The sequence below is a fragment of the Streptomyces sp. NPDC059455 genome, assembly GCF_042750115.1.
Classification (GTDB): domain Bacteria; phylum Actinomycetota; class Actinomycetes; order Streptomycetales; family Streptomycetaceae; genus Streptomyces; species Streptomyces endocoffeicus.
In genome coordinates this window covers 1-57,671 of the sequence record NZ_JBHYVB010000011.1, presented here as the reverse complement: position 1 = coordinate 57,671, position 57,671 = coordinate 1, and the positions used below count along the sequence as shown (strand labels likewise).

Genomic DNA, 57,671 nt, shown 5'->3' with positions numbered 1-57,671 from the left:
GGAGTTGGCCCGCCGCGTCGTGTTCGTAGATCACCCTTCGGCCGTCGAAGTCCGTCTCCGCTATCAGATGGCCTGCCGGGTCATAGACGTAATCCCACGTCAGCCCCTGGGGGTTGGTGACCCCGGTCAGCCGTGTCGCCGCATCGTAGGCGAACGTATAGCGGACCCCGTCCGGGCCCGTGCGGGCGGCCAGCAGGTCGAAGTGGGTGTACTCGTACACCGTCGTACCGCCGACAGGGTCGGTGTGGGTGGTGCGGTTGCCCTCGCCGTCGTATGTCCAGGACTCCGCCGATCCGTCCGGCCCGGTGCGGCGCAGGAGTTTGCCCTCCGGGTTCCAGTCGTAGCGGGTCACCGCGCCCAGCGGGTCCGTCTCGGCCACGACGCGGCCGAACGCGTCCCGCTGGTAGCAGGTCGTGGCTCCCAGCGGGTCGGTGATTTCGACGGGGAGCCCGGCCCCGTCGCAGCGCACCCGGGTGGTCGCGCCCAGTGGGTCGGTGACGGCGAGCAGACCTCCGCGCGGATCGTAGAGGTAGCGGGTGGTGGCGGTGAGCGGGTCGGTGAGGGTGGTTCGGTTGCCGGCCGCGTCGAAGGTCTGGTGCCACACCGCGCCGTCCGGGTCGGTGATCCGTACAGGGTTGCCCTGTGCGTCGGGCACCGCGCTGATCTCGCTGCCGTCCGGGCGGATCACGGCCGTCAGATGCCCGTGCTCGTCGTAGCGGAAGCCGGTGGTGCGGCCCAGCGGGTCGGTCTCGGCGATCGTACGGCCGGCCTGGTCGTACGCCGTGCGGCTGACCGCGCCGACCGCGTCGATCTCCCCGACGACCTGGTGTGCCTCGTCGATCAGATAGCGGGTGATCGCACCGTCCGGTGAGGTCAGGGTCGTGACCTTCAGACCCGGGAAGTCCGGGTCGACTCCGTCGTAGTCGATGCGGAGGGTGTAGTGGCCGCCCTCGCCGCCCTCGGCGACGACCCGGTCCCGCTCGTCGTAGGCGTAGGCGTACCAGCGGTTGTTGGTGTCGATCCAGGACGTGACCCGCCCGGCCCGGTCGTAGACGAAACGCAGCGGCAGGCCCGAGGAGCCCGTGACCTCGGTGAGTTGGCCGTCGGTGTAGCCGTAGCCCATCACCCGTACATCCCCCACCCACAGGCCGGTGATCCGCTCGTGCTCCGACGTCAGCCGCAGCCGGTAGCCGCCGCTGTGGAGGATCTCGAGGGGGGCGCCGGAAGCGTCGTAGGCGAAGGTGACGCGGTTGCCGTTGCGGTCGGCGATCTCCCGCAGGAGTGCCACCGCTCCGTCGTGGTACGGGGTGAAGGTGCGGACGAGCCCGGCGTCCGGGTCGGTGAGGGTGTACGCAACCCCGTCCGCCGTCCGTGTCAGCGGCCACCGCGGACCCTCCGCGGGCAGGACCGCGGCGCCGCCCGGCACCGGATGCGGATAGGCCAGCAGCAGACCGTCCTCGGTGAAGAAGACCACGCCCTGCTCGTCGGACTCCAGTCGCTGGTCGGCCGTCGACGCCCAGGTCGGGCCGAACCACCGCCCGGCGCGGTACCCGGAGTCCACCCGGCGGGAGAACACCAGCGGCAGCACACCCGGCAGCTCCACATCCGTCTGCGGCAGGAACATCCGCCCGGTCGCCAGATCCACCGGATCGGTACGGCCGTGCCGCACCCGGTCCCAGGTACGGGAGAACGCCCCCCGGGCACGGCTCCGGAGCGCGCCGCGCGCCCATTGCGTCGCCTCACGCGCCGCCAGCCTGGCTCCGATGCGTGAGGCGATCGGGGCCAGAGCGCGCGGGGCGAGGCCCATCAGCAGGGTCTCCGCCAGCCCTCCGCCCATGGCGAGCTCCAGGGGCAGCGCGTACGGCATGGCGAACATGGCGAGGGTCAGGAGGAGAGGGAGGCCGGTCTCGAGGAGCTTCTCCAGGAGGAAGCGGTCGGTGCCCAGGATGCGGTAGCCCGCCAGGGGGGCCTCGCCGTCGGCGATCGCCGACCAGCGGGACAGCAGCAGGACGCCGACGACGAGCGAGCCCGCGCAGACGGCGATGCGGAACTGGACCAGGGCGACGGCCTCGCCCAGCGGGGCCGCGCCCGCGGTCCGGTAGCCGCGTACGGCGGAGATCAGGCGCCACAGGGTCAGGGCCAGCCCGCCCAGGCCGACGCCGACCAGAATGCGCAGCCCGGTGCCCCCGGTGAAGTACTCCTGCAGATCCTTCGTGGACGGGAAGGAGCCCACCGCCAGATACGCCACGGACGGGACGGCCAGCAGCAGGCTGAGCACCAGGAGGACTTTCTCCTGCCGTGGCCAGCGGGGGCGCTGCTCCCGGGCCCGGTGCCACAGCTGCCGTAAGGTCACGCCACGCCATGCCTCCTGGCTGTGGGTGGCGTCCATACGGTGGGTCCGCTCGACGACCGACGCGCGCAGCGGCTCCAGCTTCTCCGCGCGGGTACGGGGGTGGGCCGTGGCGTACAGCAGCGCCCGGCGCCGCCGGGCGTAACCCAGGGCGATGAACCAAGTGGCCGGTAGACGCAGCAGGGCGTACCCGGAGAGAGTTTCCAGGGCGGTCCGGCCCTGGCGTTCGGCCGCCAGCGCGACGTCGGGCGCGCGGCGCCGCCCCAGGCGGGACCGGCGCAGATCCCAGACCCACGCGGCGGCAAGGCACCCCAGGATGATCCACAGCCCCCACTCCCCGGCCAGCCGCTCCCGCCACTCCATCGCCGATTCATTGCCCTGGAAGACCGCGGCGTAATTGGTCACCCAGTGGATCGCCACCGCCCCGGCCAGCGGCACCAGTGCCGCGACCCGGGTCACAACGCGGGCACCACACCACAGCAGGCCCACCCCCAGCCCGGCCAGCGCGCTGGTGAAGATGTGCGCCTCGTAGGGGAGTACCGGCCCTCCGACCTCCACGGTGCCGGTCGGTGAGGGAAACCAGCTGCCGACGATCTGCCCGAGGCCGGGAACATACGGGTGGTCGATCAGCCCCTCCGCGATCTGCCAGCCGCCGTCATCCAGGGGAACGGCCTTACCGGCGGACTCGGCGTACATCAGAAGCTTTTCCAGCAGACCGAACCCCGCCCCGGCGGCCCCGCCCAGCACCACGAAGTCCGCCAGACCCCACTGCATCCGCCGGCGCAGCGCCCACCCCGCGACCAGGAGCGGCGCGATCTTGATCAGTTCCTCCACCACCGGAGCCGTCGTCCACGACACCTCATCCATGACGGCCGACAGTGAGGCCCCCCGCGCGGTGGCCAACTGCCGAGCCACCACGAGCTCCAGCCCCATCGAGAGCACACCGCAGCCGTAGGCGCCCACCCCGAAGGCGAGCAGCACCGTCGGCCACCGCACCGTCCGCACCGGCCAGGACAGCAACAGCAGCTGCAACACAGCCCATACCGACGTCGCAGCCATCCAGAACGCCACGCCCCGTGCCCCCTCAACGTTGCCGGTGATCCGTCACGCTAAGTCGAACAGCGGTCACGTACAAGGGAGTTCATGGGCATGTCGCCCATGGATCCGCGCTCGGTGCGGGCCCTCGGTGTCGATCTCGGTCAGCTCTGACGGGTCAGCGCACCGCGTAGTCGCCCAAGGACGGCTCCAGCAGGGCGAAGACCTTCTCGGCTGAGCGGGTTGCCGTGGAGGCGATTTCCTCGGTGGGGTGGCCTGCGCGGGTGAGGGTCTGGACGTGGTGGAACAGGGTGCGGTGGGCGGCGGTGAGGAGGGCGGCCGCGGCTCGGGGGGTGGGGTCGTCGTGGGTGGTGGCGGTTTCGGTGGTGAGGACTTCGGCCAGGGCTTCCTCGCGTTGGTCGTGGAGTTCGCGGAGTCTCGCGGTCAGGGTGGGGCTGTCGGTGAGCATCCGGGCGAACTCCGGGCTGGAGAAGCCGACGACGGGGTCGTGACGTTCGACCGCGGCCAGGTATGCGCGGCGCAGCGCGGTCAGGGCGGATTCGCCGGTCGGGCGGTCCGTGACGGTCCGGGCCAGGGCTGTGGTGATGGTCTCGTGGTAGTCGAGGGCCAGGTCTTCCTTGCGTGGGAAGTAGTTCGTGACCGTCATCTTGGCCACCTGGGCGGCCGTCGCGATCTCGGCGATGGTCACCGCCTCGAAGCCGCGCTCCATGAAGAGCCTGGTCGCGGCGTCGGAGATCATCTGGCGCGTCTGCCGCTTCTTCAGCTCACGCAGTCCTGCTGTCATGGCCCCATCCTCGCATGAGTATAAAATTGTGGTTGACCTAAATTTGTGTGCGGGCTATTTTTCTGTTCGTCAGTCACTCAGTCACCGCGAGCCATCCCGAGGAGTGCGCTTGAACCTGCGTCTGATGAGCGTGCACGCCCACCCCGACGACGAGTCCAGCAAGGGCGCGGCCACGCTGGCCAAGTACGCCGCCGAGGAGGTGGAGGTGGAGGTGCTGGTGGTCACCTGCACCGGAGGGGAGCGTGGCGATGTCCTCAACCCCGCCATGGACCGGCCCGGTGTGCGGGAGAACCTCGCCGCGATCCGGCGGGACGAGATGGCCGAGGCCCGCCGGATCCTGGGGGTGCGGCAGCACTTCCTGGGGTTCGTCGACTCGGGGCTCCCGGGGCCGGGCGAGCCGCTGCCCGAGGGCTGCTTCGCGCTCGCGCCGCTGGAGGAGGCGGCTGGGCGGCTGGTGGGGCTGATCCGGAGCTTTCGCCCGCATGTGGTCGTCACGTACGACGAGACCGGCGGCTATCCGCACCCGGACCACATCAGGACCCATCAGGTGACGGTCGCCGCCTTCGACGCGGCGGGGGAGGCGGGCCGCCATCCCGAGGCGGGCGCACCCTGGCGGCCGCTGAAGCTGTACTACCAGGGCGGGTTGTCGCGACCCTGGTTCCAGGCTCTGCACGACGCCATGACCGCGCGGGGCCTGGACTCGGGCATGCGGGAGGTGCTGGCCGAACTGCCCGAGGCCGGGCTGGAGATCACCACGCGGGTGCCGTGCGCGGAGTACTTCGCGACCAGGGACCGGGCGCTGCTCGCGCACGCCACGCAGATCGACCCGAACGCCGGGTTCATGCTTCATGATCGTGACGTTGAGCGGCAGGTCTGGCCCACTGAGGACTACCACCTGGCCCGGTCGCACGTCGCCGTCGATGCCGACATCGATGCCGCGACTCCCGAGGACGACCTGTTCGCCGGTGTGCGCCGCCCCCCGCGGCCTACGGCGGCGGCAGGTGCCGCAGCTTCTCCGGGTTGCGGATGATGCGGATCTCGGTGATGCGCCCGTCCTCGACCTCCGCACAGGCGACCGTGTCCGGGCGGCCCGCGACCGTGAGCAGCAGTCCCGGCCGGCCGTTGACGTCCACCACGTGCACCTGGGGGTCCTCCATCGGCTGGGCGATGACGGCGGCGAGGAAACGGGCGACCTTGTCCGCGCCCCGCTGCGGGCGGAGGGCGGCCTTCACCTTGCCGCCGCCGTCGCTCCACGCCGTCACATCGGGGGCGAGCAGCTCCATCATGCGGTTCAGGTCGCCGCCGAGACACGCGGCCAGGAACTCCTCGGTGACCTGCCGCCGCACCTCCGCCGGGGCGTCGTAACGCGGCCGGCGGGCCCGGACATGGGCCCTGGCCCGGCTGCCCACCTGCCGTACGGCCGCCTCGCCGCGGTCCAGCATTCCGGCGATCTCCCGGAAGGAGAAGCCGAACACCTCCTTGAGCACGAAGACCGCCCGCTCCAGCGGCGACAGACTCTCCAGGACGACGAGCATGGCGAGCGAGACCGACTCGGCCAGCTCCACCTCCTCGCCGATATCCGGCCGGGTGACCAGCGGCTCGGGCAGCCAGGGCCCGACGTACCGCTCGCGGGTGGCGGCGGCCGAGGTGAGCCGGTTGAGCGCGAGGTTGGTGACCGTACGGGCCAGATAGCCCGCCGGGTTCTCCACCGGTGTGGACACCTGACTGCAGCGCAGCCAGGCGTCCTGCACCACGTCCTCGGCATCGGCGACGGAGCCGAGCATGCGGTAGGCGATGCCGAACAGCATCCGCCGGTGCTCTTCGAAGGTGGTCGTGTCGATCACGCCCGCGACGGTACCTCGCAGGCGTCCGAGAAGCCCTGGCTGGTCAGGCCGAAGGCGCTGTTGACGCGCGAGCGGTAGTTCTCCAGGCCGACCATAGCGGTGAGTTCGACGAACGCCGCCTCACCCAGCCGCTCGATCAGGGCGGCCGCGAGTTCGTCGGTCACGCGGGGCTCGGTCTCGGTCATCGCCTCGGCGTAGTCCAGGACGAGCAGCTCCAGCTCGGTGAAGGCGTCCTCGTGGTCGCGCCACCGCGGCACCTTGGAGATCTTGTCCATCGGGAGCCCCAGGTTGCCGGCCTCCCAGTGGCCGAAGTCCATGCACCACGAACAGTTGATCCTGGCCGCCGCCGCCATGACCGCGAGGTGCTTGAGGCCCGGGTCGAGGCGGTTCCACTTGGCGGCACCGCGCTCCTGCCGTACGTAGGTGAGCAGCACCCGCGGATTGTGGCCGACGGCCAGACCGGGGTCGAGCACCTTGCCGTAGGTGCGCCGGGAGTACCAGGCGCCGATGCGGTTGAGCAGGGTGCCGGGCGGGGTGAGCGGGATACGGGCCATGGCGGGCTCTCCATCGTGTCGTACCTGTGGTGGCAATGACTTCCGCAGGTGCGACAAGGCGGCCCGCCGGAGTGTGACATCCGGCGGGCGCTCACCGAAATCACCCGGCCGCAGGCGATAGATCAGCTTCTGCCCATCCTGACCTCGCCCAGCTCACCCACTGGCACGTGGCGGACCTCAAACGCGTCACCCCGCATAACCCAACTCCTCCAGGAAGCCCTCCAGCCGCTTCGCGGCCTCCTCACGCCGAGTCTCGATCTCCCGGATCGACACCGCGTACTTGTCCTCCCACACGCGGTACGCCTCCATCAACTCCCGGCGGTGGCGCACCACGTGAACCTCCAGCTGCCCGGCCAGGTCGTCGCGCAGAATGCCGAGCACCACCCGACGTTCACCGTCCTCTTCCGCTGCCAGCGCCTCGCGGGCCCGGCCGAGGCGAGCCTGTTGTGCCGGCTCATTGGCGGCGGCACCAGGAGACGCGACGATATATGGCGGCCGGAAGTCGGCTTCCAGCCGTTTGACCGCGTTACCGGCCGCCGCGCGGTCCTTCTTCAGCCTGGTCATCTCCGCCCTGCTGAGCACCGCCTCCGCGAGGGCCGGGTCGATGGATCCGGTATCGCCCTCACCCGCCTCGGCCTCCGCTCTCGCCTCAGCCAGGGCGGCCTCCGCCTCCTGCGCCGCCTTGAGCTTCGCGTCCAGCTGCGCCTTGTGGCGCTCCGCCGCCGCCAGCTCCTCCAGGAAATCAGGAGCGATGGCGGCGACCACCTTGTGGTCGTACGCCTGTCGCCGCTCCGCGCCCGAGCGGTTGCGCGCTCCGCCCGTCTTGGGGTCACGCTCCGGGGCGAGCATCGTCTCGACGTTCTCGACCCAGCCGTCCACCACGCCCGTGAAGCCACCCACCGACAGGGCCTTGAGCTCGTTTCGCGCGTCCTGCCACCATCCGGCGACGGCGCCCGCCAGCGCGTACTCGTCCAGCAGCCCGACCTGGAGCAGCTCGCTACGGAACGACTCGATCAAGTCCGCCCGGAGCCGGGCGAGCTGCCTGCGCCGCTCGCTCTCGGTACGGTCGTTGCCCTCCACCGGGGCGAGCGCCGCGATCTGCTCGGCCTCCCGCAGCCACCACGTGGCGAACTCCGCACGCAGCACGTCCTCACGCGTCCGCGCCAGCTCCGCCAGCCGGGCCGCGTCCGGGCGCTGGCCCTCCGGGAGGAAGTCCACGTAATCCGGGTCGCCAGCCCGCTCCACGAACAGATCTGTGATGCCGATCCCGTACGCGTCCAGCAGCCGCTTCTTGCCCTCGATCTCCGAACGCGGCACGCCGCCCTGCAAGTGCGCCCGGACGTCCTGCGGCTCGGGCGGCGGGGTGTTGTCCACGTACCGGCGGATATTGAGGTTGTCGTCGTTGTCCGCCAGTTCGTCGCGGCTGACGCGACGGGCGAAGCCGTCCACCCCGGCGAACTCCTCGTCGTCGCGGAAGCGGTGGTACGTGGAGACGATCTTTTCGATGTGCTCCGGCAGCAGCACGTTCTGGGCCCGCTCCGCATGGTACTCGCGGTCGGCGTTGATGAAGAGCACGTCGCTCCCTTGGTGGCGCGGCTTGCCGCCCGGGGCGCGCAGCACGATGACGCAGGCGGGGATGGTGGTGCCGTAGAACAGATTCGGGGCCAGTCCGATGATGGCTTCGATCAGGTTCGCGTTCAGCAGCTCGGTGCGGATGGCGCGCTCCGCGCCGCCACGGAACAGGACCCCATGCGGCATGACACTGAAGACGGCGCCGCTCCGGTCGCGGACCTGGTACAGCATGTGCTGGAGGAACATCAGGTCGGCCTTGCCGCGCTCCGAGGTCACCCCGTACGGCATGCGGGCCGACAGGTGCTCGACCTCGGCCAGTGTGTAGTCCATGGAGAACGGCGGGTTGCTGAGCACCAGGTCGAATCCGGTGTCCAGGTGTGCCGGATCGCTGAGGACGTCGCCGGTACTGAGCCAGAAGTTGTCGGCGCCGTGGAACAGCATGTTCATGGTGGCCATGACCCAGGAGCCGCTGTTGGCGTCCTGACCGGCAAGCAGCAAGCCACCGGATTCCTCGCCGTGCTCCTCGATGTACTCCTTGGCATGAATGAGCATGCCACCGGAGCCGAGACACGGGTCGTAGATCTTCTGGTCCGCCGTGGGCCGGGCCAGCTCCACCATCATGCGCACGACCGCGCGGGGGGTGTAGAACTCGCCGCCCTTGCTGCCCGCCGAGTCGACGAAGCCCTTGAGCAGGTACTCGTAGGCGGCGCCGATCATGTCGGGGAAATCGAAGTCCTCGCCGCGCAGGCGCAGGCTGCCGAAATGGCCGATCAAGGCCGCGAGCCGCTTGTCGGCGGCGAGTTTCGTGGAGGCGGCGCCGCTGCCCGAGCCGCCGCCGATGCGGTGGAAGTCGATGTGATCGAAAAGGCCGCGCAGAGCGGGGTTGTTCCGTTCCAACTCGTCAAGAGCGGGATGCAGGTAGTGGCCCGCCACATCCCGCACCGCTTCGGACACCCGCTTCCAGCGGGCCGCCTCCGGCACGTACAGCACTTGGCGGGTCGCGTAGCTCTCGGAGTGGTCGGCGACCTGCTTGGCTTCCTCCAGGGTGGCCCCCGCCGTCATCTCCTCATCGATGATCGTTTCTCGGGCGGCGTCGAACTCGTCGTTGACGCGTTTGAGGAAGAAGAGGACGAGAATGAAGTCGCGGTACTCGCCCGCGTCCATCGTGCCCCGCAGGAGGTCCGCCGCCGCGAACAGATGGCGTTCCAACTGGGCGAGCGTGAGCCTTGCCACGTACGAAACTCCCTCTGCTGATGTACTGCCCGGCGGCCCACCCTCGCACGGCCGTCGCGAACGGTGGAACGCCGGAGAGCAGCCTACGGCCACGAGGAACCGCTGCTCAGCGTCCCTCCAGCCGCGCGTCTCCGAGCTGGGCGGTCAGCACGGCCCGGCTGAGCAGGCCCAGTCGCCGGCTCAGCTCCTCGTGCGTCCGTAGCTGTGTGTTGATCTCGTCAAGGGCGCCCGCCAGTGCCCGCTGCCTCTCAAGGCCCGGCAACAGCACCGGCAACTGCGCCAGGTTCGCCGTCGTCAGGGTCTCCACCGCCTGCCCGGGATTGGCCCGGTTGGCCAGCCAGCGGCGCACGGGGGCGTGGCCCAGATAGTGGAGCAGATAGGAGGGGAGGAGCCGGTCGCTCGTCACGGCGACCCGCAGACAGGAGGTGGCGAACAGCCATCCCTCCTGTTCCCGGGTCACCAAAGCCTGCCGTCCGAGGCCCGTCGTCGACTGGCGTACGAGGACGATGTCGCCAGCACGGAGCCGGTAGCGGGTGGCCAGGCTCTCCGCCGTTTCCCTGCTCACCCGCCGGACGCGGCTGGTGTCCACCGTCTGATGGCCGGTGAGGTCGGGGGGTGAGATGACGGGCACTCCCTCGATGCCCGCCGACAGCTCCTCCAGGAGGCCGCCGGAGGGGCCGGGCACGATCTCGCACAGTTCGCCGAGCGGACGCTGCTCGTACCCGGACATCTCAGAGTTCCTCACGGGGCTTGGGGAGTGCCTGTCGGCAGGGGGTCGGACGCTCGGAGAGCAACCGCGGAATCGGGTCGTCCGCAGCAGCCCAGTCGTGCACATCCGCCGAGAGGTACCCGAGAACCCGATAGGCCGAGCAGCGGTCGGCGGCAAGGTCCCGGGCGCCGACCGGCTCGTGGTGGGCCACCCGATTGCGCAGCTTGCGCAGGTCGTCGAGGTCTTGGTGGAGGGGCTTCCTGGGGCCACGATACGAGGGGAAGGCGAGTCGGAGCGTGGGCCGCCACAGCCGGGTCTCGTAGTCGTTGCCGGGGCCGAGCAGGGAGACCCAGAAGCCCAGCGTGAGCTCACGCCGCACGGCCTCGGCCGTGAGCACGCGCCGGCGGTCGCGGGCGAGCTTCTTGTGGATGGCCGTGATCTTGCCCCGGGAGACATGGTGGAGGTCGATCTCGGGGTGGTCCCACCAGTCAACCCGGCCGAACCGCGCCGTGAGCTGCTTCGCCATGGCGTGTCCGAGTGTCCGCTCCAGGTGCCTCAGGAGTGCGAAGAAGGCCGAGGCGATCTCGACTTCCCAGGCGTACCAGCGCAGGGCACCGTCACACTCGGGAGAGCAGAGGCTGCCGGGCGGGGAGAAGACCTCCGCCCGCACGGCCCTGGCGACCGCGCCGAGGCTTGACTCCTGAGTACGCACTACACCCCCGCACGATTGATTCCACCGTTGACGCCAGGTATGGTCGTCGTGTAAGCCCCGGTGTGCGCCTAGGCATAGCAAGCGCCCCGGGGCATAGCTCTGTCATGGGCAGCCGTTGTGATGTCTGCCCGTCTCAAACCGACTCTCTTTCCTGGCGGTTGAGACGCTATCAGAAAATCTTGCGTAGGGGCCTACGCGATTTAGTGCGCGGGATGGTGCCGCGTGCGCACCAGGCGGGCCATGGACGAGGCCGCCGAGGCCGAATGGTTTTCCGGGGCGGGTACCGCGGGGATACAGTCCGGCCAGGGACCGGACCGGGACCAGGGGAGGGGCCGGTGTGATCGAGATCGTCACGGTGGGCGCGCTTACCGCATTCCTCGCGGCGGCGGGGAACGGCGCGGCCGGAGAAGTCGGCAAGCAAGTGCTCCTGTCGACGGGGGCGCTGGTGAGACGGACCCTGGGCCGGGAGACGCCGCTGCCGGCCACCGCGGAGGGGTGGGAGGCCCTGGCGCGCCAGATGCATCCGCGCCTGAGTGAAGACGGCCGACGATCCGGCGAGTGGGCCCTTCTGCTGCGGAGCCTGCCGGACGCGGCGGTGGCGCTGCGCCCCGTGGCGGGACTGCCGCCCGCCACACGGGACTTCACCGACCGCGAGGCCGTCCTCAAGCGGCTGAAGCGGGAGGCGACCCGCGCCGCGGACGGGCGGCCACGGGCCGCGCTGCTGCACGGTCCGCCCGGCATCGGCACCAGCGCGGTGGCCCTGCACTGGGGCGCCGCTCAGATCGCGCGGTACCCCGACGGGCAGTTCTATGTCGACCTCTCCGACGCCGCCGGAGACCATGGCCCGGAACCGGCCGCCGTCCTGCTGCGCCTGCTGCGGCAGATGGGCGTCGAGCCCGAGCGGATTCCGCCGACCGAGACGGGACGTGAACAGCTTTATCGGCGGTTGACGGCAGGCCGCAGGGCGCTGGTGGTGATCGACCACGCGTCCTCGGTCGCACAGGTCCGCAACCTCGTTCCGGCCACGCCGGAGGTGTTCTTACTGGTGGTGGCGTCGGGTCCGCCGTTCGCGCTGGAGGCGGAGCGTATCGCCGTCCCTCCGCTGAGTGAGCGGGACGCCTTGAGGATGCTGAGGAAGGTGGCCGGGCCCGAGCGAGTCGCGCGGGCCAAGCCGCGGATGCCGGTCCTGCTGGACACCTGCGCGGGCAACGCCTTCGCCCTGAAGGCGGCGGCGATGCGCCTGCTGACCGAGGAACCGCCCTTCCCGGATCCGCCCGACGAGCCCGCGGGGCACCATCCGGTGCACACCATGACGCGGGACGCGTGTCGCCGTCTCGGGCCCGAGGTGGCGCGGCTGTGCCGGCTGACCGCGCTGGGCGGCTGGCCCGCGATCGACGCCCGGCTGGCCTCGGACGCCGCCGCCGTCGCCGAGGAGGAGGCCGCCCGGATGCTCGCCGCGGCGGCCGACGCGCAGTTGGTGGAGTCGGTGGGGGACGGACGTTACCGCTTCCGGCCCGAGGTGCGCCGCCATCTGGCCGACGCCGCGGGCGCTGAGCACGGGATCCCGGAGTGCTTCGCGGCGGTGTCACGGGTGCTCGACGGCCTGCTGAACCGAGCGCTGCACGCCGCCCACGCGGCCCTGCCGCAGAGCTGGCGGACCGAGCCCGCACCCGAGCGGGGGACTCCGTACGGTGACGAGGCCGAGGGCATGGCGGCCCTGCTGGCCGAGGCCGGGAATCTGGTGCGGGCGGTCCTTGTGGCGGACGAGTACCAGCACATCGACAAGGCCCTGCGAGTGGCCCGCGCGCTGTGGCCACTTCAGCTGAAGGCCGGACACTGGGACGAGGTGCTGCCCGCCCTGCGGAGCGCGGCCCGGTGCGCCGACGAGCATCAGCCGCGTTCCCGCATGGCGGGCGCCCTGCACTTCCAACTGGGCCACTGTCTGGGCGAGACGGGACGGTGGGATGAGGCCGAACACGCGGTGCGCGCCGCCGTCGCCTGTGAGCGCGCCGCGGGCCACTTACGGGGCGAGGCGTCGTCCGTGGAGTTCCTGGGCCTGCTGTGCCTGAACCGATGGCGGTACGAAGCGGCGTACGAGCGGTTCGTCGAGGCGGAGGGCGTCTACCGGCGGATCACCCCTGGCCAGGAGGGCGCGGAGGACCTTCCGCGTGCCCTCGCCTTGATCGGGCGTCACCAGGGACGCGCCCTGCGCGGCCTGGGGCAGCTGGCGGAGTCCCGCCTTCGCCTGGAGACCGCGCGGGACTTCTTCGCGGACCGGGGAGAGGCGTACAACCAGGCCCGTACCCTCACGGACCTCGCCGAGACGCTGCACGACGCCGGTGAGGACTCCGAAGCCCTGACGAAGATCGCTGAGGCTGAGCGCCTGCTCAGGCCGGAAAAGGCGACTCCGCATCTGGGCTATCTGGCCCGTCTGCGGCTGCGCTGCGAGGCGGCCGAGCAGGCGGAGTAACGGGAGTCACCGTCACCGGGTGCACGCGGTCGGCCGCGTGCACCCGGAGCGTCGTCCCATCCGGCGCCACCGCACCGCCGCCCGCCAGCCACGCGTACAGCGCGGAGGCGTAGGCCGCCGGATCGGCATCCGCTTCCGGGCTCGCCGACAGCCGCAGCACGCCGTGATCCCGGCCACGCACGGCACAGCTGTGCGGGCCGGTCACGTACACGGCGAGCGAGCAGTGCGGATACCGGTGCAGCACCTCGGCGGTCCACTCCTCCGGGTCGCCCATGCGGGGGTCGTCCGGCTGCCCCTCACGGAAGATCACATCAGCCGGCGCCAGGCTGCTGGGGTCCCGGGTGTCCTCATGTACGGCGAGGTGCCTCTCGCCGACCGCGTCGTACGGGTGCCCCGTGGAGCGCTCGATCTCGATATCCGCTCCGCGGACGCGCGTACGGACGTCCAGGGGAGCTGTACGCGGTGGGGGCTCGTACGGCGGCAGCGGCAGCGGCTCCAACAGGGCGGGAGCCGCGGGCTCCGGCAGATCCATCAGCGTGTAGAAGAGCCTCCGCAGCAGTGCCGCCGACGCGCCTGGGGCCGAGCTGGTGAACTCCGCCGCACCGGCCACCGGGCGATGCCGCGCCAGCAGGTCCTCCAGCTGCCCGCGCAGCGGTCCGTACGGGTCGAGCCGAGGGGCTTCCCGGACGAATGTCGCGAGCGGCGCCTCCGGGTCCAGCCGGTCCTGCGTGGCGGACGCGAGCAGTACGGGGATGTCCAACGCCGCGGCGTAGTAGGACACCGCTCCGAAATCCCCCAGGACGACATCCGCCGCCAGCAGGGCCTGTCGCCATGCGTGCACGGGGTCGATCAAGGTCAGTCCGCTGCGGCGGGCCCGGTCCAGCCAGACGCGTATCTGCCCCGGTCCGTGCCCGTACCAGATGTTCGGATGCAGTACGGCCGCCAGCCGGTAGTCGTCAGCGGGCAGCTCGGAGGCGAGCCGGGGGAGCAGGCTTGGCAGGATGTCCTGGTCGCCGCCGGTTCCGAAGAAACCCTCGGGATTCCAGGTGGAGTTCAGTACGACGAGCCGCTGGCCTCGGCGCACGCCCAGGGCGCGGCGGAACCGCTCCCGGTGGGGACGCCCGGCCAGCATGCGGTCGAAGCAGGGGTCGCCGGCGAGTGCGGATACTCTTTCGGCTTCCGGGCACACCCGCCGCAACCGCTCCAGCTGCTCCGGGTGTGAGAGGACGAGGCCGTCTACGAAGGGCTTGCCGTCCGCCAGCAGCCACTCCGGCGACAGGCCGAATGTCGGTTCGTGGTTCGCGGATCGCGGATCGCGGATCGCGGATCGCGGATCGCGCAATTTCTTAGTGTATCCTACTCCATGCGACAAGATGGCCAATTTGCCTTTTATGTCCTGGAGTTGACCGCCGAAGCTCGCGGCGATCGCCAGGGTCACCGGTGTCGCCAATGCCTGCTCCCAGGGCAGCACGGGCAGGCCCAACTCCGCGAACAACTCGCCGATTCCGGCCTGAAACGCGGATGACTCGGTCGAGGTGACCAGGAGTTGTACCCGGAAGTCGTCGTGGAACAGCGGCAGCACGTCCAGCAGACGGCCGGCGGACGTGACGTTGTGCACCACCAGGAGTACCCGTCGGCTCGTCGCCCGGCTGGCCCAGCGTTCCGAGTCCTCCCCGACCGGCACCCGTATCGCCGGACCGTCAGCCGATCCCACTCGCCGTCCCCTTCGTCAGCACTCGATGACGTTCACCGCGAGCCCGCCCCGCGCCGTCTCCTTGTACTTGACCTTCATATCCGCGCCCGTCTGCTTCATCGTCTTGATGACCTTGTCGAGCGAGACATGGTGGCGGCCGTCGCCGCGCAGGGCCATCCTCGCGGCGGTGACCGCCTTGACCGAGGCCATGCCGTTGCGCTCGATGCAGGGGATCTGGACCAGGCCGCCGACGGGGTCGCAGGTGAGGCCGAGGTTGTGCTCCATGCCGATCTCGGCGGCGTTCTCCACCTGCTCCGGGGAGCCGCCGAGGACCTCGGCGAGGCCGCCGGCGGCCATCGAGCAGGCGGAGCCGACCTCGCCCTGGCAGCCGACCTCGGCGCCGGAGATCGAGGCGTTCTCCTTGAAGAGCATGCCGATGGCGCCGGCGGCGAGGAGGAAGCGGATGACGCCCTCCTCGTCGGCGCCCGGGACGAACCGGGTGTAGTAGTGCAGGACTGCGGGGATGATGCCCGCCGCGCCGTTGGTGGGGGCGGTGACCACGCGGCCGCCCGCCGCGTTCTCCTCGTTGACCGCCATGGCGTAGAGGGTGATCCACTCCATGGCACGGGCGCCCGGGTCGCCCTCGGAGCGCAGGGCGCGGGCGGCGGTGGCGGCGCGGCGGCGGACCTTGAGGCCGCCGGGCAGGATGCCCTCCTGGGACATGCCGCGGGCCACGCACGCCTCCATGACCTGCCAGATCTCCAGCAGCCCGGTCCGGATCTCCTGCTCCGTGCGCCACGCCTTCTCGTTCTCCAGCATCAGGGCCGAGATGGACAGGCCCGTCTCCTGGGAGAGCCGCAGCAGTTCGTCGCCGGTGCGGAAGGGGTGGGTGAGGACGGTGTCGTCGAGCTTGATGCGGTCCTCGCCGACCGCGTCCTCGTCCACCACGAAGCCGCCGCCGACCGAGTAATACGTCTTCTCCAGCAGCGGATGGCCCTCGGCGTCGTACGCGCACAGCGTCATGCCGTTGGCGTGGTACGGCAGCGAGCGGCGGCGGTGCAGGATCAGCTGGGCCGAGTCGTCGAAGTCGATCTCGTGGCCGGGGCCGATCTCGGCGCCGAGCAGCCGCAGCCGCTTGGTGGTGCGGATGCGGTCCACCTCGGCGTCGGCCGTGTCGACGTCGACATCGCGCGGGGAGTGGCCCTCCAGACCCAGCAGCACGGCCTTCGGGGTGCCGTGGCCATGACCGGTGGCGCCCAGGGAGCCGAAGAGTTCGGCGCGGACGGACGCGGTGTGGGCCAGCAGACCCTCGTTCTTCAGCCGGCGGACGAACATCCGCGCGGCCCGCATCGGGCCGACAGTGTGCGAACTGGACGGGCCGATGCCGATCGAGAAGAGGTCGAATACGGAAATGGCCACCGGGGGACTCCTTCGTCGGCACGCCGGGGGAAGCGTGTGCCCGCCGGGGAAGCGTGCGGGCCGTGCAGGGGGTGGTGCGGGTGGTGCGTGGGTTGGTGCGGGTGGTGGGTGGCGGGGGCGCGCCAGGGCGGACGCGCCCCCGGGTCCGGGTTGCTCCGGGTTGCTCCGGATTACTTGGACAGGTGCGAGTACAGCGGGTGCTTGTCGGCCAGGGCGGTGACCCGGGCCTTCAGCGCCTCCGCGTCGTACGACGGCTTGAGCGTCTCCGCGATCACGTCGGCGACCTCGCGGAAGTCCTCCGCGGTGAAGCCGCGCGTGGCCAGCGCCGGGGTGCCGATCCGCAGACCCGAGGTGACCATCGGGGGCCGCGGGTCGTTCGGGATCGCGTTGCGGTTGACCGTGATGCCGACCTCGTGGAGCCGGTCCTCGGCCTGCCGCCCGTCCAGCTCGGAGTCGCGCAGATCGACCAGGACCAGATGGACGTCGGTGCCGCCGGAGAGGACGGCGACGCCCACCTCCCGGACATCGTCCTGGGTCAGGCGCTCGGCGAGGATCCTGGCGCCCTCCAGCGTGCGCTCCTGGCGCTCCTTGAACGCCGGGCTCGCCGCCACCTTGAAGGACACCGCCTTCGCCGCGATGACATGCTCCAGCGGACCGCCCTGCTGGCCCGGGAAGACCGCCGAGTTGATCTTCTTGGCCAGGTCGGCGGTGGAGAGGATCACGCCACCGCGCGGACCGCCCAGGGTCTTGTGGGTGGTGGTGGTGACCACATGGGCGTGCGGTACGGGCGAGGGGTGCAGCCCGGCCGCCACCAGACCCGCGAAGTGGGCCATGTCGACCATCAGGTACGCGCCGACCTCGTCCGCGATCCGGCGGAAGGCGGCGAAGTCCAGCTGGCGCGGGTACGCCGACCAGCCCGCGATCACCAGCTTGGGGCGGTGCTCCTTGGCCAGCCGCTCGACCTCGTCCATGTCGACCAGACCGGTCTCGGCGTCCACGTGGTAGGGCACCACGTTGTAGAGCTTGCCGGAGAAGTTGATCTTCATGCCGTGGGTCAGATGGCCGCCGTGCGCCAGGTTCAGCCCCAGGATGGTGTCGCCGGGGGAGAGCAGGGCGAACATCGCGGCCGCGTTGGCCTGGGCGCCCGAGTGCGGCTGGACGTTCGCCGCCTCGGCGCCGAAGAGCTCCTTCACCCGGTCGATGGCGATCTGCTCGACCACGTCGACGTGCTCACAGCCGCCGTAGTAGCGGCGGCCGGGGTAGCCCTCGGCGTATTTGTTGGTCAGGACCGAGCCCTGGGCCTCCATGACCGCCGCCGGAGCGAAGTTCTCCGAGGCGATCATCTCCAGGGTGGACTGCTGGCGGTGGAGTTCGGCGTCGACAGCAGCGGCGACGTCCGGGTCGAGCTCGTGCAGGGAGCTGTTCAGAAGCGACATCGAGGGTCCCGATCGAATAAGGAGGGTCAGTTTTCGGCGAAGGCGGTGTACTCGTCGGCGGAGAGCAGGTCCTCCGGCGCGCTCGTCACCCTCACCTTGAACAGCCAGCCGCCCTCGAAGGGGGCGGAATTCACCAGCGCCGGATCGTTCACCACGTCCTCGTTGATCTCGGTGACCTCACCGGAGACCGGCGTGTACAGGTCGCTGACCGACTTGGTGGACTCCAGCTCACCGCAGGTGTCACCGGCGGAGACCGTGGAGCCGACGTCCGGGAGCTGGACATAGACGACATCGCCGAGCGCGTTGGCCGCGAATTCGGTGATGCCGATCGTCGACACGCCGTCCTCGCCGGCGGCCGACAGCCACTCGTGCTCCTTGCTGTACCGCAGCTGCTGGGGGTTGCTCATGGTCCGATTCTCCTGGATACGGGGGAGTGCTTGGGAAACGGGTCTTAGCTGGTGGGATGCGACGTCGAGGGAGACGACGCCCAGGTGCCGGGGGGACGCGATGGACCGGGCCCCGCTCGTGCTCGGACAAGCACAGCGCTCGTGCTCGGACAAGCACAGCGCTCGTGCTCGGACAAGCTCGGCGCCGGCGCTGGGAGAAGCTCAGCGCTCGCGCTTGTAGAAGGGGAGTGCCACGACCTCGTACGGCTCCCGGGTACCGCGGATGTCCACGAAGACCCCCTCGGTGCCGGGCCCCGCGTACTCCGGGTCCACGTACGCCATCGCGATCGGCCTGCCCAGCGTCGGGGAGGGCGCGCCGGAGGTGACCCGGCCGATCGGTGAGCCGTCCGCGGCCACCACGGGGTATCCGGCGCGCGGCACCCGGCGGCCTGAAGCGATCAGGCCGACCAGGGTGCGCGGGGTGACGGTGTCCGCCTGGCGGGACGCGGCCTCCAGGGCCTCGCGGCCGACGAAGCCGCCCGGCTTGTCGAACTTCACCACCCGGCCGAGCCCCGCGTCGAAGGGGGTGGTGTCGGTGGTCAGCTCGTTCCCGTACAGCGGCATGCCCGCCTCGAGACGCAGGGTGTCCCGGCAGGAAAGACCGCAGGGCACCAGGCCCACCGGGGCCCCCGCCTCGGTCAGCGCCTCCCAGACCCGCTCGGCGTCGTCCGGCGCCAGGAACAGCTCGAAGCCGTCCTCGCCCGTGTAGCCGGTGCGGGCGATCATGGCGGGGACGCCCGCGACGGTGCCCGGCAGCCCGGCGTAGTACTTCAGCCCGTCCAGGTCGGCGTCGGTCAGGCGCTTCAGGATCCCCGCGGACTCGGGCCCCTGGACGGCGAGCAGCGCGTAGGCGTCGCGGTCGTCCCTTACGGTCGCCTCGAAACCGCCGGCCCGCTCGGTCAGCGCGTCCAGCACCACCTGGGCGTTGGCGGCGTTGGCCACCACCAGGAACTCCTCGTCCCCGAGGCGGTAGACGATCAGGTCGTCCAGGATGCCGCCCTCGTCGTCGCAGATCATGGTGTAGCGGGCGCGGCCCACGGCGAGCGCGGACAGCCGGCCGACCAGGGCGTGGTCCAGGGCGTCCCCGGCCTGAGGACCGATGAGAGAGATCTCACCCATGTGGGAGAGGTCGAAGAGCCCGGCGCGGGTGCGCACCGCGGTGTGCTCGTCGCGCTCGCTGCCGTAGCGCAGCGGCATGTCCCAGCCGGCGAAGTCGGTCATGGTGGCGCCGAGCGCGCGGTGCCGCGCGTCCAGCGCGGTACGGCGTGGGGTGGGCGGGGCGTCGGTCACGATTCAGGCTCCAGAGGTCGGGGTCGCGCCACGGCGAGGACGGACGGCAAGGACGCGTGCGTCCTCCCCATCTGTCATCGGAACCTGAGAGGTTCGCCGTGACGCCCGTAAGGGGCCCGACTTGCACCTTGGGTGGAGCCGCGCCCGCGCGGCCCGCTTTTCAGATCTGCCTCGTCCGCGCGGTATCGGGGCCTGAGAGATTCAAGGGAGGACTTGCTCCTTCGGCGCCCTGGACACCCGGCATTGGATGCCGATGACCAAGGACTCTCCCGCGCGGATTCAAGCGGCCGGTATGGAGTTGCGCGGACATCATCGCATGTATGGCCGAGAAGGGAAGCCCCGATCCGACCGGGTTCAGGCCGCCCGGTCAGGGGCAGCCTTGCCCGACATTACCTTTTCTTGACACTCTGCGGGTACGAGCAGCGTTGACCGACCTGGGAGGACGATCACGGTGCATGGGCAGGGAACGTACGCGACAACACAGAGGCTCCTGCCGGCGCGGCGTGGGCGCACCCCCTCCGGGCCGACGGCCCGCCCCGGTCGAAGAAGCGCGGTGCACGATTTGCGCGCCGGGGCGGAGGGTGGCGGCGCGGACCCGCGTGAGCTGCGCTTTCCGGCAGGGGATGTGCTGGTCGCATCCGGGCTGCCGGGCAGCGGCAAGAGCACGCTGATCAATCGGACGGTGCCGCTTCTGGACGAGACGGGCGCGGTCGTGATCAGGGTGGACTCGCAGAACACCCGCGAGGTGTGGGAGCGCCGGCTGCCCGGCTGGCTGCCGTACGCGCTCTACCGCCCGCTGGTCCGGTACGCCCACTACGCCGGGCTGCGCCGGGCGCTGCGCTCGGGCGCGAGCGTCGTGGTGCACGACTGCGGCGCGCTGCCGTGGGTCCGCCGCTGGCTGGCCCGGGACGTGCGGCGCCGGGGCCGCAGCCTCCATATGGTGCTGCTGGACGTGGGCGCCACGGAGGCGCTGGAGGGCCAGGCCGCCCGCGGCCGCGGGGTCTCCGCCTACGCCTTCGGGCGGCATCTGCGCGCGATGCGGCGGCTGATCACCGGGATGGAGGAGGGGCGGCCGCCGCGGGGGTGCGCGTCGGCGGTGCTGCTGGACCGGCCGACCGCGAGCGCGCTGCGCTGCATCTCCTTCGAGTGATCACGCCTCTCCTTCGAGTGGCCGGCGAGTGGCCGGCGAGTGGCCGAAAATCGACCATCGGCATCACACAGCGTGACGAGGGCGGGTCCGGGTGAGGTGGGGAAGTGCTGTGGAGATCGCCGCCGCCCCCTCCGGCCCCGGGCCGCCCAGCGGTTAGGGTGCTTCGGGCAGGTCGGACGAGATGGCGGTTGGACGAAGATGAGCTTCCCGGAGCAGTACGGAGTGGCCCCGGCGCACGGAGGATTCCCGGACGGCGGGTATGCCGCGCATCCGGCGTTTCCCGGCAATGAGCTCGAAGAGGTGATGGTCGCCTCCGTCGACGTCCCGGGCGCCGGAGCGCGCATCGTCGAGACGCTCTCCCGCAGCCACCTCTGGATTCCGCTGCCCAACGGCGGGGGTCCGGGCAGCCCGAGCCTCGATCTGCCCACGATGGAGATCGACGGCGGCGCGTATGTCCCGGTGTTCAGCTCCGAGCAGCAGTTCCTGCTGCTCGTCGGCTCCCATATGTCCTTCACCGTCGCCCCGGCCGTGGAGTTCGCCCGTGGGCTGCCGCCCCAGCTCGGCATCGCGGTGAACCCCGGTGGCGCGGTGGTCGTACCGCTGCCTCCGCCCGCCGTCCGGGAGTTGTGCCGCGCCGGGCGTACCGAGCTCGACGGCTCGGCCAACGGCGGCCGGGTGCGGCTCTTCGAACCGGACTGGCAGGACGAGCCGGTGGACTTCCTGGCCGCCGCCGGGATCGAGTTCGCCAAGGGCACCGGGGTGCGGACCGCCCGGCGCGCCCTGGCCAGCGTCGAGGGCGACGAACCGGCGCTCTTCGTCGGTGTGCAGCTCGACGAGCCCGGCCCCGAGGGGCAGGCGCGCGCGGTGGAGGCGCTGGGCCGCGCCCTCGGCTCGGTGCCGGTGCCGTGGAAGGTTCAACTGGTGCTGCTGGACGTGGCGCAGGGCGATCCGGTGGCCGACTGGATGCTGGGACGGGTGCGGCCGTTCTACGACCGTGACCTCTGACTCACCCCTGGGTCCGCTGCCGGGGCCCGTAAGCTGGTTTGATGACCTGGAGGGGTGCGAGCACGCTCCCCGGTGAGGTGTGGGCAAGGCTGAGAGAAGGGGCGGACCCAGGTGAGCGCGGGCGCGGATTGGGGGGCGGCGGCCGGCCAGGTTGAGCGAGCGTTGCAGCAGGTCGCTCCCGGCCGGTACGACGCCTACGAGGCGCTGCTGCACGCCATCGGCGAGGGCCAGGTCTGGATGCTGCTGTGGCACGGCGCGCCCGGCTCGCCCGACGCCCAGTACGGGAACATGGACGTGGACGGCCTCGGTTACGCCCCGTGTGTGACCTCCGCGCAGGAACTGGCCGCAAGTGGCTGGAACCGCGCGCATGAGGTGGTCGACGGACGCCTCATCGCCGACTCGCTCTACCGCGACCGCTACGGCCTCTGGCTCAACCCCCACGCCCGCGGTGGCGGAGTGGGCATCCCATGGCCGGATCTGCGCCGGATCGCGGGCGGTCTGGACCGGCTGCCCGCCGGGCCGCTGCGACTGTCCGAGCCCGCCATCGACATCCCCCAGTTCTACGCCCTGTTGGGGCAGAACGCGCATCGCACCGCCGCGGTGCGGTCGCTGCGGCGCGTCTGGGTGCAGCCCGCGCTGGGCGCCCCGTACCTGGCGATCGGCCTGGATCTGTACGACACCGGCGCGGCGTCGGTGCAGTCGGTGCGGGTGATGATGGAGCAGTCGATCACCGCCGTGCCGGACGGGCTGCCGGTCTCCACGGTCGCGCTCTCGGACGAGTACGACCCCGTCGCCATGTGGATGCGGGCCAACGCCCGCCCCTTCTTCGACCGTGACGCCTATGGCGCGACGTCCGCCGCGCCGCCGTCGTACGGCTACGGCTATCCGCCGCCGCGCCCCGCGTACTGAGCCGCCGCGCCCCGCGTACCGAGCTGTCGCGTCCCACGTACTGAGCCGCCGCGTTCCGCCGCGTACTGAGCCGCGCACCGATTGACGGGATTGCCCACCCGGCCTTCCGCCCCTATCGGGCCGAACATCACATTACGGGCGAGAGGTTACTGCTGCGTTCTCGTGTCGCGACCGTCCGTATAGCGGAGCGGTACTCCTCACATCACGGTTAGGCATCCATTGCCCGGGAGTACTGGCGGGTGATCACAAACGCGTTGAAGACTCCCGCTCCAAGGGGTGCGGTTCCTGCGTACGACCCCTTCCAGAAAGGTTCCGTACCAGAACGCGACTTTCACCCAGGTTGTGAACAAAGCCGCCACAGCGGCGAGTCGTGGGCCGGTCACCACCGGTCGAGAGGGGTCTCCACCACGATGACGGCACCATTGCACGGCACGAGCACGGACAGCGATCCGGTCGCGACTGCCGATGTAGCGGCGGATGTGGTCAAAGCGTCCGTCGAAGGCAGATCGCTGCGGCAGATCGCCTGGTCACGCCTGAAGCGGGACAAGCTCGCACTGGCGGGTGGCATCGTTGTCGTCTTCCTCGTGCTGGTGGCGATCTTCGCTCCGCTCATCGTGAGTCTGCTCGGGCATCCGCCCAATGAGTTCCACCAGGAGGAGATCGACCCGCTGTTCGGCACCCCGAAGGGGTCCCTGGGCGGTATCAGCCCGGACTTCCTCTTCGGCGTGGAGCCGTCCAACGGCCGCGACGTCTTCAGCCGGGTCATCTACGGCGCCCGGATCTCGCTGCTGGTGGCCTTCCTCGCGGCGGTGGTCGCGGTGGTCCTCGGCACCATCTTCGGCATCATCGCCGGGTACTTCGGCGGCTGGGTGGACTCGCTGATCAGCCGGGTGATGGACATGCTGCTGGCCTTCCCGCAGCTGCTCTTCATCATCTCCCTGGTCTCGGTGCTCCCCAACGATCTGCTGGGACTGACCGGCAGCGGGGTGCGCATCGCGATCCTGGTCTCGGTCATCGGCTTCTTCGGCTGGCCGTACGTCGGCCGCATCGTGCGCGGCCAGACGCTGTCGCTGCGCGAGAAGGAGTACATCGAGGCCGCGCGGAGCCTGGGCGCCGGCCGGCGCTACATCCTCTTCCGCGAGCTGCTGCCCAACCTGGTGGCACCGATCACCGTCTACACGACGCTGATGATCCCCACCAACATCCTCACCGAGGCCGCGCTCAGCTTCCTCGGCGCGGGCGTGAAGCCGCCCACCGCCTCCTGGGGGCAGATGCTCTCCAAGGCGGTCGGCACCTATGAGGACGACCCGATGTTCATGATCATCCCGGGTCTGGCGATCTTCGTCACGGTATTGGCCTTCAACCTCTTCGGCGACGGCGTCCGCGACGCACTGGATCCGAAGGGCACCCGATGACGGCGCGGCACACGGCCGCCCGGTCGTACTCGAACGCAATCAACGGCCCCTGCCACATCCGGCAGACGGCTCCCCAAGGTATTCCGCGGCGCCATGCTCAGGACCGCTCTAACCCGGAGGTTGCAGCAACTATGAAACGTTCGTCGAGAAGCAGGCGGATCGCCGGAGCGGCGGCTGTCGTCGGCGCTCTCCTGGCCACCGCCGCTTGCGGTGGGGGCGGTTCCGACGACGAGGGCTCGGGTGCCGGGTTCAACGCCGCGGTGAAGGGTGTCGCAGCCAAGTCCGCCAAGAAGGGCGGCACCCTCAAGTTCATCAACAAGCAGGAGTTCGACTCCCTCGACCCGCAGCGTCAGTACTACGGGTTCGCCTGGGACTTCTCCCGCTTCTACGCGCGCCAACTGATCTCCTACACGCCGAAGCCGGGCAACGCCGCGAACGAGCTGACCCCGGACCTCGCCACCTCCACCGGCAAGATCTCAGACGGCGGTAAGACCTACACCTACACCCTGCGCGACGGGATCACCTGGGAGGACGGCTCCCCGATCACGTCCAAGGACATCAAGTACGGCATCGAGCGCATCTGGGCCAAGGACGTCGTCTCCGGCGGCCCCGGCTATCTGCGCCAGGTCCTGGACCCCAAGGGCGAGTACAAGGGCCCGTACAAGGACAAGTCCAAGGACAAGCTGGGCCTGAAGGCGATCCAGACGCCGGACGACAAGACCATCGTCTTCAACCTCGCCAAGCCCAACGGTGACTTCGAGCAGATGCTCGCGATGCCGACCGGCTCCCCGGTGAAGGCGGACAAGGACACCGGCGCCAAGTACACCAACCGGCCGTTCTCCTCCGGTCCGTACAAGGTCCAGTCGTACGCCCCGGGCAAGAGCCTGTCGCTGGTCCGCAACCCCAACTGGAAGAAGGCGTCCGACCCGATCCGCCCGGCCCTGCCGGACAAGGTCTCGGTCACCTTCAACTCCAACCTCGAGGCGATCGACCGGCTGCTGATCAAGGGCGACTACGACGTCTTCCTCAGCGCCACCGGAATGACCCCCTCGGGCCGCAACGACGCCCTCAAGCACAACAAGGGCAACGTCGACAACATCACCACCAGCTTCGTCCGGTACGTCGACTTCACCACCAAGGTCAAGCCGCTCGACAACATCCACTGCCGCAAGGCGGTCATCTACGGCACCGACTACAAGTCGCTCCAGACCACCCGCGGTGGCCCGCAGGCCGGTGGTGACATCGCCACCAACATGCTCCCCAAGAGCGTGAAGGGCGCGGACGACTACGACCCGTACGGCATCGTCAAGCGCGGTGGCAAGGCGGACCTGGCCAAGGCCAAGGACGAGCTCAAGCAGTGCGGCAAGCCGGGTGGCTTCTCCACCAGCATCGTGGCCCGCAACGACCAGCCCGCCGAGGTCGACGCCGCCGAGGCGCTCCAGGCGTCGCTGAAGAAGGTCGGCATCAGCCTCAACGTGGAGCCGATCCAGGGCAGCACCTCCGCCAGCATCACCGGTTCGCCGGCGGTGATGAAGAAGCGCGGCTACGGCCTGTCCATGACCGGCTGGGGCCCCGACTTCCCGACCGGCCAGGGCTTCTCCCAGCCGCTGGTCGACGGCCGCTTCATCGAGCAGACCGGTAACTACAACGTCTCCGAGACCAACAACGCGGAGATCAACAAGTACTTCGACGACGCGCTCAAGGAGACCGACCCCAGCAAGGCCGGCGCGATCTACCAGAAGATGAACCACAAGGTCAGCGACCTGGCCGTGCAGATGCCGTTCATCTACGAGAAGAACATCACCTGGCGCAGCTCGCGGCTGACGAACGCCTTCTCGTCGGCGGCCTACAACGGCCGCTACGACTACTCCCAGCTGGGCGTCGTCAAGTGACGGCCGGTCACCCGATCCGCCGCACACGTTAACCATCGCCGCACCCGATAGGCCCGAAGGGCAGGTGATGGCCGCGGGCGGTGGCCCGTGATACCCCTCGACCGGGGTATCACGGGCCACCCCCGGGCCGCGCACAGTGCTTGCTTATCTCATCCGGCGCTTGTTCGCCGTCGTCGTGATGCTGTTGGTCGTCACCCTTACGACCTTCGCCATCTTCTTCGTGATCCCGAAGTGGGCCGGTGCCGATCCCGCGCTGCTGTTCGTCGGCAAGCAGGCCGACCCCGCGGCCATCGAGGGCATCCGGCAGAAGCTCAGTCTCGGTGATCCGGTCCTGGTGCAGTTCTGGCACTTCGTCCAGGGCCTGTTCGCCGGCCGGGACTACGCCAACGGCACGGACGTCACCCACTGCCCGGCGCCCTGCTTCGGCTACTCCTTCCGTACCGAGCAGGCGGTGTGGCCGCAGCTCACCGACGCCATGCCGGTCACCCTCTCGCTCGCCGCGGGCGCCTGTCTGCTGTGGCTGGTGGGCGGCATCACCACCGGTGTCGTCTCCGCGCTGCGCCGGGGCACCCTGTGGGACCGCTCGGCGATGACGGTCGCGCTGGCCGGTGTCTCGCTGCCGATCTACTTCACCGGTCTGCTCTCGCTGGCGATCTTCAGTTACTCGCTGAAGTGGGTCAACGTGGACTACAAGGGGTTCGGCGACGATCCGGCGATGTGGTTCGAGAGCCTGATCCTCCCGTGGATCACGCTCGCCTTCCTCTACGCGGCGATGTACGCCCGGCTCACCCGGGCCACCATGCTGGAGATCATGGGCGAGGACTACATCCGCACCGCCCGCGCCAAGGGTCTGCGGGAGCGGGTGGTCATCGGCCGGCACGCGATGCGCTCGACCTGGACCCCGGTCCTCACCCTGCTCGGTCTCGACCTGGGCGCGCTGCTGGGCGGCGCGGTCCTCACCGAGACCACCTACAACCTGCCCGGCCTCGGGCGGCTCGCGGTGAACGCGATCACCGAGAAGGACCTGCCGGTCATCCTCGGCGTCACCCTGATCGCGGCCGTCTTCATCGTGATCGCCAACCTCGTCGTGGACCTCCTGTACGCCGTCATCGACCCGCGAGTGAGGCTCGGATGACCGACCTGACCAAGCCCTCCGGACAGCCCGGGAACGGTGATCTGCCGGCCACCGGGACCGCCGCCGTGGGCGAGGTGGCCGCGGCGGGCTCGCCCGCCCCCACCGCCTTCCTCGAGGTGCGCGATCTGCGCGTCCACTTCCCGACCGACGACGGTCTGGTGAAGTCCGTGGACGGGCTCAGCTTCCGGCTGGAGAAGGGGAAGACGCTCGGCATCGTCGGCGAGTCCGGCTCCGGCAAGTCCGTCACCTCGCTCGGCATCATGGGGCTGCACACCGCGGGCCAGTACGGCCGCCGCAAGGCGCGGATCTCCGGTGAGATCTGGCTCAACGGCCAGGAGCTGCTGGGCGCCGACCCCGACGAGGTGCGCAAGCTGCGCGGCCGCGAGATGTCGATGATCTTCCAGGATCCGCTGTCCGCGCTGCACCCGTACTACACCATCGGCCGCCAGATCATCGAGGCGTACCGGGTGCACCACGAGGTCACCAAGCAGGTGGCCCGCAAGCGCGCGATCGAGCTGCTGGACCGCGTCGGCATCCCGCAGCCCGACAAGCGGGTGGACAGCTATCCGCACGAGTTCTCCGGCGGGATGCGCCAGCGCGCCATGATCGCGATGGCGCTGGTCAACAACCCCGAGCTGCTGATCGCCGACGAGCCGACCACCGCCCTGGACGTCACCGTCCAGGCGCAGATCCTCGACCTCATCCGGGATCTGCAGAAGGAGTTCGGCTCCGCGGTCATCATCATCACCCATGACCTGGGCGTGGTCGCCGAGCTCGCCGACGATCTGCTGGTGATGTACGGCGGCCGCTGTGTCGAGCGCGGCCCGGCCGACAAGGTCTTCTACGAACCCCAGCACCCGTACACCTGGGGGCTGCTGGGCTCGATGCCCCGTATCGACCGCGACCAGACCGAGCGGCTCATCCCGGTCAAGGGCTCCCCGCCCAGCCTCATCAACGTGCCGTCCGGCTGCGCCTTCCACCCCCGCTGCCCGTACGCCGATGTGCCGAAGGACAACATCACCCGCACCGAGCGGCCGGAGCTCACCGAGGCCGGGGGCGGCGGGCACTTCTCCGCGTGCCATATGACGCAGGAGGAGCGCACCCGGATCTGGACCGAAGAGATTGCGCCGAAGCTGTGACCGACACGAAGGATCCGAAGATGACGGTCCCGGAGAAGGCGACGACGTCGCCCGAGCCCCTGCTCAAGGTGTCGGGTCTGGTCAAGCACTTCCCCCTCAAGAAGGGGCTGCTCCAGCGGCAGTCCGGTGCGGTCCAGGCGGTCGACGGGCTCGACTTCGACGTCCGGCCGGGGGAGACCCTGGGCGTGGTGGGCGAGTCGGGCTGCGGCAAGTCCACCATGGGGCGGCTGGTCACCCGGCTGCTCGAACCCACCTCGGGCAAGATCGAGTTCGAGGGCAAGGACATCACGCATCTCAACACCGCCCAGATGCGGCCGATGCGGCGTGACGTCCAGATGATCTTCCAGGACCCGTACTCCTCGCTGAACCCCCGGCACACCGTCGGCGCGATCGTCAGCGCGCCCTTCCGGCTCCAGGGCGTCACTCCCGAGGGCGGGGTCAAGGCGGAGGTCCAGCGGCTGCTGGCGCTGGTCGGGCTCAACCCCGAGCACTACAACCGCTATCCGCACGAGTTCTCCGGCGGTCAGCGGCAGCGCATCGGCATCGCGCGGGCGCTGGCCCTCAAGCCCAAGCTGGTCGTGGCCGACGAGCCGGTCTCGGCGCTGGACGTGTCGATCCAGGCGCAGGTGGTCAACCTGCTGGACGACCTCCAGGACGAGCTGGGCCTGACGTATGTGATCATCGCGCACGACCTGTCGGTCATCCGCCATGTGTCGGACCGGATCGCGGTGATGTACCTGGGGAAGATCGTCGAGCTGGCGGACCGCAAGGACCTCTACGAGCGCCCCATGCATCCGTACACCAAGGCGCTGCTGTCCGCGGTGCCGGTGCCGGACCCCAGGCGGCGCGCCAAGCGCGAGCGGATCCTGCTCAAGGGCGATGTGCCCTCGCCGATCGCCCCGCCGTCCGGCTGCCGCTTCCACACCCGGTGCTGGAAGGCGACCGAGGTGTGCAAGAGCCAAGAGCCGCCGCTGGTGGCGCTGGCCACCGGCCACCAGGTGGCCTGCCACCACCCGGAGTCCGTGTCCGATGTGGAGCTACCGCCGGGTGGCTCCGACCAGGCGCCGCGGGAGAAGCCCGGTGCCGAGTCGGCACGGAAGGTGACGAAGAAGACCGACAGCTGAGACGGGACGGGGCCCGGACGGAGGCCGTGGGCGTCCGCGGATAACAATGGCGGGTGCCCACCGAACTGTTCACCCCGTCCGTCCAGCACGCCCTGGAAGTCGCCGGGATCTTCGTCTTCGCGATCTCCGGCGCCCTGCTCGCCGTCCGGAAGAACTTCGATGTCTTCGGCATGGCGGTGCTCGCCGAGGTCACCGCGCTGGGCGGCGGTGTCTTCCGTGACCTGGTGATCGGCGCGGTGCCGCCCATCGCCTTCACCGACCTCGGCTACTTCTTCACCCCGCTCGTGGCCACCGCCCTCGTCTTCTTCCTCCACCCCGAGGTCGAGCGGATCACGGCGTCCGTGGGGGTCTTCGACGCGGCCGGGCTGGGGCTGTTCTGCGTCGAGGGCACGATGAAGGCGCATGACTTCGGGCTCGGCCTCACCTCGTCCGTCACCCTCGGCATGGCCACGGCGGTCGGCGGCGGTGTGCTCCGCGACCTCCTCGCCCATGAGGTGCCCTCACTGCTGCGCTGGGACCGGGACCTGTACGCCGTCCCGGCCATCGTCGGCTCCTCGATAGCGGCGCTGCTGCTCCATTTCGACGCCCTTACGGCGGCCACGAGCGCGCTCGCGGCCGTCGTGGCGTTTGTGGTGCGGTTGGCGGCGATGCGGTTCGGCTGGCGGGCGCCGAGGGCGTGGAACCGGCGCAGTACGGCGACGGAGGAGCCCTGAGGCAGCCGGGCACTCCGCTTTCATTCCCTTGCGGTTATATAGCCGGGCGGCTATGTTGAGGGCATGGCCATACCGTTCGATGTGCTCGCGGAGCCGAGTCGACGGCAGATCCTGGACCTCCTGCTGGAGCGGCCCCGCCTGGTCGGTGAGCTGACCGAGCACCTGGGGCTCACCCAGCCGGGCACCTCCAAGCACCTGCGGGTGCTGCGCGAGGCCGGTCTGGTCCGGGTCCGCCGGGACGCCCAGCGCCGCTGGTACGAGCTCTGCCCGGAGCCGCTCGCCGAGGTGGACGCCTGGCTGGCGCCGTACCGTCGGCTGTGGGCCGACCGTCTCGACGCGCTCGAACGACACCTGGACACGATGCCGGAGCTCCCCGAGGTGACCGGCGAACCCGAGCCACTCGACACACGCGACGCACCCCCCGACCCACCCGACGGAGAAGCGCCATGAAAGACACCCTCGCCCAGTCCGACGGCGGCCGCTCGGCCCTGCGCCTCGAGCGCCGGCTCGCCCATCCCCCGGAGAAGGTCTGGCGGGCGCTCACCGAGCCCGCCCAGCTCGCCCACTGGTTCCCCTCAGAGGTCCAGATCGAGCTCGAGGTCGGGGGCAGGATGGGCTTCGTCTTCCCCGGGCGTGAGGGCCCGGACATGGACGGCGTCGTCACCGAGCTCGACCCGCCCCATGTCTTCGCCTTCACCTGGGGCGAGGACGAGCTCCGCTGGGAGCTGCGCCCCGAGGGCGACGGCTCCGTGCTGACCCTCACCCACACCTTCGGCGACCGCTTCGGCGCGGCCAGCTTCGCCTCCGGCTGGCACGCCTGCATCACGGGGCTCGCCGCCCTGCTCGGCGGCGAGGAAGTCGCCCGCGGCGACATGGCCGAACTGCACGAGCAGTACGTCGAGGCGTTCGGGCTCGCCGAGGGCACGGTGGAGACCACCGAGGACGGCGGCTGGCGGCTGCGCTTCGAGCGCCAGCTGGTCCGCCCCGCCGAGACGGCATGGCGGACGCTGACCGGCCCGGCCACCGACACCACCGCCGAACCGACGGCCGGAGCGCCGGTCCCCTCGGGCTTCCGCACGGACGCGGTCCCGGCGGGCCCGATCACCGAGGCGCGCCCGCCCCGGGTGCTCAGCTACGACTGGCAGCGCGGCGGCCACCCCGCCGGAACGGTCCGCTGGGAGCTCACCGAGGGCACCGGCCACGGCGCCCGCCTCATCCTCACCCAGACGGGCCCGGCGGCCGCCGACGCGGAACGCACCGAAGCCCGAAAGGCCTGGCGCCACCACATCGGCCGACTGGCCACGGAACTTCTCCGGATGAGCGCCTGAACGTCCAGCCCGTCCGGCGCCAACGCTCAGCCCGTCCGGCCGAGGACCGGGCCTGTGCGCGGCTGTGCCCCTGAACCTCGAGCCCACCCAATCCGGCCGTCCAGCGTTCGCGAACCCGCATTCCGGCCTGTCTGGCGCAGGGCCCGCATTTCGGCTCGTCTGGCGCTTGAGGGCCCAATCCGGCCCGTCTGGCGCAGGGGCCGGATTCCGGCCCGTCCGGCGCTTGAGGACTCAATCCAGCCTGTCTGGCGCTTGGGGACCCAAACCACCTCGCCTGGCGCCTGAGGGTCCAATCCAGCCTGTCCGGCGTTTGAGGGCCCTAGCCCAGCCCGTCCGGCGTTTGAGGACCGGGGTCTGGGGCGGAGCCCCAGTTTCGGGAAGGGGCGGGGTGGGGGAGCAACCGCCGTAGGCGCCCCCTCAGCCCTCGCCGAGGAACCCGCTGAGCGCGACGCCCAACTCCGCAGGCGCATCCTCCTGCACCAGATGCCCCGCCCCCTCGATCAGCCGAAGCCGCGCCCCCGGAATCCGAGAGGCAAGCTCCCGCCCCCGCTCCACCGGAATCCAAGAGTCATCCGCACCCCAGCAGACCAGCACCGGCAGCGAGATCTCCCCGTACCGCCCCTCGATCTCATCGGTGAAGCGCCGATCGTTCTGCGCGATCTGCCGGTAGAACGCGGCCTGGTCCTCAGGACCGCCGCACCACCCGTCCACGATCCGCTCCAGCACCCGCGGATGCAGCCCCGAGGCGCTCCCCGAGCGGACGTACTCGCGCACCAGCCCCCGATGCACCTCGGGCGACAGTTGCCCGAAGACCTCGTGGTGGGCGCCGATCAGGCGGTACGTGGGGGAGCCCCACGGGGACAGCGCGAGGGCGTTGACCAGCGCCAGCCGCCGATATCTCGCACCGTGCAGCAGATGCGCGCGCAGGGCGACGCAGCCGCCGAAGTCATGGGCGACGACGGCCGGTTCCGCCCCCTCCCCGGTCAGCCCCCACTCCTCGAGCAGCTCACCGAAGACCCGGCCCTGGGCGGCCAGCGAGACGTCCTGGTCGGCCCGCTTCTCGGAGGCCCCGTAGCCCGGCATGTCCCAGACGAACACCCGGTGCCGGTCGGCCAGCGCACGGGCGACGCCCCGCCACACGTACGACGAGAACGGCGTGCCGTGCAGCAGCACGACCGGCGGCGCGTCCGGTTCGCCGAACGCGGCCCAGCGGACCTCGCCGGAGGAGCTGAGGTAGGTGCGGTCCAGGTTCCACTCGGTCTTCCACTCAATGCCTGTCATGAGTAAAACCGTAGACACTCCTTACCATCGCTGTCGAGGGGTTACCGCGAGACGATCCGCGGAGGCGGCGCGAAAAGCCCCTGCGCAAACCACGCCCCCACGCACCCGGTACGCACCCCCACAACGCCTCGTAGAATCGAGGCCACCATGGTTTACCTCGATCACGCCGCCACCACTCCGATGCTCCCGGAGGCGGTGCAGGCGATGACCGCCCAGCTCGCCGTCACGGGCAACGCCTCCTCGCTGCACGCCGCCGGCCGGCGTGCCCGCCGTACCGTCGAGGAGTCACGCGAATCCCTTGCCGCCTCGCTGGGCGCCCGCCCGAGCGAGGTCGTCTTCACCGCCGGCGGGACCGAGGCCGACAACCTCGCGGTCAAGGGGCTCTACTGGTCCCGCAGGGACGCCGATCCGGCCCGCGTCCGGCTGCTCGCCAGCCCCGTGGAGCACCACGCCGTGCTCGACGCGGTCGACTGGCTCGCCGAGCACGAGGGCGCGCGGGTCGAATGGCTGCCGGTCGACTCCCTCGGCCGGGTCCATCCCGAGGCGCTGCGCGAGGCGATCGCCCGCGATCCCTCGGATGTCGCCCTCGCCACCGTCATGTGGGCCAACAATGAGATCGGCACCGTCCAGCCGGTCCGTGAACTCGCCGCCACCGCCGCCGAATTCGGCGTTCCGCTGCATGCCGACGCGGTGCAGGCGTTCGGTCAGGTCGAGGTCGACTTCGCCGCCTCGGGGCTGGCCGCGATGACCGTGAGCGGCCACAAGATAGGCGGTCCCTATGGCATCGGCGCGCTGCTGCTCGGCCGTGAGCACACCCCCGTGCCCGTACTGCACGGCGGCGGCCAGGAGCGCCAGGTGCGCTCCGGGACGCTCGACACCCCGGCCATCGCCGCCTTCGCCGTGGCCGGTGCGCATGCCACCGAGCACCGCGAGGAGTTCGCCCGCGAGATCGGCGCCCTGCGCGACGCGCTGATCACCGCCGTCCGTACCGCCGTACCCGACGCGGTCCTCGGCGGCGACCCCGACCCGGCGGGCCGGCTCCCCGCCAATGCCCACTTCGCCTTCCCCGGCTGCGAGGGCGATTCGCTGCTTCTGCTGCTGGACGCGCAGGGCATCGAATGCTCGACGGGCTCGGCCTGCACGGCCGGTGTCGCGCAGCCCAGCCATGTGGTCCTGGCCACCGGCAGCGACCCCGAGCTGGCCCGGGGCACCCTGCGCTTCTCGTTCGGCCACACCTCGACCAAGGCCGATGTGGAGGCCGTCGCGGAGGCGATCGGCCCGGCGGTGGAACGGGCGCGCGGGGCGGGGCTCAGCTGACGGCCCCGCCGACGGCCCCCGCCCGGACCGCCTCATCATAACCACGGAATTCGAATTGTTCCGGCGGCCATTTCACATAACCTACGGAACACCGATCTCCGCTTGAAATGGCGGAGAGCCGTGGGAAAGGATTTACCCGTCAACGAGACCTGTCATGCGCGGAAAGCGCACACAGGTTTTCTTCACGGGGAAATCCAGGAGTTCATCGATGTCGCAGCCTTCGCTGCCGCCGCACCACCAGCCGTCGCACCAGCCCCCGCAGCCGCGGGGGGTGCGGCGGCCGCCGTCGCGGGGGTGGCGCTCCAAGCCCGCCCTGAAGCTCATCGCGGGCGGGGTCCTCGCGGCCGCCCTGGTGAGCGGCTGCGGGTCCGGGGATGACGACGGCGGGGACGGGGGGTCGTCGTCCAAGGGCGCCCAGGCGAAGACGCTGGGCAAGGTCGCCATGCCGAAGGTCGGCAAGGAGACCAACACCATGGGCACCTGGGTGACCGACTCGGCCTTTGTGAAGGGCGACGTCAACAAGCTCGTCGGCTACTCGCTCGACGGCGCCAAGTCCAAGTGGCAGATTCCGCTCGGCGGACAGCTCTGCTGGGCCTCACCGCATATGACCAAGGACGGTCTGACCGCGATCCTGTTCCGGGACGGCGCGGGTGAGGACGCGCTGTGCACCAAGGTCGGGCTGGTCGACCTGAAGAAGGGCAAGCTGGTCTGGCAGAAGGAGGGGTCGGACAGCGAGGGCAACGCCGGGGTGCAGTTCGACGAGGTCACCATCGGCGGTGGCACCGTGGCCGCGGGCGGCACCGGCGGCGGGGGAGCCTGGTCGCTCGACGGCAAGCCGCTGTGGAAGCCCGCGTACCTCGCGGACTGTGACGACGACGGCTACGCGGGCGGCGAGGACAAGATCGTCGCGATTCGCGGCTGCGACAGCAGCGAGGACTCCAGCGAACAGCGGCTGGAGGTCCAGACGGTCGATCCCAAGACCCGCGACGTGCTCTCCTCCTACAAGCTGGACGAGAAGGTCGAGTACGCGCATGTGATCTCCACCGCGCCGCTCGTCGTGGCCGTCGACACCGGCGACTCGGACGCCGGGACCGGCGCCACGGACATCCTGACCATCGACGACAGCGGCAAGCAGGGCAAGCTGCTCAGCACCATCGACGTTCTGGCCAAGGGGTACCAGCCCAACTGCCCGGCCACGAGCGTGGAGGGCTGCACCGAACTCGCCCTCGACAAGGCGAGCAGCACCCTCTACCTCTCCTCGGAGGTGGATGTGGACCACGGCGGCCCGGGGGACCGGATCTCCGGCCTGAACCTGAAGACCGGCAAGGAGACCGGGAAGACGAAGATGGCGGAGAGCCGGTCGCTGATCCCCATCCAGACCGATGACGACGGCTCCCTGATCGCCTATCTGGGCTCCATGTACAGCGAGGCCGGCGGGGTCGTGCGCGTCGATCCCAAGACCTTCGCGATGGAGACGCTCCAGACCCACCCGGACGACATGAAGGACGTCGAGTCCGACATGGACACCTACGGCGAGTGCACCATGATCTACACCGGCAAGAAGCTCTACATCGGCGACAGCAAGGCGAGCAGGCCCACCAGCGACAGCGCGGCCCGTCCGCTCGCCATCGTCTTCGGAGCCTGAGTCAGGTCCGTCGCTTCGCCGTCCGTGTCACGCGCACCGCTCGCACCAGCCGTATATAGCGGTCCCAGTCCCAGTGGCGGCCGGGGTCGGTGTGATCGGTGCCCGGCACCTCCACATGGCCGACGATGTGCTCACGGTCCCGAGGGATGTCGTACCGCTCGCAGATCGACGCGGTCAGCCGTGCCGAGGCGCGGTACATCGCGTCCGTGAAGGAGCTCGGCTCGCTCACGAACCCCTCGTGCTCGATGCCGATACTGCGCTCGTTGTACGAGCGGTTGCCCGCGTGGAACGCCACGTCCAGCTCCCGGACCAGCTGCGCGATATGCCCGTCGCGGCGCACCACATAGTGCGCCGCGGCGCGGTGTCCGGGGTCCCGGAAGACCCGCACCGCGTCGTCGAAGCTGCCCTGGACCACATGGATCACCACCCGGTCGATGGTGTAGTCGTCCGGGCGGTCCGCCCGCCGCCAGTTCGCGCCCGAGGCCGCGATCCACTCCGCGCCCGGCTGGTCGACCGCCCCCGCCTTGCGGGGCTTGTCGATCCCGGGCAGCCGCCACCACATCCGGGCCAGCTCGTCCCGCGCGGCATAGGCCCCGACACCCGCCCCGAGACCGGCCGCCGAGCCGCCGATCAGGAGGGTGCGCCTGCTGACGCGGCGTCCACCGCCGGTCGTGGTCTCGCTCACGGAACGCTCAACGCGCGGGGGAGGGCGTCGGGTTCCGGCCGTGGGGATCATGGCGAGAACCCTTCGTTCCGGGCGGTGGCCCTCTGGCCGTCCGGGTAGATGAACGTTGAACTGTCTCTTGGGCCCCGCGCCTCCCGTACTTCCCGGTAGCTCTCCGTACCGTGGAGTGCGTCCGCCGGAATGTATCCGCCCCGAATGTATCCGCCGGAATGTGTCCATCCGCTCGACGAGGAGCTGACGGTATGCGCATCGGATTCGCCCTTCCCCAGTTCGGTCCGCTCGCCCACCACCCCGAGGACATCGCGCGGTTCGCGCGCCAGGCCGAGGAACTCGGCGCGGACAGCCTGTGGGTCGGGGACCGGCTGCTCGCCCCGGTCGACCCGATCGTCGGCTACGCGGGCACCGATGTGATCCCGCCCGAATTCCGAGCCGCGCTGGACCCCTTCGCCGTACTGGCCACCGCCGCCGCGGCCACCGAGCGGGTCGAGCTCGGCACCGATGTCATCAATGCCCCCTGGTACCCGCCCGCGCTGCTCGCCCGCACCCTCACCACCATCGATGTGCTGAGCGCGGGCAGGCTGCTGGTCGGGCTCGGCACCGGCTGGTCGCCCGAGGAGTACGAGGCGGTGGACGTCCCCATGGCCGAGCGCGGCCGGCGCCTCGACGAATGCCTCGACGCCCTGGACGCCTGGTGGACCCGGAACCCGGTCGAGTACCGCGGGCACCACTGGACCGTGCCCGCCTCCCACGTGGACCTCAAACCGGCCTCGCGCCCCCGCCCGCCCGTCTACCTCGCCGCCTTCGCGCCCGCGGCCATGCGCCGGGTGGCCCGGCGCGCCGACGGCTGGCTGCCCATCGCGGTCGTCCCCGCCGCGTCCGGAGCGCCCGACCCCGTCGCCGACCTCGCCGAACGGCTGCCCGGGGTGCGGGAAGCGGTCGAGCGGGAGGGCCGGGACCCGGCGGCATTCGACGCGATCCTGCGGGTCAATCCGAGCGCCGACGCCTCCGTGGACGACATCGCGACGACCCTGGTCCGGGCCCAGCGGGAGGCGGGCATCCAGCACGCCTTCGTCGATCTGATCTACCTCGGCAAGGACGCCGACCAGGCCCTGGCCCTCGTCCAGCGGGTGCTGGAGCGGGCGCGGGCGAGCTGAGCGGGGCGGTGGCCGGCCGCCCCATACCCATTTAGCCGTCGCCCATGCGGCGACTTATGCTGGCCGGGTTATGACTGACTTCCCCGGTGCGCCCACAGGTCCCCGCGACGGCCGTCGGCTGCGCGTCCTCGCCGCCATGTCCGGAGGTGTGGACTCCGCGGTCGCCGCCGCGCGGGCGGCCGAGGCGGGCCACGATGTGACCGGCGTCCATCTCGCGCTCTCCGCCAACCCGCAGTCGTTCCGCACCGGCGCCCGTGGCTGTTGCACCATCGAGGACTCGCGGGACGCCCGGCGGGCCGCCGATGTGATCGGGATCCCCTTCTACGTGTGGGACCTCGCCGAGCGCTTCCGTGAGGACGTGGTCGAGGACTTCATCGCCGAGTACGAGGCGGGCCGCACCCCCAATCCGTGTCTGCGCTGCAACGAGAAGATCAAGTTCGCGGCGCTGCTGGACAAGGCGCTCGCCCTCGGCTTCGACGCCGTCTGCACCGGGCACTACGCCACGGTCGTGGAGCGCGCGGACGGCTCACGCGAGCTGCACCGGGCCAGCGACATGGCCAAGGACCAGTCCTATGTCCTCGGCGTGCTCGACGAGCGCCAGCTCGCCCACGCGATGTTCCCCCTCGGCGACACCCTGACCACCAAGGACGAGATCCGCGCGGAGGCGGAGCGGCGGGACCTGGCCGTGGCCAAGAAGCCCGACAGCCATGACATCTGCTTCATCGCCGACGGCGACACCCAGGGCTTCCTGGCCCGGCACCTCGGCACCGCCGAGGGCGACATCGTCGACGAGGGCGGGCACCGGCTGGGCACCCACGAGGGCGCGTACGGCTTCACCATCGGCCAGCGCAAGGGGCTGCGCATCGGCCATCCGGCGCCCGACGGCAAGCCGCGCTATGTCCTGGACATCTCCCCGGTGGACAACACGGTCACGGTCGGTCCCGTCGAGGCCCTGGACGTGACCGCCCTCACCGCCATCAAGCCGCGCTGGTGCGGGGCCCCTCCGGCGGGTCCGGGCAGGTACACCGCCCAGTTGCGCGCACATGGCGGCGAAACCGAGGTGATGGCCGAGCGAATCGGGGAAACCGAGCTGCGGGTGACCTTCACCGAGCCGGTGCGGGGCGTGGCGCCGGGGCAGGCGATCGTGCTCTACGACGACACCCGGGTGGTCGGCTCCGCGACCATCGCCGCGACCGAGCGGGCCCAGGCGGTCGCCTCGTAGCGGCGCGGCGGTGCCGGCGGTGGCGCCGGTGCTGGAAGGCCTCGGAGGCCTCCGGAAGCCTCTGGAAGGCCGCAGAGAATTCCAGGGCGATATCCGCTTTTGGTGAGAAAGAAGCCGAAAGTCAGGATTGGGTGGTTGATCTCCGTTTGGCGCGATCAGTTTTTCTTAAATTAACGTGCGTCCGGTCATTCCGGTGGCATGCGTCACGTGAATCTGGGAATGCGCCCCGCGGACACGGGTGCCGTGGTCCGCTGTCTCAGCACCGGAGGTTCCGTTATTTCTGCGCAACCTGTACAGAAATTTGGCGACAATCCAGTTGATGTCAGGGACACTGATCACTACACAGAGGAGTACGTACCCAGCTTCGTAGAAAAGTGGGACTCGCTGATCGACTGGGACCGGAGGGCGGACAGCGAGGGTACGTTCTTCATCGACCTGCTGCGCGAGCGCGGCGTCAAGAAGGTCCTGGACGTGGCCACCGGGACCGGCTTCCACTCGGTCCGGCTGCTCGAGGCCGGATTCGAGGCCGTGAGCGCCGACGGCAGTGCCGAGATGCTCGCCCAGGCATTCTCCAACGGGCTCAAGCACGGTGACCACATCCTCCGCGTCGTCCAGGCCGACTGGCGCTGGCTCAACCGCGACGCCCATGGCGAGTACGACGCCATCGTCTGCCTCGGGAACTCCTTCACGCATCTGTTCTCCGAGCGTGACCGGCGCAAGGCGCTCGCGGAGTTCTACGCCATGCTCAAGCATGACGGAATCCTGATCCTGGACCACCGCAACTACGACGCGATCCTTGATCGCGGCTACAGCAGCAAGCATGTGTACTACTACTGCGGAGAAGACGTCGCCGTCGAACCGGAGTACGTGGACGAGGGGCTGGTGCGCATGCGCTACAGCTTCCCCGACGAATCCGTCTACCACCTCAACATGTTTCCGCTGCGCAAGGACTACACGCGCAGGCTGATGGAGGAGGTCGGCTTCCAGCGGATCGAGACCTACGGCGACTTCCAGCACACCTACCGGACGGAGCGGCCCGACTTCTTCATCCACGTCGCGGAGAAGGAATACCGCACGACGGAGGAGCCGGTCGGCCCGATCGGGTCGGTCACGGCGAACGGGGAGTACTCGGGAGCCGTGGGCACCGCCCGCGAGTACTACAACTCCGCGGACGCCGACGCCTTCTACTGGAGTGTCTGGGGCGGCGAGGACATCCACATCGGCATCTACGACCGGCCCGACGAGCCGATCGCCGAGGCCAGCAGGCGCACCGTGGCCCGGATGGCCGGGCAGCTCGACCTGACGGAGTCCTCCGTCGTCCTCGACCTCGGAGCGGGCTTCGGCGGCTCGGCGCGCTATCTGGCCGAGACGTACGGCTGCCGCGTCATGGCGCTCAACCTCAGCGAGGTGGAGAACGAGCGGCATCGCGCGCTGAACGCCGAGCGCGGGCTGACCGAGGCCATCGAGGTGATGGACGGCTCCTTCGAGTCCATCCCGCTGCCGGACGACAGTGTCGACGTCGTCTGGTCCCAGGACGCGTTCCTGCACAGCGGCAACCGCGCCCGCCCCCTGGAGGAGGCCGCCCGCGTGCTGCGCCCCGGCGGTCACCTCATCTTCACCGACCCCATGGCGGCCGACGGCTGCCCCGCCGAAACCCTCCGCCCCATCCTGGACCGCATCCATCTGGAGACCATGGGGTCGCCCGAGTTCTACCGCCACGAACTGGCGCGGCTCGGCTTCATCGAGGTCGGCGGCGGCTTCCAGGAGCACCGCGAGCATCTGATCACCCACTACGCCCGGGTGCTGGAGGAAACCCGGCGGCAGGAGGCGGACGGCCTGACGGAGCAGGTCAGCGCCGACTACCTCACCCATATGAAGAAGGGGCTGAGCAACTGGGTCGAGGGCGGCGGCAACCGCCATGTGACCTGGGGCATCTTCCACTTCACCCGCTGATCCCCAACCCCTGACCCCCGACCCCTGACCCCGTCGGGTGGCCGGTGGCGGATTCGACACCCGCTGCCGGCCGCCCGGGGCGCGCGGCAGGGGCGGCCGGGGACTTCCTCGCCCGGCACTCGGGCGAGGAGGATCAGCACATGCGGATTCTGATAGTGACCGCCGGTTCGCGCGGGGACGTCGCCCCGTACACGGGTCTGGGGCGGCGTCTGCTGGAGGCCGGTCATGAGGTGACCGTGGCCGCGCACCCGCCCTTCGCCGGGCTCCTCGACGGATGCGGCCTGGACCACCGGCCGTTGCCCGGCGATCCACGGGAGTTGATCCGCGCCAGGGCGCGGGCGGCCTCGTGGGAGGAGGCACGGGCGGCGATGGCGGCGTTCCTCGACCGGCTCGCCGACGGGGTGGCGGCGGCGGTCGCGGACGGGGCCGACCTGGTGCTCACCGCGTTCGGCCCGGCGGCGCTCAGTCGGGCGGCCGGTGAGGCGTCCGGCACCCCCGTCATCGGCACCTTCCTCGCACCGGCCTGTGCCACGAGGGAGTTCCCGCTGGCCGGCGCCACGGACGCCGAGGACCTCGGGCCGGACGGCAACCTGGCGGCGGGGCAGCGGCTGCTGGCGGACGCCGGAGCCCTCCAGGCGGACGCCGTGGCGGGGCTGCGCACCCGGCTCGGGCTGCCGCCCGCCACCTCGCGGACGACGGGAGCGGACCTCCGGCCGGTCTTCCACGGCTTCAGCCCGCTGGTCGTACCGCGTCCGGCGGACTGGCCGTCCGGGGTCGAGGTCGCAGGCTACTGGTGGCCCGCCCGGCCCCGGGACTGGCGGCCCCCGGCCGAGCTGGCCGACTTCCTCCAGGCCGGTCCGCCGCCGGTGTTCATCGGGTTCGGCAGCATGGCGCCGGGCGAGGGTGAGCGACTGGGCGAGCTGGTGACGGCGGTGGTGGCCCGGACGGGGGTGCGCGCGGTGGTGCAGGCGGGGTGGGCCGGGCTGACGGCGGCCGGGGACGACGTCCTGGCGATCGGCGACGTCCCGCACGACTGGCTGTTCCCGCGCACCGCCGCCGTCGTCCACCACGCCGGAGCGGGCACCACCGCGGCCGGACTGCGCGCCGGGGTCCCCGCGGTGCCGGTGCCCGCCATGGCCGACCAGCCGTTCTGGGCAGCGCGCCTCCACCAACTCGGCGTCGCGCCCCGGCCGCTGCCGCTCGACACGCTCACCGCCGAATCCCTCGCCGCGGCGATCACGACCTGCCTGACCGAACCCGCCCTCCGCCACCGGGCGGCCGAGCTCGCCGGCGCGATCGGCGATGAGGACGGCGCCGCGGCGGTGCTGACCCACATCGGCGTGGTGGGCAGGGGGTAAGGCCGGGCGCGGCGGCAGGGCGTCCAGGGGCCCGGCGGGTCTTGACGCCTGCGGCGGGCTGCTCCCCTCCCCGCCCCTTCCCGAAACTGGGGCCCTGCCCCAGACCCCGAAACCGGGGCGGGGCTCTGCCCCGAGCCCCGAAACGGGTTCTGCCCCAGACTCCGAAACGGGCCTTGCCCCAGACCCCGGAATCCGGGCTCCGCCCCTTCCCGCCGCATCGGTATGCGGCTGCGCCGCGTGGCAGGGGCTTGGCCCCCGGGCCACGGGGTCCAGGGGCGGAGCCCCTGGTTACGGGAAGGGGCGGGGAGGGGAAAGATCCGCCGCACGGCGCGACCCGTGGCGCGAGGCAGCGAGGGTGTCCGACCCGGCTCGTAAAGTGATGCGCATGAATATCTGCGTCTTCTGCTCCGCCGCCGACCTCGACGACCGTTACACCGCCCCCGCCCGCGAGTTCGCCGAGCTGATCGGCAAGGGCGGGCACACGCTGGTCTGGGGCGGGTCCGACGTCGGGTTGATGAAGGTGATGGCGGACGGGGTGCAGGAGCACGGGGGGCGGCTGGTCGGGATCTCGGTGGAGTTCCTCGCCGCCAAGGCCCGGGAGAACGCCGACGAGATGGTGATCGCCAAGGACCTCGCCGAGCGCAAGGCGCAGCTGCTCGCCCGCGCCGACGCCGTCGTGATCATGGTCGGCGGCACCGGGACGCTGGACGAGGCCACCGAGATCCTGGAACTGAAGAAGCACGGACTGCACATCAAGCCGGTGGTGCTGCTCAACGCGGCGGGGTTCTACGACGGCCTGAAGCAGCAGTTCCAGCGGATGGAGGAGGAGGGGTTCCTGCCCCGGCCGCTGAGCGAGCTGGTCTTCTTCGCGGAGAACGGGGTGGAGGCCATGACGTATCTGGAGTCCGTCTGACGCGGGTGCCGCTGGAGGCATGCATCCGCTGAATGCCCTCTACCGAAGCGCGAGAGCAAGGCGACACACTGTGCGCCGGAGATCAGCGGTGTCCGGAGGCAGACGTGAGCATGGCAGCGGTGCCGTGGGGCCTGACGCGTATGAGGCCCTACCCCGAAGCAGTGGTCCTTCCCGCTGCGGAGGTCGTCCTCGACTCGGAGACGCAGACCGGTCGATGGGTCGGCTCGGACGGTCTGGGCATGCCCTTTACGAGCAAGCACAAGAGGTCCGAGACGAGCAAGGAAACCCAGACCAAGACAAGCCTGGACGGTAACCCGGATCAAGGCAGTGACCAGGAAGGCGACACGGATTGACTCCGGCCGCCCCCATCCTCGTTGTCTCACAGGCGGATGATGCAACCGCCGATTCCGTAATCGAGGAACTGAACCGGCGCCGCGTCCCGGTCGTACGCATGGACCCGGGCGACTTCCCCACGGACCTCTGCGTCGCGGCCCACCTGGACAACGACGGGTTGCGGGGGAACGCGCGGACGCGAACTCGGGTCACCGACCTTGGTCGGGTCCGATCCGTGTACTGGCGCCGACCGCGCCCCTATGCAGGTCCCCCCGGACTGGGAGACCAGGACGCCCGCTGGTGCCGGGAAGAGGCTCGCTACGGTCTCGGGGGTATCCTCGCTTCCCTCCCTGGCGCGTACTACGTGAATCACCCGTGGCGGAACCGGGACGCGGAGCACAAGCCCGCCCAGCTCGCCACTGCGGCGCGTTGCGGCTTTGATATCCCGCCGACTCTCCTCACGAACGTCGAGACCGCCGTCAGGGAGTTCGCCCGCGACCACGGCTCAGTCATCTACAAGCCACTGCGCAGCACGGACTACCAGGGTGCCGATGGCCGGGCACTGACGGTTTGGGTCGAAGAAGTCGATCCCGCCGACCTGAACGCCGACGTCGGCCAGACCATGCACCTGTTCCAGAAACGTGTGCAATCCGTCGCTGATCTACGGGTGACCGCCGTGGGCGAGAAGATCTTCGCGGTCCGGATCGAGGGTTCGCCCGGCCTGGACTGGCGGCGCCATTACGACGCCCTGTCGTACTCGCTCATCGATGCGCCGCCGGAATTGGCCAAGAGCGTGCGCCAGTATCTGGACGCGTTCGGGCTCGTCTTCGGAGCCTTCGATTTCGGCGTGGACCGGGATGGCCGAATCTGGCTGTACGAGTGCAACCCAAACGGTCAATATGCGTGGTTCCCTGAATCGATCACAGACAAGATCATCACCGCCGTCGCCGACCAGCTCCAGCACGCAGGAGAACCCCGTGCCCGCTGACCCCGCCGCGCTCCGCCTCGCCCTGGCCGAGGAGATTGCCGCCGCCAATCCCGCCCTTGACCCCGGATGGCGCGCCGCCGTCGCCGCTGTCCCCCGCGAGTTGTTCCTCGGCGCCGCGGCTTTCCGCCCCACCGGCAGCGGATGGGAACCCGTGCACCGGGCCGAGGTCGGGGAGGACGAGTGGCTGCGGATGGTCTACTCCGACCGGACGTGGGTCACCCAGGTCCAGGAGAAAGACGCCGCCGACGCCACGGGCCCCGTTTCCGGCAGCCCCACGTCCTCGGCGACTCTCCCCTCCCTTGTGGTACGTACCGCCCAGGTTGCGGAACTGCGCCCCGGTCAGAAGGTTCTCGAAGTGGGCACCGGCACCGGCTACTCCACCGCCGTCCTGTGCCACCGGCTCGGGGCGGGGAACGTCGTCAGCATCGAGTACGACTCCACCCTCGCCACAAGTGCCGCCGTGCACCTGAGCGAGGCCGGGTGCAGCCCGACTCTCGCGGTCGGAGACGGTCTCAAAGGGTGCAAGGAGCACGCCGACTACGACGCGATCATCGCCACCTGCTCCGTACGGTCCATCCCGCACTCGTGGTTCTGGCAATTGAACGACGGCGGAACGATCACCACCACTATCTCCGGCTGGATGCTCGCCGCCGGAATGATCCGTCTCGCCCTCGACGACGAGGGAACCGCCCATGGACGGTTCACCAGCGACACAATCACCTATATGTTGGCCCGCCCCCACGAGCGGCCCCCGTCCCCATCCTTCTTCCGACTGGACGGTGACAACCGTCGTACACGTCTGGACCCCGGGCTCCTCGAGGACTGGGCAGGACGGTTCGTCGCCCAACTCGCGGCACCCTCTGCCGAGCTGATGACCACCACCTCCGGCATCATCCTGCGCGACGTAGCGACAGGCTCACAGGCGTGGACCGAACCCGACAGTGAGGGGTGGACGGTGCACCAACACGGACCGCTCCGCCTCTGGGACCAAGTGGAACAGGCTCTTCTCCAATGGCGGAAAGCGGGAGGGCCGGACCTGACGCAGTTCGGGATGACCGCCACGCCCTTCGAACAGACCGTATGGATCGGCTCACCGAAGGGTCCGAATTGGCGGCTCCCCGTCTGACCGTCGCACACTCCGACGGCAACGTGTTAGTTCGGCAACCGGTCAAAGTGTCCGTGCTTGACGCCGAAGATGAACGTGCGGAGCGCGACCCTGTCGGTATGGAGAACGGCGCCGGGTTCCAAACTCTCCCGGATGGCTATGCCACTGTCGTCGGCGGCGACCTCTATGCAGTTGTTGCCGCCGCCGCCGCAGAAGGACGACCGCTGCCAGGTGTACTCGTGCACTGACGGCTCCTCTCACATCTCACGGGCGATGGAGCGGATGAGCTTCTGCGACTCGTCGGCGGGAAGCGCGGAACCCTCCATCAGGTCCAGCAGTGCACGATAGTTGGCGATTGGAGTGGGGGAGTCAACGAAGTGGGGGCCGTACGCCGAGTCCAGTTGAACTGTGTCGAGCTGAGGGACGGCCCCCTCTGCGTAGAGGACGGACTGTCCGGCGCCGTGAAAGCTGCCCGCGCTGAACGGAATGACCAGCAGTGTGATGTTGTCGCGGCTGGCAGAGTCGGCCAGGTACTCAAGCTGCGACCGAGCCACTTCTGGCCCGCCGAACTGCATGCGCAGCGCCGCCTCGTGGATGATGCCAACGTACGGGGTGGGATGCTCTCGGTCGAAGATGCCTTGACGGGCGAGACGGTGCGCGACGCGTAGCTCGATCTCCAGACGCGGCAGTTTGGGGACCACGAGATCGAAGAGCGCCCGTGCATGATCTTCGGTCTGCAACAGTCCCGGAAGGTGCACCGTCTGTGCCGTACGGATGCGTGTGGCGTAGTTCTCGATCTCAGAGATGTCCAGGAACCCGTCCGGTAGCTTTCCCTTGTATTCCTGCCACCAGTGGTCGTTCCGACGGCTTCCTGTCATCGATGCCAACGCACTGACGAGTGCTTCATCGGCGCATCCGTAGTTGCAGGCCAGTTGGCGGACCCGTTCTTCGCTCAGTCTCGTCCGCGCCGCCTCCACGTTGGAGATCATTGTCCGGTCGGCGCCGAGCATGGCGGCGGCTTGTTGGATGGAGATCCCTGCCTGTTCGCGCATGCGTCGGAGTTCTGTCGCGAGGCGGCGCTGACCGCAAGTCGGAGCGCTTCTTGGTGACATGGGTCCTCTTTCTGTTACGCGGGGTCAGTCTGGCAGGGGTGCCAAGGGGCGGCCTAGTGAGTCAAGTGCAGATTCACTCGTTTGTGTTTGCCGACTCATAAGTTACTCACGATGCTCTACGTTTGTGAGGCAAGCCACTCGCTTCTCGCTCCAACGAGCGGGTGGCGGCGACCACGAACACACCCTCGTACCGCGATCGAAAGCCCCGCACCGGAGGTGCCGCGTGACCCCGTTTCCGCCACCGCTGCTGTTCACCGAGCCCTGGGAGTACGAACTCCGCTTCCCCCGTGACCCGCGCGGCCCGGGGATCGTCCGGGCCACCCTGCGCGCCGTGCTGACCGCGCACGGCCTGCGTGAACTCATCGAGCGGGCCGCGTTGTTAACGTCCGAGCTGACCACCAACTCCGTCCGCTATTCCGACAACTGGGCCTCCGTACGCCTGCTCTGGATGCACCCCGTCCTCCGGATCAGCGTCACGGACACCAACCCCGAACTGCCCGAGCCACTGAAGCCGTCGGCGGAGTCGGTGTCGACCGAGTTGGAGAAGGGGCGCGGCCTGTTCATCCTCGACGTCCTCGCCGACCGCTGGGGCGGCTGTGCCATCGGAGAAGAGCCGTTCGGTCTCGGCGGCAAGACGCTGTGGTTCGAGTTGTACTGCGGTGGGCCGCCGCCGGCACCGGTTCCGGCCCTCGCCGCCTGATCCTCCGGAGCGCCGGACTCCCGCGCCGCACCACCCTGGCCCCGTTACAGTGAGCGCCGCGCCCGTTACAGGATGGGAGCGCCCGGCGGGAAGTCCGCGCGGGTTTCGGGCATGGGATCGCGCCAAGCCCGGACCGTCGGCGGGGCGCGTCCGGCGGTGAGGCAAGCTGGGGAGCATGGGAACGCATCTGATCACTGGGGCAGGCTCGGGCATCGGCGCGGCGGTCACCGAGCGGCTGGCCGAGCGCGGCGACGAGCTGTGGCTGCTCGCGCGGGACGCCGGGCGGGCGAAGGAGCTGACGGAGCGGTTCCCGGGGGTGCGGACGGTCGTCGGCGACCTGGCCGACCCGGACCGGCTGTCCTGGGCGCTGGGCCATCAGACGCTGCCCGACCGGCTGGACTCGCTGCTGCACATCGCCGGAGTGGTCGACCTGGGCGAGGTCGGTGAGCTGACCCCGAAGGCGTGGAACCGCCAGCTCGCCGCCAACCTCGTGGCGCCCGCCGAGCTGACCCGGCTGCTGCTGCCGCAGCTGCGGCTCGCCCAGGGGCATGTCGTCTTCGTCAACTCCGGCGCCGGGCTGCGCGCCAACGCCCAGTGGGCCGCGTACGCCGCCAGCAAGCACGGGCTCAAGGCGTTGGCCGACGCGCTGCGCTGGGAGGAGAGCGGCAACGGCGTCCGGGTGACCACGGTCTACCCGGGGCGCACGGCCACCCCGATGCAGGTGAAGGTGCACCAGCAGGAGGGCAAGGAGTACGACGCGGAGCGCTGGATCGCGCCCGAGACCGTGGCGACGACCATCCTGACCGCGCTCGACCTGCCGCACGACGCCGAGATCACCGACCTCCAGGTCCGCCCACGCGGCTGAGCAGCCATCCTCGGCGGCGGGGCAGTCACCTCCCTGGGCCGCATGAGGCGCCCCGAAGGGGCGCGGGGAACGGCGCGCCCAGCCACAATGGTGCCGCAAACGACCAGACGGCATTTCCGGGCACTCCCAGCGGAGCGCTTACGCTTCGCTGGTGAGCGAGAAGAGCACCAAAACCCACCACCCATGGCCCCCCGGAACCGCAAGCGGCGTCGGATCGATGCCGGGCGGCGACGCGCGGGAGGCCGCGAAGACCGTCACCGGTTCGCTGGAGGCCCTGCCGTACCTTCCGGAGCTGCCCGCGCGCGGGCCCGGCGCGGACATGATCGGGCGCACCGCCGGAATGCTGAGCGAGCTGTACGCGCACGTCGAGCCCAGCGGCTGGCGGATCAGCGACCGGCCGGGCCGGGACACCCGGCGGGCCCGCTCCTGGCTGGGCGAGGACCTGGACGCGCTGGAGGAGTTCACCCAGGGGCACCAGGGCGCGCTCAAGGTGTCGGCCGTCGGGCCCTGGACCCTGGCCGCCTCCCTCGAACTGCGCGGCGGCGAGGCCGCGCTGAGCGACCCGGGCGCCTGCCGGGACCTCACGGCCTCGCTCGCCGAGGGCGTGCGCGCCCATCTGGCGGAGGTGCGCCGCCGGGTGCCGGGCGCCGAGGTGGTGCTCCAGCTGGACGAGCCGTCGCTGACGTCGGTGCTGCGCGGGAGCGTCCGTACGGCGAGCGGCTACCGCACCCACGGGGCCGTGGACCGGGGCGTGGTCGAGGGCGCGCTGCGGACCCTGGTGGAGGCGGCCGACGGGCCGGTGGTGGTGCACTCGTGCGCGCCGGCCGTGCCGTTCGGGCTGCTGCGGCGCGCGGGCGTCGCGGGGATCTCCTTCGATCTGTCGCTGCTCACGGAGGGTGAGGAGGAGGCGGTCGGGGAAGCCGTGGAAGGCGGTACGGCACTCCTCCTCGGCGCGGTACCCGGCACGGACACCCCATTGTCGGACCCTGCCGGTAGCGTCAGGGGTGTCAGGACGCTGTGGCGCAGGCTGGGGCTGGCACCGGCGACTCTCGCGGAGTCGGTGGTGGTCACCCCGTCGTGCGGGCTCGCGGGCGCCTCGCCCGGGTACGCCCGCGCCGCGCTGGCCCACTGCGTCCGGGCGGCGAGATCGCTCGCGGACAACCCTGAGTAACGGGAGGACGACACGGTGGCCGGCGAACAGCAGTCGAAGGTCCCCGCCGAGGTGCGGGAGAGGCACGCCAGGCTCGCTGAGCAGATCGAGGAGCACCGCTTCCGGTACTACGTGAAGGACGCGCCGGTCGTCAGTGACGCCGAGTTCGACAAGCTCATGCGCGAGCTGGAGGCGCTGGAGGAGGAGCATCCCACGCTCCGTACGCCGGACTCGCCGACCCAGAAGGTCGCGGGGGCGTACGAGACGGAGTTCACCGAGGTCGAGCACCGAGAGCGGATGCTCAGCCTGGACAACGCCTTCGACGACGAGGAGCTGGCCGGCTGGGCGGACCGCATCGCCAAGGAGCTGGGCAGCGGTTCGTACCACTTCCTGTGCGAGCTGAAGGTGGACGGCCTCGCGGTCAACCTCACCTATGAGCAAGGGCGGCTGACCCGCGCCGCGACCCGTGGCGACGGCCGCACCGGCGAGGACATCACGCCCAATGTGCGGACGATCGCCAAGATCCCCAACCGGCTGACGGGCGACCGCGTTCCGGCGCTGGTGGAGGTGCGCGGCGAAGTCTTCCTGCCCCGTGAGCGGTTCGAGGAGCTGAACGCCGGGCTGGTGGAGGCGGGCAAGCCGCCCTTCGCCAACCCCCGGAACGCGGCGGCGGGTTCGCTGCGCCAGAAGGACCCGAAGATCACCGCGTCCCGGCCGCTGGACATGGTGGTGCACGGCATCGGGGCGCGCGAGGGCTTCGACATCGACCGGCTGTCGCAGGCGTACGAGCTGCTGCACGAGTGGGGGCTGCCCACCGCCGCCCACTTCTCGGTGGTGGACTCGATCGAGGGCGTGCGCGAGTACATCGCGTACTACGGGGACAGCGAGCACCGGCACTCGGTGGAGCACGAGATCGACGGCGCGGTCGTCAAGCTGGACGAGATCCCGCTGCAGGGGCGGCTGGGCTCCACCTCGCGGGCGCCGCGCTGGGCGATCGCCTGGAAGTTCCCGCCCGAGGAGGTCAACACCAAGCTGGTGGACATCCGGGTGGGCGTGGGGCGCACGGGGCGGGTGACGCCTTATGCGGTGGTCGAGCCGATCACCGTCGCGGGCTCGGAGGTCGAATTCGCGACGCTGCACAACCAGGATGTGGTCAAGGCCAAAGGCGTGCTGATCGGTGACACCGTGGTGCTGCGCAAAGCGGGCGATGTCATTCCGGAAATCCTGGGTCCGGTCGTCGATCTGCGGGACGGCAGCGAGCGGGAATTCGTGATGCCGGCCACCTGCCCCGAGTGCGATACGCCGCTCCAGCCCGCCAAGGAGGGCGATGTCGATCTGCGGTGTCCCAACAGCCGGTCCTGCCCGGCGCAGCTGCGCGAGCGGATTTTCTATCTCGCCGGGCGGAAATCCCTGGACATCGAGAACCTCGGCTATGTCGCCGCGGCCGCCCTCACCCAGCCACTGGAACCCGCCGAACCGCCACTGAAGGACGAGGGCGATCTGTTCGACCTGAAGATCGAACAACTGCTGCCCATTCGGTCGCATGTACTGGACCCGGACAGCGGACTGCCCAAGCGTGATCCGGAGACCGGCGAGGAGAAGGTCGTCACCTTCTTCGCCACCCAGAAGGGCGAGGCGAAGAAGAACGCCCTGGCGATGCTGGCCAATATCGAGGCGGCCAAGGAGCGCCCGCTGGCCCGGATCATCACCGGCCTTTCGATCCGTCATGTCGGCCCCGTGGCCGCCACCGCGCTGGCCCGGGAATTCCGCTCGCTGGACCGGATCGCCGAGGCGGACGAGGAGGAGCTGGCGGCCGTGGAGGGGGTCGGGCCCACCATCGCCGCCTCGCTCAAGGAGTGGTTCGCGGTCGACTGGCACCGCGAGATCCTCGAGAAATGGCGGCGCGCCGGGGTCCGGATGGAGGAGGAGGGCGGCGAGGACGAAGGCCCCCGTCCGCTGGCGGGTCTCACCGTCGTCGTCACCGGAACGCTGCAGTCGTACACCCGGGATGGGGCCAAGGAGGCGCTGCAGAGCCGTGGTGCCAAAGTCACCGGATCGGTTTCGAAAAAGACCGATTTCGTGGTAGTCGGCGACAATCCGGGCTCGAAGTACGACAAGGCCATGCAAGTGAAGGTTCCCGTGCTCGACGAGGACGGATTTGGCGTCCTGCTCGAACAGGGTCCCGACGCGGCGAGAGAGGTCGCGTTGACGCCCCCGGAAGAGTCCGGGGAACAGCCCGAGGAAGAGTCCGGGGAAGAGTCCGCGGAGTAGCACGGACGGCCGGTGGAGCGGCGGTTGGAGTAGCCACTGGAGTAGCCGCTCCACCCATCCGGCGCAGTGCTCCGGCCATCTTGTCCGCTCAATGGGTCCAAACCTGGCCGGATTACGACTGGGAGCACTTCCCGGGTACAGCCGGCGGGCATCACCCTTACAGCGCATAGCAGAAGGTCATGGATCGTCGGGCGGCATTCGGGGAACCGTCGCCGATCGCTGCCCGTCTTCCCCTTCTGCCGCCTACTGTTGAGGTGCGCGCCCGCCGTGGCGCTGGCACCGCCGGCTGTGAGAGGGACGGGTATGAAACCGACCGAAAGCGCCGCCCCGGCGTCGCGGCTGCGCCGGGCGGTGCTGCCCGCGCTGCCGGCCGCTGCGGTCGCCATGGCGGCTTTCGCACTCGGTATCGGAGTGTTCCGAGTGCTCGACGCGGGCAATGCGCTCTTTCCCGACGGAACCGTGGGCTGGTCGCTCGCCGTGCTCACCGGAATCATCGTCGGCCATCTGGTCGCCCTCGGCCGTGACCGCTGGTGGGGCGGCACCGGCTCCGGGGCCGCGTTAACCCTGGCGGCGCTGCTGCTCTACGGCTGGATTCCGGCCGTGCTGGTCAGCCTCGCCGTGGTCGTCCTGGTCGGCGCCGCCCGCCGGCACCGATGGCGGCAGGCCGCCCTGCACGGCGCGGTCGACATCCTCGGCGTGGGCGCGGCCGCCCTCACCCTCGCCGCCTTCGGCACCACCCCCTCCGTCGAACACCCCTGGCGCACCGAAACCTGGCAGGTGTCCGCCATCCCCCAGACGGCCCTGGCCGCCTTCGTCTATCTCGCGGTGACCCGCGCCCTGCTGTGGTGCTCCCTCGCCCCGCCCGGCGCCGGACTGCCCACCGTCGCCCGCACCGCCCTCTTCCGGCAGGCCCTCGTCGGCATCGCGCTCCTCGGCATCGCCCCGCTCATCGTGGTCGTCGCCGGGGACACCCCGCTGCTGCTCCCGCTGTTCGCGGTGCCGCTGGTCGCCCTGGACTCCACGCTGTGGATCGCCCGGGTCCGCGCCGAGGAGCAGCTGCGCGACCCGCTCACCGGGCTGCCCAACCGGCAGTGGCTGCTGGAGCGCACCTGGACCGCGCTGGACGAGGCCGAGCGGGCCGGCACCCGGACCGCGCTGGTGCTGCTGGACCTCGACCGCTTCCGTTCGGTCAACGACACCCTGGGCCATCTGGCCGGTGACCGGCTGCTGCTCCAGATCGCCGAGCGGCTGCGGCTCGCCCTGCCGCGCGGGGCGGAGGTGGCCCGGCTCGGCGGCGACGAGTTCGCGGTGCTGCTGCCCACCACCGACTCGCTCACCAGCGCCCAGCGCAGCGCCCGCGTCCTCGTCGGCGACCTCGGCTCCCCGCTCGACCTGGACGGGCTGACGCTGGTACTCGAGGCCAGCGCGGGCGTCGCCGTCTACCCCGACCACGCCCTGGACGCCGAGGGGCTGCTGCGCCGCGCCGACGTCGCGATGTACCAGGCCAAGCGGGACCGCAGCGGAGTCGAGCTGTACGAGGCGCGGCGGGACGGCAACACCCCCGACCGGCTCGGTCTGCTCGGCGATCTGCGGCGCGCCCTGGACGCGGGCGACGTCGAGCTGCACTACCAGCCCAAGGTCGGCTTCGACGGACATGTGGCGGGCCTGGAGGCCCTGGTGCGCTGGGTGCACCCGGACCGGGGGAAGGTGCCGCCGGACGAGTTCATCTCCATGGCCGAGAGCTCGGGGCTGATGCCCCGGCTGACCGAGTACGTCCTGGAGACGGCCCTGGGCCAGGTCGCGCGGTGGCGCGCCGACGGCCTCGAGGTGCCCGTCGCCGTCAACGTCTCGCCGCGCGATGTCCACACCCCCGGCTTCGCGGGCGCGGTCGCCGGGCGGCTGGCCCGGCACGGGGTCCCGGCGGGCGCCCTGCAGCTGGAGATAACCGAGCACGTCCTGCTGGAGGACCCGCAGCGGGCCGCCGATACCCTGGCCGGGCTCACCGGGCACGGGGTGAAGATGTCGCTCGACGACTTCGGGACGGGGTATTCGTCGCTGGTCCATCTGCGGCGGCTGCCGGTGAGCGAGCTCAAGATCGACCGTTCCTTCGTGGCCCGGCTGGCCGTGGACAACGAGGACGCGGAGATCGTCCGCTGTACGGTCGACCTCGCCCACTCGCTGGGCCTGCTCGTGGTCGCGGAGGGCGTCGAGGACGACGAGACCTGGGAGCGGCTGCGGGATCTGGGCTGCGACGCGGTCCAGGGCTGGCTGGTGGCCGCGGCGATGCCGCCGGACGAGATGACGGCGTGGCTGCGGGCGCGGGGTGAGGGTGGCTGGCACCGCGAGACGGCGGAGCCGTCGAGTAAGGAAGCCACTCCCGCGGACGAGGACGCGGATCAGCCGGTGACGTAGCCGGTTGTGGGCAATCGTTCCGCGAGGGGGCACCTCCCAGCGGTAGCGGGGGGAGGAACGGGTGGGCACAACCGGGCCACCGGGCCGCACCCGGCGATGAGACCTCAGGGTGCACAACGCTGGTGCGCCAAAGCCTTTCGCGCCGGGCGCGGCCGGAGCCATAGGATTGGGGCCGAAACACTCCACACACACCCTGAGGATCGCTGCATGCCTGGCATCACGCGCGAGGAGGTCGCCCACCTCGCCCGGCTGGCGCGTCTGGAGCTGAAGGCCGAAGAGCTAGACCACTTCGCCGGACAGCTCGACGACATCATCGGCGCGGTCGCCCGCGTCTCCGAGGTCGCCGACCAAGACGTTCCGCCGACCTCTCACCCGCTGCCGTTGACCAACGTCATGCGCCCGGACGAGGTCCGTCCGTCCCTGACCCCGCAGCAGGCGCTGGCCTGCGCCCCGGCCCAGGAGCAGCAGCGTTTCAAGGTGCCGCAGATCCTGGGGGAGGAGTGACCACCGTGACCGACCTGACCAGGCTCACCGCGGCCGAGATCGCCGCCAGGATCGCCTCCGGCGAGGTCACCGCCGTCGAGGTGACCGAGGCGCACCTGGCCCGTATCGAGGCCGTCGACGAGAAGGTGCACGCGTTCCTGCACGTGGACCGCGAGGGGGCGCTCGCCCAGGCGCGCGCCGTCGACGCGAAGCGGGAGCGCGGTGCGGAGCTGGGGCCGCTGGCCGGTGTTCCGCTCGCGCTCAAGGACATCTTCACCACCAAGGGGATCCCGACCACGGTCGGTTCCAAGATCCTCGACGGGTGGATCCCGCCGTACGACGCGACCGTCACCCAGCGGCTGCGGGACGCGGACGTGATCGTCCTCGGCAAGACCAACATGGACGAGTTCGCCATGGGGTCCTCGACCGAGAACAGCGCCTTCGGCCACACCGGCAACCCCTGGGACCTCACCCGGGTCCCCGGCGGCTCCGGCGGCGGCTCGTCCGCCTCGCTGGCCTCCTTCCAGGCCCCGCTCGCCATCGGCACCGACACCGGCGGCTCGATCCGCCAGCCCGCCGCCGTCACCGGCACGGTCGGGGTCAAGCCGACGTACGGCGGGGTCTCCCGCTACGGCATGGTGGCGTTCTCGTCCTCGCTCGACCAGGGCGGCCCCTGCGCCCGCACCGTGCTGGACGCGGCGCTGCTGCACGAGGTCATCGCCGGACACGACCCGATGGACTCGACCTCCATCGACGAGCCGGTCCCTGCCGTCGTCGAGGCCGCCCGCAACGGAAGCGTGCGGGGCATGCGGATCGGCGTCGTCAAGGAGTTCGCGGGCGAGGGCTACCAGGCCGGCGTCATGCAGCGCTTCAACGAGTCGGTGGAGCTGCTGCGGGAGCTGGGCGCCGAGATCGAGGAGATCTCCTGTCCGTCCTTCGACAAGGCGCTGGCCGCGTACTACCTGATCGCCCCGTCCGAGTGCTCGTCCAACCTGGCCCGCTTCGACGCCATGCGCTACGGCCTGCGGGTGGGCGACGACGGCACCAAGTCCGCCGAGGACGTCACCGCGCTCACCCGTGCGGAGGGCTTCGGCGCCGAGGTCAAGCGCCGGATCATGCTCGGCACCTACGCGCTCAGCTCCGGCTACTACGACGCGTACTACGGCTCCGCGCAGAAGGTCCGCACGCTGATCAAGCGTGACTTCGAGAAGGCGTTCGAGCGGGTCGACGTGCTGATCTCGCCGACCACCCCGACCACCGCCTTCCCGATCGGCGAGCGCGCCGACGACCCGATGGCGATGTATCTGGCCGACCTCTGCACGATTCCCACCAACCTCGCGGGGAACGCGGCCATGTCACTGCCCTGCGGTCTGGCACCGGAGGACGGTCTGCCGGTCGGACTGCAGATCATCGCCCCCGCCATGGCCGACGACCGGCTCTACAAGGTCGGTGCCGCGGTCGAGGCCGCGCTCATCGACAAGTGGGGCCACCCGCTGATCGAGGAGGCACCGTCCCTATGAGAGCGATCAAGAAGGCGAAGGGCTTCAAGAAGTCCAGGCCCGGCACCTACCTGTCCATCGCGACCTCGCTGTTCGGCGCGGTCAGTGTGGCGAAGCAGGCCAAGAAGGCCCGATTCGAGAACGACAAGCTACAGCTGGCCGACGCGGTGGTCTCGGCCGCCGCCATCGTCACCGGCGTCGCCCTGCTCATCCGCGAGCTCAAGCGCATGGGCGACGACGACGTCCTCGCGGACTGAGAGGTTAGTTTTTCCGTGACCGTCACTGAACTGGTGTCGTACGAGGACGCCCTCGCCACCTATGACCCCGTGATGGGGCTCGAGGTGCACGTCGAGCTCGGCACCAAGACCAAGATGTTCTGCGGGTGCTCCACGGCGCTGGGCGCCGAGCCCAATACGCAGACCTGCCCCACCTGCCTCGGCCTGCCCGGCTCGCTCCCGGTGGTCAACGCCACCGGTGTCGAGTCCGCCATCAAGATCGGACTCGCGCTCAACTGCGAGATCGCCGAATGGTGCCGCTTCGCCCGGAAGAACTACTTCTATCCGGACATGCCGAAGAACTTCCAGACGTCGCAGTACGACGAGCCGATCGCCTTCAACGGCTATCTGGACGTCGACGTCGACGGTGAGGTCTTCCGCGTCGAGATCGAGCGCGCCCATATGGAGGAGGACACCGGCAAGTCCACCCACGTGGGTGGCGCGACCGGCCGCATCCACGGCGCCCAGCACTCCCTCCTGGACTACAACCGGGCCGGGATCCCGCTGATCGAGATCGTCACCAAGCCGATCGTCGGCGCCGGGGAGAAGGCCCCGGAGGTCGCCAAGGCGTATGTGACCGAGCTGCGCGAGCTCATCAAGTCGCTCGGGGTCTCCGAGGCGCGCATGGAGATGGGCCAGATGCGCTGCGATGTGAACCTGTCGCTGCGCCCGCAGGGCGTCGAGAAGTTCGGCACCCGCTCCGAGACCAAGAACGTCAACTCGCTGCGGTCGGTCGAGCGCGCGGTCCGCTTCGAGGTCCAGCGCCATGCCGCGGTGCTGAACGACGGCGGCACGATCATCCAGGAGACCCGCCACTTCCACGAGGAGGACGGCTCCACGACCTCCGGCCGGGTCAAGGAGGAGGCCGAGGACTACCGCTACTTCCCCGAGCCCGACCTGGTGCCGGTCGCCCCCGCCCGGACATGGGTGGAGGAGCTGCGCGGCGGGCTTCCGGAGCTGCCGCGGGTGCGCCGCAACCGGCTGCGCGAGGACTGGGGCCTGTCCCGGCACGAGATGCAGTCGGTGCTCAACGCGGGCGCGATCGACCTGATCACGGCCACGATGGACGAGGGCGCCCCGGCCGACCAGGCACGTAAGTGGTGGATGGGCGAGCTGGCCCGCCGTGCCAACGAGGACGGCGTGGAGCTCACGGCACTGCCGATCACCCCGGCGCAGGTCGCCCGGGTGTGCGCGCTGGTCAAGGAGGGTTCGCTCAACGACAAGCTGGCCCGCCAGACCATCGAGGGCGTCCTCGCGGGCGAGGGCGACCCGGACCAGGTCGTCACCAAGCGCGGGCTGAAGGTCGTCTCGGACGAGGGTGCGCTGGGCACCGCCGTGGACGAGGCGATCGCGGCCAACGCGGCCATCGCCGACAAGATCCGCGGCGGCAAGGTCGCGGCGGCGGGTGCGCTGGTCGGCGCGGTCATGAAGGCCACCCGCGGCCAGGCGGACGCGGCGCGGGTGCGCGAGCTGATCCTGGAGAAGCTGGGCGTCGAGGGCTGACCGGCTCGGCGTACGTCCCTGTGTGACGGGGGGGGGGGCGGGGGGGTGGACGCCCCGCCCCGCGCGCGG

48 protein-coding genes and 1 riboswitch (1 of these 49 running past the window's edge) are annotated in these 57,671 nt (G+C 70.4%); of the genes, 32 read left to right on the top strand and 16 right to left on the bottom strand.

The genetic code is table 11. The features are described from left to right. Nucleotides 1–3,409: the 5' portion of an RHS repeat-associated core domain-containing protein gene (locus ACFXB5_RS05845; RefSeq protein WP_385202849.1), read on the bottom strand. Its footprint begins 1,778 nt before the window's first position; only the first 3,409 of its 5,187 coding nucleotides appear in the window; its start codon is at nt 3,407–3,409; its stop codon lies beyond the left edge, outside the window. Between the two features lie 154 nt (nt 3,410–3,563). Then, on the bottom strand, nt 3,564–4,190 hold the full coding sequence (locus tag ACFXB5_RS05840; protein WP_385202846.1) for a TetR/AcrR family transcriptional regulator: 627 nt from the start codon (nt 4,188–4,190) through the stop codon (nt 3,564–3,566). Nucleotides 4,191–4,314: 124 nt separating this feature from the next. On the opposite strand from ACFXB5_RS05840, the gene mca reads away from it, so the two are divergent. Beyond that, nucleotides 4,315–5,220, top strand: coding sequence for a mycothiol conjugate amidase Mca (mca, locus tag ACFXB5_RS05835; RefSeq protein ID WP_385202942.1), 906 nt, complete (start codon nt 4,315–4,317; stop codon nt 5,218–5,220). Here mca and ACFXB5_RS05830 read toward each other — a convergent pair. From ACFXB5_RS05830 to ACFXB5_RS05810, 5 genes are all read right to left on the bottom strand, one after another. Continuing rightward, nucleotides 5,177–6,034: an RNA polymerase sigma-70 factor gene (locus tag ACFXB5_RS05830; RefSeq protein ID WP_385202844.1), complete on the bottom strand. Its 858-nt coding sequence runs from the start codon at nt 6,032–6,034 to the stop codon at nt 5,177–5,179. The two genes, mca and ACFXB5_RS05830, sit on opposite strands and share 44 nt — an antisense overlap. Further along, a complete protein-coding gene (locus ACFXB5_RS05825) occupies nt 6,031–6,588 on the bottom strand; it encodes a carboxymuconolactone decarboxylase family protein (RefSeq protein WP_385202841.1) in 558 nt (185 codons plus the stop codon). The genes ACFXB5_RS05830 and ACFXB5_RS05825 overlap by 4 nt, the downstream gene beginning before the upstream one ends. 186 nt (nt 6,589–6,774) lie before the next feature. Beyond that, on the bottom strand, nt 6,775–9,393 hold the full coding sequence (locus tag ACFXB5_RS05820) for an N-6 DNA methylase (protein ID WP_385202838.1): 2,619 nt from the start codon (nt 9,391–9,393) through the stop codon (nt 6,775–6,777). Nucleotides 9,394–9,499: 106 nt separating this feature from the next. Continuing rightward, complete coding sequence (locus tag ACFXB5_RS05815; protein WP_385202836.1) at nt 9,500–10,123, bottom strand: hypothetical protein; 624 nt, start codon at nt 10,121–10,123, stop codon at nt 9,500–9,502. A 1-nt stretch (nt 10,124) separates the two neighbouring features. Next, the gene (locus tag ACFXB5_RS05810; RefSeq protein ID WP_385202834.1) at nt 10,125–10,814 is read right to left on the bottom strand and encodes a hypothetical protein; all 690 of its coding nucleotides are present in this window, start codon (nt 10,812–10,814) and stop codon (nt 10,125–10,127) included. 337 nt (nt 10,815–11,151) lie between these two features. On the opposite strand from ACFXB5_RS05810, the gene ACFXB5_RS05805 reads away from it, so the two are divergent. After that, complete coding sequence (locus ACFXB5_RS05805; RefSeq protein ID WP_385202830.1) at nt 11,152–13,284, top strand: ATP-binding protein; 2,133 nt, start codon at nt 11,152–11,154, stop codon at nt 13,282–13,284. On the opposite strand, the gene ACFXB5_RS05800 is transcribed toward ACFXB5_RS05805, so the two are convergent. The 5 genes from ACFXB5_RS05800 to gcvT form a co-directional block, all read right to left on the bottom strand. Next, a complete protein-coding gene (locus tag ACFXB5_RS05800) occupies nt 13,202–14,998 on the bottom strand; it encodes a hypothetical protein (RefSeq protein ID WP_385202828.1) in 1,797 nt (598 codons plus the stop codon). The genes ACFXB5_RS05805 and ACFXB5_RS05800 overlap by 83 nt on opposite strands. Nucleotides 14,999–15,013: 15 nt before the next feature. Next, complete coding sequence (locus ACFXB5_RS05795) at nt 15,014–16,396, bottom strand: L-serine ammonia-lyase (protein ID WP_385202826.1); 1,383 nt, start codon at nt 16,394–16,396, stop codon at nt 15,014–15,016. Between the two features lie 170 nt (nt 16,397–16,566). Continuing rightward, nucleotides 16,567–17,832 carry a serine hydroxymethyltransferase gene (glyA, locus tag ACFXB5_RS05790; RefSeq protein ID WP_385202823.1) on the bottom strand — a complete coding sequence of 422 codons (1,266 nt, stop codon included), beginning with the start codon at nt 17,830–17,832 and terminating at the stop codon, nt 16,567–16,569. Nucleotides 17,833–17,858: 26 nt separating this feature from the next. Next, nucleotides 17,859–18,239, bottom strand: a complete 381-nt coding sequence (gene gcvH, locus ACFXB5_RS05785) for a glycine cleavage system protein GcvH (RefSeq protein WP_201851044.1) — start codon at nt 18,237–18,239, stop codon at nt 17,859–17,861. Between the two features lie 201 nt (nt 18,240–18,440). Beyond that, entirely contained in the window at nt 18,441–19,568 is a 1,128-nt protein-coding gene (gene gcvT / locus ACFXB5_RS05780) for a glycine cleavage system aminomethyltransferase GcvT (RefSeq protein WP_385202820.1), read from the bottom strand. Nucleotides 19,569–19,738: 170 nt separating this feature from the next. Next, nucleotides 19,739–19,850: riboswitch (glycine riboswitch) on the bottom strand. Nucleotides 19,851–20,019: 169 nt separating this feature from the next. On the opposite strand from gcvT, the gene ACFXB5_RS05775 reads away from it, so the two are divergent. The 11 genes from ACFXB5_RS05775 (at nt 20,020) to ACFXB5_RS05725 (ending at nt 31,378) form a co-directional block, all read left to right on the top strand. Further along, entirely contained in the window at nt 20,020–20,718 is a 699-nt protein-coding gene (locus tag ACFXB5_RS05775) for an AAA family ATPase (RefSeq protein ID WP_385202817.1), read from the top strand. Between the two features lie 198 nt (nt 20,719–20,916). Further along, the gene (locus ACFXB5_RS05770; protein ID WP_385202815.1) at nt 20,917–21,723 is read left to right on the top strand and encodes an enhanced serine sensitivity protein SseB; all 807 of its coding nucleotides are present in this window, start codon (nt 20,917–20,919) and stop codon (nt 21,721–21,723) included. A 111-nt stretch (nt 21,724–21,834) separates the two neighbouring features. Continuing rightward, nucleotides 21,835–22,632, top strand: coding sequence for an enhanced serine sensitivity protein SseB C-terminal domain-containing protein (locus ACFXB5_RS05765; protein WP_201851039.1), 798 nt, complete (start codon nt 21,835–21,837; stop codon nt 22,630–22,632). Between the two features lie 410 nt (nt 22,633–23,042). Continuing rightward, nucleotides 23,043–24,047, top strand: coding sequence for an ABC transporter permease (locus ACFXB5_RS05760; RefSeq protein ID WP_385202811.1), 1,005 nt, complete (start codon nt 23,043–23,045; stop codon nt 24,045–24,047). 131 nt (nt 24,048–24,178) lie between these two features. Next, nucleotides 24,179–25,939, top strand: coding sequence for an ABC transporter substrate-binding protein (locus ACFXB5_RS05755; RefSeq protein WP_385202808.1), 1,761 nt, complete (start codon nt 24,179–24,181; stop codon nt 25,937–25,939). Between the two features lie 160 nt (nt 25,940–26,099). Continuing rightward, nucleotides 26,100–27,074 carry an ABC transporter permease gene (locus ACFXB5_RS05750; protein ID WP_385202805.1) on the top strand — a complete coding sequence of 325 codons (975 nt, stop codon included), beginning with the start codon at nt 26,100–26,102 and terminating at the stop codon, nt 27,072–27,074. Continuing rightward, nucleotides 27,071–28,213 carry an ABC transporter ATP-binding protein gene (locus ACFXB5_RS05745; protein ID WP_385202802.1) on the top strand — a complete coding sequence of 381 codons (1,143 nt, stop codon included), beginning with the start codon at nt 27,071–27,073 and terminating at the stop codon, nt 28,211–28,213. The genes ACFXB5_RS05750 and ACFXB5_RS05745 overlap by 4 nt, the downstream gene beginning before the upstream one ends. A 20-nt stretch (nt 28,214–28,233) precedes the next feature. Then, nucleotides 28,234–29,337: an ABC transporter ATP-binding protein gene (locus ACFXB5_RS05740; protein ID WP_385202940.1), complete on the top strand. Its 1,104-nt coding sequence runs from the start codon at nt 28,234–28,236 to the stop codon at nt 29,335–29,337. 53 nt (nt 29,338–29,390) lie between these two features. Then, on the top strand, nt 29,391–30,050 hold the full coding sequence (locus tag ACFXB5_RS05735; RefSeq protein WP_385202800.1) for a trimeric intracellular cation channel family protein: 660 nt from the start codon (nt 29,391–29,393) through the stop codon (nt 30,048–30,050). Nucleotides 30,051–30,113: 63 nt separating this feature from the next. Next, nucleotides 30,114–30,500: an ArsR/SmtB family transcription factor gene (locus ACFXB5_RS05730; RefSeq protein ID WP_385202797.1), complete on the top strand. Its 387-nt coding sequence runs from the start codon at nt 30,114–30,116 to the stop codon at nt 30,498–30,500. Further along, nucleotides 30,497–31,378 carry an SRPBCC family protein gene (locus ACFXB5_RS05725; RefSeq protein ID WP_385202794.1) on the top strand — a complete coding sequence of 294 codons (882 nt, stop codon included), beginning with the start codon at nt 30,497–30,499 and terminating at the stop codon, nt 31,376–31,378. The genes ACFXB5_RS05730 and ACFXB5_RS05725 overlap by 4 nt, the downstream gene beginning before the upstream one ends. Before the next feature lie 417 nt (nt 31,379–31,795). Here the strand turns inward: ACFXB5_RS05725 and ACFXB5_RS05720 are convergent, their stop codons facing one another. Continuing rightward, nucleotides 31,796–32,659 carry an alpha/beta fold hydrolase gene (locus ACFXB5_RS05720; RefSeq protein ID WP_385202791.1) on the bottom strand — a complete coding sequence of 288 codons (864 nt, stop codon included), beginning with the start codon at nt 32,657–32,659 and terminating at the stop codon, nt 31,796–31,798. 147 nt (nt 32,660–32,806) lie between these two features. On the opposite strand from ACFXB5_RS05720, the gene ACFXB5_RS05715 reads away from it, so the two are divergent. Both ACFXB5_RS05715 and ACFXB5_RS05710 read left to right on the top strand, forming a co-directional pair. Continuing rightward, entirely contained in the window at nt 32,807–33,976 is a 1,170-nt protein-coding gene (locus tag ACFXB5_RS05715; RefSeq protein WP_385202789.1) for a cysteine desulfurase family protein, read from the top strand. A 208-nt stretch (nt 33,977–34,184) separates the two neighbouring features. Beyond that, on the top strand, nt 34,185–35,621 hold the full coding sequence (locus tag ACFXB5_RS05710) for a hypothetical protein (RefSeq protein ID WP_385202787.1): 1,437 nt from the start codon (nt 34,185–34,187) through the stop codon (nt 35,619–35,621). Nucleotide 35,622: 1 nt separating this feature from the next. Here the strand turns inward: ACFXB5_RS05710 and ACFXB5_RS05705 are convergent, their stop codons facing one another. Next, nucleotides 35,623–36,357, bottom strand: a complete 735-nt coding sequence (locus ACFXB5_RS05705) for an N-acetylmuramoyl-L-alanine amidase (protein WP_385202785.1) — start codon at nt 36,355–36,357, stop codon at nt 35,623–35,625. Between the two features lie 191 nt (nt 36,358–36,548). Here ACFXB5_RS05705 and ACFXB5_RS05700 point away from each other — a divergent pair, with 191 nt between their 5' ends. The 8 genes from ACFXB5_RS05700 to tgmC all read left to right on the top strand — a co-directional run bounded on the left by ACFXB5_RS05700 (nt 36,549) and on the right by tgmC (nt 45,353). Then, a complete protein-coding gene (locus ACFXB5_RS05700; protein WP_385202782.1) occupies nt 36,549–37,460 on the top strand; it encodes a TIGR03619 family F420-dependent LLM class oxidoreductase in 912 nt (303 codons plus the stop codon). Nucleotides 37,461–37,530: 70 nt separating this feature from the next. Then, nucleotides 37,531–38,682: a tRNA 2-thiouridine(34) synthase MnmA gene (mnmA, locus tag ACFXB5_RS05695; protein WP_385202779.1), complete on the top strand. Its 1,152-nt coding sequence runs from the start codon at nt 37,531–37,533 to the stop codon at nt 38,680–38,682. A gap of 198 nt (nt 38,683–38,880) precedes the next feature. Further along, the gene (locus ACFXB5_RS05690) at nt 38,881–40,635 is read left to right on the top strand and encodes a methyltransferase domain-containing protein (protein WP_385202777.1); all 1,755 of its coding nucleotides are present in this window, start codon (nt 38,881–38,883) and stop codon (nt 40,633–40,635) included. A 140-nt stretch (nt 40,636–40,775) separates the two neighbouring features. After that, nucleotides 40,776–41,993, top strand: coding sequence for a glycosyltransferase (locus tag ACFXB5_RS05685; RefSeq protein ID WP_385202775.1), 1,218 nt, complete (start codon nt 40,776–40,778; stop codon nt 41,991–41,993). Between the two features lie 385 nt (nt 41,994–42,378). Next, nucleotides 42,379–42,906 carry a TIGR00730 family Rossman fold protein gene (locus ACFXB5_RS05680; RefSeq protein WP_198270836.1) on the top strand — a complete coding sequence of 176 codons (528 nt, stop codon included), beginning with the start codon at nt 42,379–42,381 and terminating at the stop codon, nt 42,904–42,906. Between the two features lie 110 nt (nt 42,907–43,016). Next, complete coding sequence (gene tgmA / locus ACFXB5_RS05675) at nt 43,017–43,259, top strand: putative ATP-grasp-modified RiPP (RefSeq protein WP_385202938.1); 243 nt, start codon at nt 43,017–43,019, stop codon at nt 43,257–43,259. Beyond that, a complete protein-coding gene (gene tgmB / locus ACFXB5_RS05670; protein ID WP_385202771.1) occupies nt 43,256–44,227 on the top strand; it encodes an ATP-grasp ribosomal peptide maturase in 972 nt (323 codons plus the stop codon). Before tgmA ends, tgmB begins: the two co-directional genes overlap by 4 nt. After that, on the top strand, nt 44,217–45,353 hold the full coding sequence (gene tgmC / locus ACFXB5_RS05665) for an ATP-grasp peptide maturase system methyltransferase (RefSeq protein ID WP_385202768.1): 1,137 nt from the start codon (nt 44,217–44,219) through the stop codon (nt 45,351–45,353). The genes tgmB and tgmC overlap by 11 nt, the downstream gene beginning before the upstream one ends. Nucleotides 45,354–45,379: 26 nt before the next feature. Here the strand turns inward: tgmC and ACFXB5_RS05660 are convergent, their stop codons facing one another. Further along, on the bottom strand, nt 45,380–45,577 hold the full coding sequence (locus ACFXB5_RS05660) for a DUF397 domain-containing protein (protein WP_385202766.1): 198 nt from the start codon (nt 45,575–45,577) through the stop codon (nt 45,380–45,382). A 12-nt stretch (nt 45,578–45,589) separates the two neighbouring features. After that, nucleotides 45,590–46,444: a helix-turn-helix transcriptional regulator gene (locus ACFXB5_RS05655; RefSeq protein WP_201851008.1), complete on the bottom strand. Its 855-nt coding sequence runs from the start codon at nt 46,442–46,444 to the stop codon at nt 45,590–45,592. A gap of 223 nt (nt 46,445–46,667) precedes the next feature. Between ACFXB5_RS05655 and ACFXB5_RS05650 the strand changes: the two genes are divergently transcribed. The 9 genes from ACFXB5_RS05650 (at nt 46,668) to gatB (ending at nt 57,602) form a co-directional block, all read left to right on the top strand. Continuing rightward, nucleotides 46,668–47,144 carry an ATP-binding protein gene (locus tag ACFXB5_RS05650; protein ID WP_385202763.1) on the top strand — a complete coding sequence of 159 codons (477 nt, stop codon included), beginning with the start codon at nt 46,668–46,670 and terminating at the stop codon, nt 47,142–47,144. Nucleotides 47,145–47,319: 175 nt separating this feature from the next. Next, nucleotides 47,320–48,009 (top strand): SDR family oxidoreductase, encoded by a 690-nt coding sequence (locus tag ACFXB5_RS05645; protein WP_385202760.1) that lies wholly within the window; start codon nt 47,320–47,322, stop codon nt 48,007–48,009. 151 nt (nt 48,010–48,160) lie between these two features. Beyond that, nucleotides 48,161–49,180 (top strand): methionine synthase, encoded by a 1,020-nt coding sequence (locus tag ACFXB5_RS05640; RefSeq protein WP_385202759.1) that lies wholly within the window; start codon nt 48,161–48,163, stop codon nt 49,178–49,180. Nucleotides 49,181–49,195: 15 nt separating this feature from the next. Beyond that, nucleotides 49,196–51,430 carry an NAD-dependent DNA ligase LigA gene (gene ligA / locus ACFXB5_RS05635; protein WP_385202757.1) on the top strand — a complete coding sequence of 745 codons (2,235 nt, stop codon included), beginning with the start codon at nt 49,196–49,198 and terminating at the stop codon, nt 51,428–51,430. Nucleotides 51,431–51,733: 303 nt separating this feature from the next. Continuing rightward, nucleotides 51,734–53,842 carry a putative bifunctional diguanylate cyclase/phosphodiesterase gene (locus tag ACFXB5_RS05630; RefSeq protein ID WP_385202754.1) on the top strand — a complete coding sequence of 703 codons (2,109 nt, stop codon included), beginning with the start codon at nt 51,734–51,736 and terminating at the stop codon, nt 53,840–53,842. 207 nt (nt 53,843–54,049) lie between these two features. Next, on the top strand, nt 54,050–54,346 hold the full coding sequence (gatC, locus tag ACFXB5_RS05625; RefSeq protein ID WP_020868242.1) for an Asp-tRNA(Asn)/Glu-tRNA(Gln) amidotransferase subunit GatC: 297 nt from the start codon (nt 54,050–54,052) through the stop codon (nt 54,344–54,346). A 5-nt stretch (nt 54,347–54,351) separates the two neighbouring features. Continuing rightward, nucleotides 54,352–55,845: an Asp-tRNA(Asn)/Glu-tRNA(Gln) amidotransferase subunit GatA gene (gene gatA, locus ACFXB5_RS05620; RefSeq protein ID WP_385202751.1), complete on the top strand. Its 1,494-nt coding sequence runs from the start codon at nt 54,352–54,354 to the stop codon at nt 55,843–55,845. After that, nucleotides 55,842–56,081, top strand: coding sequence for a hypothetical protein (locus tag ACFXB5_RS05615; RefSeq protein ID WP_385202749.1), 240 nt, complete (start codon nt 55,842–55,844; stop codon nt 56,079–56,081). The genes gatA and ACFXB5_RS05615 overlap by 4 nt, the downstream gene beginning before the upstream one ends. A gap of 15 nt (nt 56,082–56,096) precedes the next feature. Next, entirely contained in the window at nt 56,097–57,602 is a 1,506-nt protein-coding gene (gatB, locus tag ACFXB5_RS05610; RefSeq protein WP_385202747.1) for an Asp-tRNA(Asn)/Glu-tRNA(Gln) amidotransferase subunit GatB, read from the top strand. Nucleotides 57,603–57,671: the final 69 nt, after the last annotated feature.

Coding starts and splice junctions, on each gene's coding strand:
- ACFXB5_RS05840 (WP_385202846.1), bottom strand. CDS start 4,190: ATGACAGCAGGACTGCGTGAGCTGAAGAAGCGGCAGACGCGCCAGATG.
- mca (WP_385202942.1), top strand. CDS start 4,315: ATGAGCGTGCACGCCCACCCCGACGACGAGTCCAGCAAGGGCGCGGCC.
- ACFXB5_RS05825 (WP_385202841.1), bottom strand. CDS start 6,588: ATGGCCCGTATCCCGCTCACCCCGCCCGGCACCCTGCTCAACCGCATC.
- ACFXB5_RS05815 (WP_385202836.1), bottom strand. CDS start 10,123: ATGTCCGGGTACGAGCAGCGTCCGCTCGGCGAACTGTGCGAGATCGTG.
- glyA (WP_385202823.1), bottom strand. CDS start 17,832: ATGTCGCTTCTGAACAGCTCCCTGCACGAGCTCGACCCGGACGTCGCC.
- gcvH (WP_201851044.1), bottom strand. CDS start 18,239: ATGAGCAACCCCCAGCAGCTGCGGTACAGCAAGGAGCACGAGTGGCTG.
- ACFXB5_RS05770 (WP_385202815.1), top strand. CDS start 20,917: ATGAGCTTCCCGGAGCAGTACGGAGTGGCCCCGGCGCACGGAGGATTC.
- ACFXB5_RS05760 (WP_385202811.1), top strand. CDS start 23,043: ATGACGGCACCATTGCACGGCACGAGCACGGACAGCGATCCGGTCGCG.
- ACFXB5_RS05755 (WP_385202808.1), top strand. CDS start 24,179: ATGAAACGTTCGTCGAGAAGCAGGCGGATCGCCGGAGCGGCGGCTGTC.
- ACFXB5_RS05745 (WP_385202802.1), top strand. CDS start 27,071: ATGACCGACCTGACCAAGCCCTCCGGACAGCCCGGGAACGGTGATCTG.
- ACFXB5_RS05740 (WP_385202940.1), top strand. CDS start 28,234: ATGACGGTCCCGGAGAAGGCGACGACGTCGCCCGAGCCCCTGCTCAAG.
- ACFXB5_RS05730 (WP_385202797.1), top strand. CDS start 30,114: ATGGCCATACCGTTCGATGTGCTCGCGGAGCCGAGTCGACGGCAGATC.
- ACFXB5_RS05725 (WP_385202794.1), top strand. CDS start 30,497: ATGAAAGACACCCTCGCCCAGTCCGACGGCGGCCGCTCGGCCCTGCGC.
- ACFXB5_RS05720 (WP_385202791.1), bottom strand. CDS start 32,659: ATGACAGGCATTGAGTGGAAGACCGAGTGGAACCTGGACCGCACCTAC.
- ACFXB5_RS05715 (WP_385202789.1), top strand. CDS start 32,807: ATGGTTTACCTCGATCACGCCGCCACCACTCCGATGCTCCCGGAGGCG.
- ACFXB5_RS05710 (WP_385202787.1), top strand. CDS start 34,185: ATGTCGCAGCCTTCGCTGCCGCCGCACCACCAGCCGTCGCACCAGCCC.
- ACFXB5_RS05705 (WP_385202785.1), bottom strand. CDS start 36,357: ATGATCCCCACGGCCGGAACCCGACGCCCTCCCCCGCGCGTTGAGCGT.
- ACFXB5_RS05700 (WP_385202782.1), top strand. CDS start 36,549: ATGCGCATCGGATTCGCCCTTCCCCAGTTCGGTCCGCTCGCCCACCAC.
- mnmA (WP_385202779.1), top strand. CDS start 37,531: ATGACTGACTTCCCCGGTGCGCCCACAGGTCCCCGCGACGGCCGTCGG.
- ACFXB5_RS05690 (WP_385202777.1), top strand. CDS start 38,881: ATGCGTCACGTGAATCTGGGAATGCGCCCCGCGGACACGGGTGCCGTG.
- ACFXB5_RS05685 (WP_385202775.1), top strand. CDS start 40,776: ATGCGGATTCTGATAGTGACCGCCGGTTCGCGCGGGGACGTCGCCCCG.
- ACFXB5_RS05680 (WP_198270836.1), top strand. CDS start 42,379: ATGAATATCTGCGTCTTCTGCTCCGCCGCCGACCTCGACGACCGTTAC.
- tgmA (WP_385202938.1), top strand. CDS start 43,017: ATGGCAGCGGTGCCGTGGGGCCTGACGCGTATGAGGCCCTACCCCGAA.
- ACFXB5_RS05655 (WP_201851008.1), bottom strand. CDS start 46,444: ATGTCACCAAGAAGCGCTCCGACTTGCGGTCAGCGCCGCCTCGCGACA.
- ACFXB5_RS05645 (WP_385202760.1), top strand. CDS start 47,320: ATGGGAACGCATCTGATCACTGGGGCAGGCTCGGGCATCGGCGCGGCG.
- ACFXB5_RS05630 (WP_385202754.1), top strand. CDS start 51,734: ATGAAACCGACCGAAAGCGCCGCCCCGGCGTCGCGGCTGCGCCGGGCG.
- gatC (WP_020868242.1), top strand. CDS start 54,050: ATGCCTGGCATCACGCGCGAGGAGGTCGCCCACCTCGCCCGGCTGGCG.
- ACFXB5_RS05615 (WP_385202749.1), top strand. CDS start 55,842: ATGAGAGCGATCAAGAAGGCGAAGGGCTTCAAGAAGTCCAGGCCCGGC.